Source organism: Methylomusa anaerophila, assembly GCF_003966895.1.
Lineage (GTDB): Bacteria > Bacillota > Negativicutes > Sporomusales > Sporomusaceae > Methylomusa > Methylomusa anaerophila.
In genome coordinates, this window is the sequence record NZ_AP018449.1 from 173,014 (window position 1) to 230,684 (window position 57,671).

A 57,671-nucleotide genomic window follows, 5' to 3' on the forward strand; every position below is an offset into this window, starting at 1 on the left:
ACCGCCTTCAATGCCTGGTTTGATCGCAGCGTTGAACACTATGCCGCCGGGCTGACAAAGGCTATGGGGAAAATCCGTTTGTGCCTGGCCCTGTTTGCCGTTGTGGTAATTTTACTTGGCGGCTTGTATAAACTGGTCCCGTCGTCTTTCATCCCGGAAGAGGATCAGGGATATTATATTACCTCGGTTTCTTTGCCCGAGGCGTCCAGCCTAAATCGCACGATAGAGGTAATGAAAAATTTTTCCGAGACAGTAAAAGCTCAGCCCGGCGTAGCAGATGTCATGGCCTTATCCGGCATGGACATATTAAGCGGCGGGTCTAAACCAAACGCCGGCGTCATGTTCGTCTCCCTGGCGCCGTGGGCTGAGCGACAAGCAACACAGCTACAAGTAAAGGGCCAAGTCGCTCAAACCTTTGCCAACGGAATGCATTTGCCTGAAGGATCGGTGATCGCTTTTGCTCCCGCCGCCCTTCCCGGCCTCGGAACAGTGGGCGGATTCACGTTGATGCTGGAAGACCGGGGCGGAGGATCACTGACCGAGCTTGACAATATCGCCCAGAAATTTGTCGCCGCGGCGAAGGAGCGACCGGAAATTGCCTCGATCACGTCGAACTTTAAAGCTAATACCCCAGGCTACGACTTTGAGGTTGACCGGGAGAAAGCGGAAAAAATGGGCGTGGCGGTTAGTGATGTGTTTACCGCCTTGCAGGTCTTTCTCGGTGGTACGCAGGTCAATGATTTTAATAAATTCGACCGCAATTACAAGGTCGTCGTGCAGGCGGAAACACCGTTTCGCAGCGACATTAATGCCACGCGCTATCTGTTTGTAAAAAGCTCCAATAACACCATGGTGCCGCTCAATACACTGATAACTCCGAAAAAAAACAGTGCCCCTTCGGTTATAACGCGCTATAACGGCGTAAAAGCCGTGCAAATCAGCGGCAACAATGCTTCCGGTTATAGTTCGGGACAGGCGATGACGGCACTGGAGGAAGTAGCAGCACAGACTTTGCCGACTGGTTATTCCTATGAATGGTCCGGGCAGAGCCGCGAGGAAAAAATATCCGGCAGCCGGGCGCCGATTGTCTTTGGCATGGCGATCGTATTTGTCTTCTTATGTTTAGCTGCGCTGTATGAAAGCTGGAGTGTCCCGTTTGCCGTTTTGTTAGGCGTTCCCCTGGGAATATTCGGCGCTTTCCTGTTTCAGTATATGACTAGCCTGGAAAATAGCGTCTATATGCAAATCGGCCTAGTTATGCTCATTGGCTTGGCGGCCAAGAACGCTATCCTCATCGTCGAGTTTGCCAAAGTCAGGGTTGACAAAGGCATGGCGCCGGTGCAGGCGGCCATTGAAGCGGCCAAGCTGCGTCTGCGGCCGATTCTTATGACATCGCTCGCTTTTATCATCGGCTGTATTCCCCTGGCGATTGCTACCGGTGCAGGCGCCGGCGCCAGAAATTCCATGGGAACGGCGGTGGTGGGCGGCATGCTTACGGCCACGTCGTTCGGCATATTCCTGATACCTATTTTCTTTGTCATGGTGGAAATGATTACGGCAAAGATAAAGCTGTGGCGTAAAATTGAGAACAGGTCTGGTTCCTTGCCTCAATGAATTCCAGCAAATTCTGCGCCTCAGCGTCTTTCAGCGGCCACGAGGAGCCAACTGGTCAAGACCAAACTGTTTTTCGGAAAGTTGTTCCTTCGCCACGGGAGATAAGCAAATTGCGCCGGACAGACTGCTAGTGTAGTGACATATTGATATTTAAACAAGAGTGCTAGCTTATAATCCCGCTTTATGTTACGCTAAAAGAAAACGGCGGTGAAACTATGGCTAGACCTAAAAAATATATTGTTATCCTGACGGATTCTGAATTAAAGGAGTTACAATCACTCCTTCGAAAGAAAAATACCTCTCATACTATTCGCTCTAGATGTCAAATTCTCATTGATCTGGATGAAGCTCATGGCAAAGTTCTGACCCATGAACAGTGTGCAAAATCCAATGGTGTCTGTATCGCAACCGTTCATAATACACTAAAAACATATGCTTCCGGTGGCATCCCTGCTATTGTGAAGTTGAAGAGAAATGTAAATTCCGATCAGGCCAGACGCCTTGTAGACGGACGCGCAGAAGCAAAAATCATTGAACTTGCCTGTGGGCCTGCACCGGACGGACATGTGCGCTGGACTCTCCGTCTGCTCGAAGAAAAATCACGAGTTGTGCTTGATACACCTGTAAGCCGGGAAGCCATCCGTCGCACTTTAAAAAAACGAACTTCAGCCTCACCTCAATGAGTACTGGTGTATCCCACCAAAAGAAAACGCCGAATTCGTAGCCTGCATGGAAGACATTCTAGAGGTATATGAAACACCCTATAATCCAATGCGTCCCGTTGTCTGCATGGATGAAAAACCTTACCAGCTTCTGGGAGATGAACGAAAACCGCTGCCAATGCGTCCCGGTGCTTCTCAAAAGATAGATTCGGAATACGTAAGGGAAGGAACCTGCAGTATATTTGTCTTCACGGAACCTCTTAGTGGTACAAGACATGTCAGTGTACGCGAACGGCGTACTGCTGCAGACTGGGCGGAAGAAATCAAATATCTTGTGGATGTCATGTATCCCGATATGGATAAAATCGTTCTGGTAATGGACAACCTGAACACACATAGGCCAGCGTCCCTTTATAAAGTCTTTGCGCCGCAAGAAGCTCGAAGAATTATAAAACGCTTAGAACTGCATTACACACCCAAACATGGAAGCTGGCTTAACATAGCAGAAATTGAGCTGAATGTTATGACCAGACAGTGCCTTTCCCGGAGGATTGATACTATATCCCGTTTAAAGGAAGAGTTGCAGTGCTGGAAAAATGAACGCAACCAGAAAGTATCGAGAGTTAACTGGCATTTTAGACTGGATAATGCCAGAATAAAACTTATATCTTTGTATCCCAAATTTGAGATCCAACAACAGTAATATTACGTTACCCTCGTTGATGTTTACTATAAATATCAACGTGTCGATACACTAGTCAAAATTATTGTTCTTCATGAAAAATCAAAAGACCAAGTTCCGCTAAGAGAAACTTGGTCTTTTAAATTAATCCGGCTTCAGTTGCCCGATTCTACGGAAACTTACGATTAGAATGCGGGAACAACCGCGACTCCGTACTTATCCCCGAGGAATTTCTTAACATCCGGAGAGGTTAGATACTCAGCTATTTTCTTAATCTCCGGACGGGTTTCATCTCCTTTTCTGACAACTAAATCATTGGCATAAGGAGAATTTGCGTCTTCCCTGAACAAGGCGGTTTTGGGGTCGATCTTGGCCTCTAAGACAAAGTTTGTATTAATTACTGCGCCGTCGACATCGGGTAAAGCCCTAGTAAGCTGGGCGGCTTCCACTTCAACAAATTTGAGATTTTTGGGATTCTCGGCAATATCTCTGGGAGTAGCAGAATAGTTGGCTATTCCCTCTTTCAATTTAATCAAGCCGTTGGCTTGCAAAAGCGCCAGAGACCTGTATTCGTTGGAAGGATTGTTGGGGATAGCAATCTTAGCGCCTTCTTTCAGTTCATCCTTTGATTTTATTTTTTGGGAATAGAAACCAATAGGTTCAACATGTACCTTGGCGGCAACAACAAAGTCATAGCCCTTTTCTTTTGCCACTGAATTGAGGTAGGGAACGTGCTGAAAATAGTTTGCGTCGATTTGTTTCGTTTGCAGTGCGGGATTTAATTGTCCCTCGTCATCCAACACAACCACTTCAAGGTTTATTCCTTCTTGCTTGAGCTTGGGCTTAATGAAGTTCAGTATTTCAGCGTGAGGTACCGCAGCAGCCCCTACTTTAACAGTTACTTCTCGTTTCCCATTGGTTTCCGGTTTTGCATTGGTTTGAGCGTTTTGTTTTTTATCCGAAGAGCAGCCGGCAAATAAAGCTGCGATCATTATAATGACAATGGAAATTATTATTGCAGTTTTAATGGATACGCCTTTCTTAAACACCTGAATCATCCTTTCCAAACAGTTTTATGTAAGCCAAATTCATAATGTTTCCTAATATCCTAACCAACCTTATTTTTGCCAAAAAGGCCAAGCTCCCGCCAACGGGAACCTGGCCTCTAGTCTTTCTAGTCGGACAGTTACAAGAGCGTGTTTATAACACGCAACTATAGATCAAATCTACACGATGATCTACTAAACAGGGCCGGGATTACTACTCAAATCGGTAAGTGAGCGTCCCGCAGGAGCAACGATGCAGATGGGCGTTTTTAACCAGCCTTAATTGTCCTGAAACAGGACGGTGCTGATATACCGCTCGCCTGTATCCGGCAATATCGCCACAACCAATTTCCCCTCATTTTCCCGGCGTTTGGCAAGCTGCAGCGCCGCAAATGCAGCAGCCCCGGAAGAAATTCCGACCAGTATGCCTTCTTCTCTTGCCAACCGGCGCGCAGTCTCTACCGCTTCCTCATTTTTTACTTTGTAAATTTCATCCACAATGTTGAGATTTAACACGTTAGGCACAAAGCCGGCGCCAATCCCCTGAATCTTATGGGGCCCAGGCTTTCCGCCGGAAAGGACCGGGGAATCAAACGGCTCAACAGCTATTACTTTGATTTCTGGATTACGTTTCTTAAGCACTTCGCCAACACCGGTAATTGTACCGCCTGTACCAACGCCGCCGACAATAATGCCAACCTTGCCGTCCGTGTCCGTCCATATTTCCGCCGCCGTTGTGGCCCGGTGAATTTCCGGGTTAGCCGGGTTATTGAACTGCTGGGGAATAAAAGAATTGGGAGTTTGGGCTGCCAATTCCTCGGCTTTACGCACCGCGCCGGGCATCCCTTCGGCGCCGGGTGTTAGAACCAGTTCCGCGCCATACCCCTTCAGTAAACTGCGTCGTTCAACACTCATCGTCTCCGGCATTGTAAGTATCAGCCGGTATCCTCTTGCCGCGGCGATAAACGCCAAAGCAATCCCGGTATTACCGCTTGTCGGTTCGATAATCACAGTGTCTTTATTAATAAGTCCTTTTTCTTCAGCGTCCTTAAGCATACTGAAGCCGATGCGGTCTTTGACGCTGCCGCCGGGATTGAACAACTCCAATTTCACCGCAACTTCGGCATTGGCTCCATCTGTCACCCGGTTGAGCTTTAATAGCGGCGTACCACCGATTAAATCTGTTACACTATTGGCAATTCTGGACATAACTATCACTCCTCGTAACCTATTCACATTAAGTTGGGAATTGCTGCGTTGCTGCCATCTGCGACAAGTTAACTCGCGCTGATAACACTTACGAAATCAGAATCGTCGTCGCGCCCGGCCGGACTGCGTTTGTCAACGCGCCTAGCATTGCTGTTTGCTCATATCATATATACCTCCCCTCAAGTATAATATCAAATCTGCCCAATTCAACCTTTCAGGATCGATAGGATATTTCCCAAACTTTCTTGCCGCCGGAAGGATGGCCTGAATGTTTTTAGTTGTTAATAAAAAAAGGCAAAGACAGATTCCTGTTAAGGGAATCCTTCTTTGCCTTCAGTATTTACTACCGATCAGTCAAATCCGCTATGCAGTTGCTGCCTGCCGTATCTGCAGCCCTCGGGATTTCAATACCCGCCAGGTCCACACGGATAAAAATTCACAATTTCGAAGCCGGAGGCGTAACATCTTGCCCTTTATTATACCGCTTAATACCAATTTGTCAATATACATTTAGTAACTACTCGGTTACCTGAATAGCTACAGAAGTCTGAATGAGAGCCGGCTTCAAGCATATTCTGAATATTGAATTCTGAGTACTTGAATAAAATCAATCATATTGCAAAAGGTCTGATTCTAAAATCCACACCGATTCCCTGGGCAATTGCCTGGCAAGTTTGGATGTCTTCCCGTGATATGACATCCACTACAGACAATACCACATTGGGAACATGTTTTTTACATTTGGCCGCAAAGTCCAATATGGCGTCATAGGCTTTTTCGCCATATTCAGATCGACATATTTTTTGGTAATTTTCCCCATTCGCCGCGTTTAGACTGATAGAAATAGAATCCACCAATCCTTTTAACTGTGGCGTGATGTCCCTGCCGCAAATCAGATTGGCATGACCGTTGGTATTAATGCGAATGGGGATGTCATATTTTTCTTTCAGTCTTTTACATATTTCAATTGTATCATATGGGCGCATCATGGGTTCGCCATAGCCGCAAAATACGAATTCCTTATACTTGGCAACCTGACGTTTTTGGATATCTTCAATGACTTCATCAATAGTAGGTTCCCGTTCCAGCCAAAGATCAATCCCGCTCGCAACACCGTCCGGGTTGTTTCTTACACAAAAAGAACAGTGATTGGTACAATGGTTAGTAATATTAATATATAAAGAACTTCCCAGTTCGTAAGTGATGGTCATTGACATGGCGGCCCCTCCTTTAAGCAAAAAGGCAAAGACCCATCCCTTTATCAGGAACCTTCTTTGCCTTCAGTATGTGCGACTGATCAGTCAAATATGAAATTCATATATTATATACTATTATACTTTCTTACACCTGTTTGTCAAGAATTTTAGGTAATATCTCGTTTCCCATCTCAACCATTTTCTTTTAAATTAAGACTAGATTTAGGCAGGGACGTCATTAAAATTGATGCAATAATAAACATAATCCCCATTGCATGTGACAACGTAAATTTTTCGGTTAAAAATACAACTGATAGTATTGCGGCACTCATAGGAATAATGGCTGTAAACACGCTCGCTGTGCTGCCAGTAACTTTTTTTACTCCTCGAAACCAGAATATATATGCTACCACTGTATAAATTGCGCCGAAGTATAATATGTAAAGCCAATCATACAGTGACACTTGTTCAAAAGGGAAGGAAATACTTTCATATAGGGAAAAAGGTAAAAACATTAGCACGCCTAATAAACTCAGAATTCCTGTGGTGGATAAATCAGAAACTGGTGAAGTTAGTTTCTTTGCCAAAAGAAGGAATACGGCTTCTCCCACAACCGCGCCGCCGATGAGAAGGTTGCCGAGGATATGTTTGTTTTGTATATCGCTTTGATCATAGGGCTGTAGAACTCCATTGATAACAAGTACCCCTAATGTTGCAAGGACGACTCCGATAACTTGCCTTGAATTTAAATGCTCCTTTAAAACCAGAAATGAGACAACGGCCATAAAAGCAGGTGTAGTACTGGTTATAATACCGGCTTCCATTGCTTGTGTATATTTTAGTCCTACAAGCATCAAAACTGTAAAAATAAATTGTCCGCAAAATGCCATTAAAAAAAAAGGGATCCAATCTCTTTTGGTAATTTTGGGAAACCCCTTTTCTTTAATTAGGATGATCGGACATATGATTGCGGACGCAATGGCAAACCGTAAACCAGAAGCTAAAAATACAGGGAATTTCATTATTATCATTTTCCCAAAAACAACAGAACTACCCACGATAATCATTGCCAATGATAAACTTATGTACGCATCCAGCTTCTCTTTCAAATAATCTAGTTGCATTGGTCACCTCCACAGTAAGTATTATTAGTAAAATATTTAGTATGCATCATTCGACTTCATAATTGGAAAAACCGTAATCAGTCCAATTCGATAACACCTTTTCCTGGATTTCTTTTGGCCACAACGAGTCAAATGAACCTTTTTGGGGAATATAATCATTGTTCCAATCACTGGGCCAAGTACAATCAAAAATTACCGTTGTACACTTCCGGTTCTTTTTTTCCTCAGGATAAAGATATGGCGAAAGCGGGAAAACCACAGTTGACGGGAAAAAAACCACCCCTTTCTGGGGATGACATTTCGTGGCGAAACTCCATAAAACCTTGTTCGTATCGGTGGGATCAATATCACTGTCGACTACTAAAATTTTCGGCAGAAGTGTACCTATCTTGGTAGACCAAATTGTCTGCCCAATATCTTGAATGATATCATTCCCCTGATAGGCCTTTTTGTCAACGGCGATAATAAGTAAATGAAGAGCGGCAATTGGCGGGATATAGGTCATAATCACAGGGATATTATTTTGCCGTAAAACACATAAAGCATCTGCGGCCAGAGAGACACTCATGCAAAGATGGTCATCAACTGGTTCTCCAGGACAAACTACCGTCAATATCGGATCGTCCCTATGGGTAAGAGCTGATACATGAAAAACAGGCTGTTCTTTCCTGGTTGAAGTCATATAACCAGTATATTCACCAAAGGGCCCTTCGGAGCGTGTTTGATCAATGTCAACCGTCCCTTCAATAACAATTTCTGCATTATGAGGTACGAATAAATCTACAGTCTCGCCTTTAACAACTTCCAGAGGTTTACCCCGCAATCCACCTATAACATCGGCTTCGTTTATTCCTGCTGGAATTGCCATAGAGGCAACGAGCGGTATTAATGGGTCGGTTCCAATCGCAATTGCAAACGGCATTGGCTTCCCAATTTCTTTCCATTGGGCAAAATGCATGCCAATGTGCTGAGTAGGTACTATTAATCCGCCTAAGGTTAGGCTATCATGCAACCTTTGTTAATATATTTTCACTTATAAAAACATCTAAAACGCCAATTCCTGCGGCACAGGCCAAAGGGTTGCCACAAAATGTTCCACCGTGAAGATCCTCAGGAAAATCAATTAGTCTTGTAAACATTCCTCCCGCTGGAATCCCGCCACAGATTGTCTTCGAGGCTACCAGAATATCTGGTGTTATTTCAAATTTCTGAAACGCAAAATAATTTCCCGTTCGTCCAAAACCGCACTGGCATTCATCAAAAACCAGCATAATCCCTTTCTTGCTCGCAATATCTCTCAAACTTTTTAAAAACTTATAAGGAAAAATAATAACTCCACCAGCCCCTTGAATTGGTTCAATAATTATTGCCGCCGTATTTGAGGATATATTCTCCTGTACAGATTCAATTGTAGGTTCACAAATTGTGAAATCCGGAACAAGAGGATAAAAGGGAGCCCGAATTTTTTGGCCATCTGTTGCCGAAAGAGCACCCATGGAACGACCATGAAATCCGTTACTAAATGATAAGATTTCCGTTCGCCCGGTATGTAGCCGGGAAATTTTAATAGCTGCTTCAATAGTTTCTGCTCCTGAGTTAGTTAAAAATACGGTATCAAATTCGGGTAGTATTTCGCCCAATCTGTTTACATATTCTTCCTGGATCGGCATACGTATCTCATTAGTAAAATGGATCATTCTTGAAGCTTGCTGCTGGATGGCTTTCACAATAATCGGATGGCAATGACCTAAGTTTGCAGTACCCCGTCCACAAATAAAATCAATGTATTTTTTCCCACTATCGTCAAAAAGAAGTGAACCTTCCGCCCTGATAACACATAACTCTAGTTTAGGATTTGTATTGGTAAAATGCATCTTTTCCACCCTTCCGATCATGATTCCGTTATCGCCCTTTTTATTTTTAGTGTGAAAAAAGCGATCTTGTATTACAGAGCTATATCGAAATATCTCTAATGTTTGGGTTTGGGTTTAGGTATTGAGATATGCGGAAAAATTTATTGATTAAAAACAGATTTCTTCCGGCATTATTTTCCGATTAACCGGTTTTTCCTTAGCCGACATTCGTCTTTTCATAGCCTCTTTATAATTTTCTAAATCAATGAATGTCTGGGTATCCTGAAGTTTTTGTATTAAATTATGTAAATCATTAATATTTCCAATGGCTGTAGTTCGATCTGCTGAAAAAAATGGTAACACATCGCCATCACTATTAATATGTAAGGCAAATCCTTCATTATTATTTAATTGGATTCTTTCAAATTTTAAATCACTTTCATTAACAGTAACATTATCGATAATTGATATATTTTCATATCTACATTGTGCATCGGAAATAACGGTCCTTAAATATTCTTTCTCCTTTTCCCCAAGTAACTCCATGGAATTATCAAACGCTCGCCCGGAAAGTACTAAAGGATTAAGAGTGAATGTATAATAGGACGAATAGTAGGAATATGCTTTTTTGAAACAACTATAATCAATTCCGGCAAGATCTTATACTCAGCCAGTAAATACAATCCATTCAAAGTGGCTTCAAATTCATTCTTTTCATTAATTGTGTGAAGAGTAACAAACAATTGCAATCCAATATATTCTTGCAACCTTTTTACAATTTGGCGATCTAAAAGACTTGCATTGGTAAATATCCCGGTAGTCATTCCTTTCCTTGCTGCATACTCGATAATTGAGAATATTTCGTTGCCATATATAAAAGGCTCTCCGCCATCCAAGCGAATTGCTTCAAGAGCGTATTCGCTAAAATTTTCAAGAATTATTCTTACTTCTTCAAAAGGAATCTTTTTTCGTTCTCCCGGATTTCCTCTACAGTATTTGCAAGTAAAATTACAAAGCGTAGTCAGAGCAATATCTAACCGTTTAATTTTTATCATATTAGCTCCTTTCGTTTATTATTTAACCCAAAGTGTAACGGAAATTTTAGTGGAGAAATAACGCATTACGGATTACATATTAGAAATCAGACCCATTCCAGTTGAGAAGATGTCTTTTTAACTGTAAACCTTTTGTAGTTCCATTTCTGCATCAGGAGCAACTAGTTTGACATAAGAGTGTATGTCGGATAAATGGTTAATAACCAACCCATGGGAAATACCTGGTGGCGCATAAACTATAAAAACAGCTTTTTGAGTGCCGGGCACGATTCGGGTACGTAAATCAGGACCGTGTATAATGCTGGAGATAATCCCGTCTGTATCGGCAATCATCATATCACCGGGTTTCACAATTTGCTCTTTTTGGTTAATTAAAATATATTTTTCCTCACCCGCGGCTACATCAAGTTTTAAAGGGAGTTTAAGCGCGTCATAATCATGCCCCGCGGTTAATAGACAATTTTTTAATTCCGCCATAAACATAGCTTCAACCAGTCCCGCGACGCGAGGAATGCCTTTACCTTTAAAAATAACCGATTCTAGTTGTTGCAGTACGTGGTAAGTTTTAGTGTACCGCTTATAATAATCGCTGTACGCCTTGATTGGAGTATGTCTGGATAATTCTTCTCTACTGGAAAATCTTGTCCGCAACTCGCTTTCTAACTCTCTCTTACTACTCTCCAATACTTCCGATACTTCCGATTGCCCTGGATTAAGGACATTGCGCAGAACCATACAGCCTACACTGGCCTCGGGATATGTCTCTTTCCACATCTCCGTCGCGTGCAACATATTAACACTCCTTTCCGTATAATTGTGTGAGGTATACCTGCTCCTAAAGGGTTAGAATCTATATACACTATTTTCATTTTAAAACCCACCAGAAAAAAATCTTGTACAAAATTGCTATTTGTTATTTTCTGGTATGATGAATCCTTTTCATAGAGCATTTCGTTTCTCACTGAGTCAACTGAGAAATAAAAATACCTCTAAATCATAAAAAAGCTGATTTAGAGGTATTGGATCTACAAAACATCACTATCTATATTTCAGGCAAACTGATCATGTTGGCTTGAAGCGGCTGTTCATCGCCAGGTACTTCCATTTTACCGCTGATATAATTATCATAAGCCGTCATATCGAAATGACCATGACCGGATAAGCAGAACAAAATAGTTTTACTCCGTCCTTCCTCTTTAGCTTTAAGCGCTTCAACAATTGCTCCTTTGATAGCATGAGACGATTCCGGCGCTGGAATAATCCCCTCGGATTTGGCAAACAGTACCGCTGCTTCGAATACTTCAGTTTGATGATATGCCTGGGCTTCAATAAATCCGTTGTGATACAACTGGCTGACTAATGGTGACTCTCCATGGTAGCGTAGTCCGCCGGCGTGAATACCGGGCGGCATAAAATTATGGCCCAGTGTATACATTTTAGTAATAGGCGTTAATTTACCAAGATCGCCATAATCATAAGCAAATACACCGCGTGTCAGCGTTGGACAGGCTGTTGGCTCAACTGCTACAGCGCGAATATTTGTGCCAGTAAATTTATCTTTAAGAAATGGGAAAGCAAGGCCCGCGAAATTACTGCCGCCACCGCAACAACCGACTACTACGTCTGGATATTCTCCTACTTTCTCAAGCTGTTTTTGGGTCTCCAAACCAATAACTGTCTGATGAAGTATGACATGGTTCAGAACACTGCCCAACGCATAATTGGTATCCGGTCGGCTGCTCGCGTCCTCAACTGCTTCGGAAATAGCTAAGCCTAGGCTGCCCAGTGAATCTGGGTCAAGGGCTAGCATGTCACGACCAGCCTGAGTGCGGTCTGACGGACTGGCGATAACTTCAGCTCCGTAAATTTGCATGAACGAACGACGATATGGCTTCTGATTATAACTAATTTTTACCATATAAACTGTGCATTCCATATCATAAAAACTGCAAGCCAGGCTTAGAGCGCTCCCCCACTGTCCGGCTCCTGTTTCAGTCGCTAATCGTTTTATACCGGCAGTCTTGTTATAATATGCCTGCGGCACGGAGGTATTGGCCTTATGACTGCCTGCCGGACTAGCACCTTCGTATTTATAGTAAATTTTAGCCGGTGTGTCTAAAGCCTTTTCTAGTTCATAGGCTCTAATAACCGGGGTTGGCCGCCAGATACGATATTTGTCGATAATCTCTTGGGGAATATCAATCCAGCGTTCCACACTAGCCTCTTGTTTAATCAGTTCCAGCGGGAAAATCGGCGATAGATCCTCTGGTGTCACAGGTCGTTTGGTCGTAGGATGGAGTGGCGGTTCCAGCTTACAAGGCATATCAGCCTGAATATTATACCATTGGCGGGGGATTTCCGATTCGCTGAGTACAATCTTTTTGTCTGATTTCATGTATATCCTCCTCGTATTCATCCAAATCAAGTTCTGTGTAAAAGTATACCTGTTCCAAATGTGCAAGGTCTAAATATACATTTTCAACTTGGTCGAAGACAATTCTTGTGTAAATTTCCTATATTTATTAGGTGTAATCCCGATAATCTCTTTAAAATGTTTAGAAAAGTGGCTTTGATCTACAAATCCCACTTCATGAGCAACAAAGGCAGGGGAAAAACCTCGAACAAGAAGCTTCTTAGCTCGATTAATTCGAACTTGTTTAAGGTAGAGATGCGGCGGAACTCCAACACATTCCCGAAAAACCCGTATTAGATGAAAAGGACTAAGACCGCAAAGCTTAGCTAAAATCTGAATAGAAATATTTTGGGTATAATTATCTTCAATATATTCCCGCACCCGGTTAACTGCCTGATTCTCTTTACCTAAACGCCGCATGCTTAAAGAATCGTTGGCATGACGCAAAATACACATAACAAGCATTATTAAAAGATGTGATTCCTGCTCAATTAATGGTATGTCAGGTTTCTCTAATAACAGATGAAGATTCCTTATTACACCGGCCAGATAAGCATCTTTTATAACGCCGGCGCTAAAAAACGGAACTCCTTTTGTACTGCCGGAAATCTCAAACGCAGCTTGTTCCAGTAACTTCGGTTCAAGATAAAACATCCGGTAGGACCAGCCTGTGTCCGATGCAGCATGCCCATCGTGAGCTTCACCCGGAATAACCAAGTTGATATACCCGGAAGGAGCAATCAGCTTTTCCCTCCGGTAGAAAAATTCAAGCGCGCCACGCTCAATGACACCAATTCCAAAACCCTCATGAATGTGTTTGGAAAAGGAATGCCTGATATATGTCGCGCATAGTAATTCCAGGTTATTTAAATGCGGCATTACCCAGAACTTTACTGTTTCTTGCGGTTTAGCACTACACATTTGAATCTCCTTTATAATCAATATTACATTCAGTGAATTCGTTATGGATTGAAATTTCTTCCTGTCAGATATCTTCCTAATAAATATTCTCGTTTGTCAGTTAATTTATAATCCATTTGTTTCCAAATATCTCGATATTAAGATAGCACAGAACACCATTTTAATCAACTATTAAGTTTATATCGACAAACGCCGAAGATCTTGCTATAATTAGTTTATTAGCAAAATTAAATAGTCTAGGCTAATTAGAAAACTAAAGGCCAAAAAGCGACTTAAGTCGTTTTTTGGCCTTTTAAGTTTATTTCGCTATTTTAAGGAGGAATAAGGATATGAAACATCATGAATGGATAATCAGCCAGAATCGCAAACTATCCGCCATGATTCATGTGAATACTTTCACGGTACGGCAGACGCCTCTGGTCATCTGCTGCCATGGTTTTACCAGCGAAAAAGTCGGCACCAATCAGTTAATGCTTCATCTGGCAAATGCAATTGAAGCTGCCGGATTGCTGGCTGTCCGCTTTGACTTTGCCGGTTCCGGCGAAAGCGACGGCGATTTTGTCGCCGATACAACGATAAAAAGCTGGCGGGAAGATTTGCGCAATGTTGTTGATTGGGTAAAAAGCCGTCCGGCATTTGACAGCCTGCCGCTCTATTTGCTGGGCCATAGCCTGGGCGGTTTAATTGCGCTCAGTCATGAAGATGACGGCATTGCCGGCCGGATTGCATTAGCGCCGGTGACTCACCCTGTTGAAAACTTTCAAAACATTATATTGGGACCTGACTTATGGCAGCGTTCTTTTAATGGCCACACAGTCGCCAATTTTTTAAGCAAAGGATTTAGCATCGGTCCAAACTTTGTCAATGATTTAGCTGAAAACCGCTACGATCTATCAGCGCAAGCCTGCTCTCACCATTCACCTCTGCTTATTGTCCACGGCAGCCAAGACGCCGTAGTGCCGCCATCAGGCTCAGAAATTTTTTATGAAAGATACCACGGTGAAAAAGAACTGACCCTTATGGAAGCAGACCATGTGTTTACTGGAAAGCATGAAGAGCTTACAGCTTTAGTAACCGGGTGGTTAGCAAAACAAAAGAACAAAGTGGGCACTTTATGCAGAACACACTAATTTAAAACCAAAAAACAAAAATGGAGAACTTACCAATTGGTTTGGCAAGCTCTCCATTTTTATTTTTTGGTGTTGTCAATTTACAATGTCTTGCCGGCATTGACGGCACTGGAAATGACAAGATCTGAAGGTTTGACTTTTCCTTTGGGAATCACATTGGAATTTTCCAGATCTTTAATCCAGGGAACAATCAGGGACTCATCGATTTCAGTACCAGCTGCAAAGTAGTGGGTGGCGTTAACCGGCACCCCAATCCAATCCTCAGTAATTTTCCGGGCCTCTTCCGGATGCTCATTCGCCCATTTTTGCGCCTTGACAATTGCCCGCGAGAATTTTTTGACAGTCTCAGGGTTTTTGGCGATAAAATCCTCGTTAAAAACATAGTAGGTTATGCCGCCGGCAACCGTAATTTTGGCGTCCAGACTATCGGCAATTTTGACCATACCGGCTTCTTCCATCGACTTATAAAACGGCGGATGCACGCCGGCTACGGCCACCAGTCCCTGTTTCAAAGCTTGAACAGCCTGAATGTCCGGCATGGTAACCCATTCAATTTTATCTCTGGCTACCCCTTGATTATCGGCGATATTATTTGCCAGGAAATCGGCGCAAATATTAGTAGTTATGGTAGAAAACTTCAACTGCCCCGGTAGTTTGTTCAGGTCGGCAAAAGAATGAATATCCGGATTATTTTTGGGATTTACATACCAATTCATATGGCGCAGCTTGGGATCCTGATCCGGCAACGGATCAATCCCGCCTGTAACCACCCCTTTGATCTTGGCGCCGCCGGCTATTGCCACTGCCATCTGGTTGGGATGAAAGCCACCGCCGATATCATTGTTGCCGTTGAGAACCGACGGAATCTGTTGAGCTGGCTGCGTATCCCCCGTAAAAACGATCTCCAGTCCTTCTTCTTTGAAAAACCCTTGCGTCACACCCACAGCAAACGGTGTGGAGCCGCAATCCTTTCGCGTCCAGGTTTTAAGGGGAATCAGCCCCTTATCTTTAGCGGTTGCATCACTGACAGTCTGTCTATTGCCAAGATTGGCGCCATAGGCAACAGCGCCTAAAATGGCCACACTAACCAGACCTATTATAATTTTCTTCACAGTTTTTTTATCAGCCATACTACTCTAGCTCCTTATTTTAATATTCAGGTGTATTTTCTTTCCAATTGATTAATCTGCGTTCCAGCTTGCTAAACACGAAATTGAGTAACAAGCCTAATGTGGATATGGTGACGGTCGCCGCAAACAGCCTGGGAATTTGATAATTATTTTGGGCATTCCATACCAGCCAACCCAAACCGCTGCTGGCGCCAATCATCTCGGCGGCGATGAGCATAAAGAAAGCCACGCCTGAGCTCATTTTTATGCCGTGGAAAATACCGGGTAACGCAGCCGGAAAAATGACCTTAGTAAATAAGGCTGGGCCGCTTACTCCCATGGAACGGGCCGACTTGAGCAGCAACGGTTCCACCCCTTTTATGCCGGTAACGGTGTTGAGCAGAATGGGCCACAGGCAAACCCAAAAAATCATGGCGACTTTGGATACTTCGCCAATACCGAATAATAAGATGAAGACAGGAAATAAAGCAAAGGGGTTTACTTCTCCCAGCAGCCGTAAGACCGGGGTAACAATACGTTCAAACAACTTAAATGAGCCTCCCAGCAGGAAACCCAGAGGAACCCCAATGATAACCGCCAGTAAGAAACCAAAGAGCGCCCGGCCTAAACTAACTCCAATGTGTTTGGTTAATACCCCGCTGAGCAGAAGTTCCCAAACAGTGCTCAGCACCTCCGACGGCGGCGATATAAATGTATGCGGGACCCAGCCGGCACGAGGAGCGATTTCCCAAATAATCACAAACACGATAATGGATATGCCGTTTGTCAGCCCATTTGTCAGCCAGGACAAAATTTTTCCCGGCCATTTTTGTCTTTTTGAAGTGTTTACAACGTCTGCCGATGATTTTTTTAATGCCGCTTCTATGTTTTATCCCCCCTTTCCAAGCAGTTGACCTGCTTTTATAAATTACTGATTTAAGTAGTTCCGCTAATTTCAGGTGCTGGTTTCAGAATCCTGCCGCCAATCCACAACACTCTCTTCCAGCCAGTGCAGCAGGTAGTTTATTGCCATTCCCAAAAGAGCAATGGTGATGGTTGCCGCAAATAAGCGGGGAATTATATTATTCATGGCCGAATTGTGAATCACCCAGCCTAAGCCAGCGCTGGCGCCAATCATTTCCGCGGCGATGAGCATAAGGAAAGCATGGGAAGCACCAGTACGTACCCCGGTAAAAATAACCGGCGCCGTACCCGGCAAAATGACCTTGCGGAAAATGGTCATCCGGTCCGCCCCCATGGACCTGGCGCTTTTAATATACAGCGGATCTACCTGTTGAATCCCGGCAATGGTAGTAAAAAGCACCGGCCAAATGCTGGACCAGAAAATAATGCTTACTTTGGCAACTTCGCCTATACCGAAAAATAAGATAAAGATGGGAAACAGGGAAAAAGCGTTCACTTGCCCGAGCAAGCGCAACAAGGGCTGCATATGGCGGCCCAATGCCGGAAAAACTCCCCCCAGCAGAAAACCGAGCGGTACCGCCAGCGCGACAGCCAGCGCCAAGCCGATAAAAGTCCGCTGCAAGCTGGCTGCTATATGGATGAATAAATCCCCATTAGCCGCCAATTTTCCTGCAGCCAGCAGCACTTCCGACAAAGGCGGGATAAATTGTGCGTCAACCAAACCGATACGGGGAGCGATTTCCCACAAAAGGAAAAAAGCAATAATCCCGGACACATCAATCAACCACTCGATGAAACTATTTTGTGACTCTTTCATTAAACTCCCCCTCTAAGTATTTATAAAAACAAAAAAGGCCGGAAAGATATTCTCAAAGAGATACCTTACCAGCCTTTAGTTTTTAACTAATCAGCCTGGAAATAATAGATTATTAATCTCTTTTTAAATTACAATATCTTTGCAGAATTGTCAATAGGGTATTGTAAGTACTAGACAAAGCATACCAACAATACCAACAAAGTTTTTATTGACAAAACCATTATTGCAGGCTTACATTAAAATTATCTTAACATCCGCAAATACGCCGAGGCTGAACAGGTAAAATGACAGTCTGATTTTAGAGAAATATCTCTTTTCTATGACGATCCTGAGCCAAGAGAGGAAATATTGATGACAATTAAGGTGTTGGTGGTTGATGACCATTTTTTGTCGCGCAAAGGCATAACCAGTATGCTTTCAGCCCATTCCATGTTTGAAATAGCCGGCGAAGCAACTAACGGTCAGGAAGCTTTGGAAAAGGCCAAGGCTTTGATGCCGGACCTTATTTTGATGGATATCCGGATGCCGGGCGGCAGTGGCTTGGAAGCTACCCGTCTGATCAAAGAAGCAATGCCGTATGTAAAGATTGTTATTCTCAGTGTATCTGATGATGTGCAGGATTTTTTTGAAGCAATAAAAAAAGGGGCTCAGGGTTATTTATTGAAAAACATGGAACCGGAATACTGGTTAGACTACATTATCAGTATTGTCCAGGGGGAAGCGCCCATTTCCCGGATGATAGCCGCAAAAATTCTGCAGGAGTTTTCCGTCCAAAAAGTCGATTTAGCCGGCTATAAGTTATCTGAGCGGGAAAATGAGGTACTCCAGCTGGTTAGCCAGGGACTGGGCAACAAAGAAATCGGCGAAAAGCTTTATATCAGTGAAAGTACTGTTAAAAACCATTTACGCAATATTTTAGCCAAGCTCCATCTGCAAAACCGCATGCAACTCATCTCTTTTGCTTATAAAAACGGCCTTATTAACGATTAGGGTGATGCCCAATATATTGGCATGGAGGTCTGCTTGTGTTTTTAAACAGAGAAAAAAGCAAAGGCGCCGCTAAGCAGAACCTTTGCCTTGAGTATTTTCTCTGATCAGACTAGAATATCAAAAATTATTGACAGGCTGATTGCAGATTGGGCTTTATTGTTTAATTCACAGATGTCCCGGCTTCCCTTATTGGACTGCTACATTTTCAAATTCACGAGTGATAAGATCCGAAGGTTTTAACTGCCCCGGGGTAAGTCCTCCACTATTCTCCAGATCCTTAATCCATGGAGTCAGATCGCTTTCTTTTATTTCGGATGTAGTCGCAAAATAATGCACCCCTGTAACCGGCACGTTGATCCAATCCGCAGTCAGTTTCACTGCTTCCTGGGGATTTTCGTCGCTCCATTTCTGAGCGGCCACTATCGCTCTGACAAACTTTTTAACCGTTTCGGGATTGTTCTTGATAAAGTCATCTTTGAAATAGTACAGGCTGGACCCGGCTGATTCACCCAGTCCGGTATCGGTTGAATCGGCAATTAATACCAGTCCCGCGTCTTCTGCCGATTTGTAGTAAGGCGGGTGTACCTGGGCCACATCGAGAATACCCTGGCTGGTAGACTGAATGACTGCTATATCATTGGTAAAGGTAACCCATTCAAACCGGTCCCTGGGTACCCCTGCTTTATCCAGCAAAGTATTGAAAAGAAATTGGTTGCAGCTATTGGTAGTTCCGTCGGTTTTTATTTGTTGACCCGGTTTATAGTTTTTCAGATCGGCAATTGACTTAATACCGGATGCCGGGTTAGCATAAAATCTCATATGGCGAAATACGGGGTCCACATTAGCAGGAGGCTCAATCTGCTGCCTGGCGACTGCAGTTACGGCTGCTCCGCCTGCTTTGGCAATAGCCAGCATATTGGGCTGAGCTGTGCCGATGTCATTATTCCCGTTTAATACGGAAGGAAGAATCTGAGTTGCAATCAGTTCGCCGGTATATACAAGTTTTAGTCCTTCTTTTTCCAGGAATCCTTTTTTGTCAGCAACGACCCAGGCAGTTGAAGCGCATGTTTTGTAAGTTGGAACCCTGATTTCGATCAAGTCCTTCTTATCCGAACTGCTTAGCTGTACGGTTCCCTTCCGGGCGCCAAAACCTACGGCCACCAGCACGGCCAGAACCACCACGCCGACGATTGCCAATTTAATATTTCTCTTTTTGTCCGTCAAAATTATCCTCTCCTTTTACTTTATAAATTTATTAATTTTTATTTCCCTCAAAGGCATTTTCCCGCCAAACCAGCAATCTCGCTTCCAGCAACCGGAATACCTTATTAATAATAAGGCCGATAATGGCGATAAGCATCGTAGCTCCGAAAAGCTGCGTTATCTTGTAAGTTTCCTGGGCATTTCTTGTCAACCATCCCATCCCGCTGCTCGACCCCAGCATTTCGGCAGCTATAACCATGATAAACGCTAACTGAGCCCCAATTTTCAGTCCGTTAAAAATACCGGGCATCGCCGCCGGCAGGATAACCTTGAAAAAAAGGGTTTGTTTACTTGCGCCCATGGAACGGCCTGTCTTTAGCAATAAAGGATCAACCCCCTTGATACCCATAATGGTATTAAAAATAATCGGCCATTGGCAGACCCAATAGATCATCGAGACTTTACTCAATTCACCAATTCCGAGAATAAGAATGAATACAGGAAATATAGCAAAGGGATTTACTTTTTCCAGCAGCCGGAAAAAGGGCAAAAATAATTTTTCTAGGGTTCTAAACATCCCACCCAGCAAAAAGCCTGCCGCTATGCCTACTGCCGCAGCTAAAAACAGGCCAATCGCCGCTCGCTGAAGACTGATTGCCATATGCTTGGATAACTCACCTTGTATAGCCAACAAATATAGTTTTTCAACTACCGAAAAAAATGTGGGAATAATTGTTTTATCCAACACGCCGTATCTCGGCAGCACTTCCCAAGCGACAAAAAACAATATCACCGGTAAGTTGCTGCCAAAGATAAAGTTTCTGATTTGGACTAACGCCTTTACCAATCCATTACTCATATTTTCACCCACTAAATAATAAAACTCAAACAAGTTTAATTGGTCGATTCCGGTTCAGTTTCCCGCCAGGTAATGAGAGTATTCTCAAGCCATACCAGAAAATAATTGATAATAAGGCCAATAACGGCTATGGCGAGGATTCCCAAATAAAGCCTGGGTATCTGCCAGTTATCCTCTGAATTCCGGATCAGCCAGCCCAGACCCATATTGGCGCCAAGCCATTCAGCCCCAATCAACAGCATAAACGCCATCGTGGTCCCGGTTCTGATACCTGTAAAAATTTGCATAGCCGCTCCCGGAAGAAAAACCTTGAAGAACATGGAGAATCCGTTTACCCCCATGGCCTTGGCACATTTAATCACCAGCGGATCAACCTGCTTTACCCCCTCCATAGTAGTGAATAAAATCGGCCAAAAGGAAGCCCAGAATATGATGCTGTATTTTCCCCCCTCCCCCACTCCGAACAAAATAAGAAATAGCGGCAAAAGGGTCATGGTGTTGATTTGGGCACATAGATTCATGAACGGCTCAAAATATTTGGCAACCTTGGGCAGCCACCCCCCTAAGATAAAACCCAAGGGAAGTCCAATGATAATTGATATGAATAAACCGATAAAGACTCTTTCCAGGCTCACCGCTATGTGCACATACATGTCGCCATTTTTCACCAGTACCCACCCTGCTTCCAGCACTTTGGAAACCGGCGGAATAAATTTGGGATTGGCCCAACCGATAACGGGTGCTACCTGCCATAATAGAAAGAACAAAACAATAAGATAGTAACTGATAAATTGGTCGTTTATTTTACGCACCCAATTGAGCATGAATTTCAACCTTCCTTCTGACAATTCCCGGCCTAAACAATATCACTTCCTTCCAAACAGCAAAAAGAGACCAAGGCTGTTTTCCAAAAAAACAGTTCCTTAGCCTCCAGTGTGATAACCGGTCAGCATCCGTTATTAATTTAACGATTCAATAACTATAATAAAAGCTTAGTTGTATTATAAATCATACAAATTTTCTTGTAAAGCATTTATCAAACCACAGTTTTTGTCCTTGGAGCAGCGCTTTTTTCTCAATTTTCCCGGAATACGTAAAATACCGGTCCCGCAGGATATTGACAAGACATTAGATATCATATATTCTATTAACTGTAGGAATTATTACTAAATTATAAAAATAAGCTTTTTGCACATTGTTACCCGCTACGTGAATAACTGCATAAAACTTAACTGACTTAAGAAATGAAGAGGTTAAGCCACAATAGGGTGGTTTAGCCTCTTTTCTTTATTGTAACAAGCAAAATTAGCATTGCCCCTGTCCTGCAAACTGCCAATTCATTATTTATTTTTCCTGGTTCATTTGGGTCTGAGTCTTAAAAAACCATCACAATTAGGAGGTTATCAAGTGACTACTTTCATCGAACGCGCGAAATCCACCTGCGCTCTTGGCGGTGCAATTGTTACCGTATCGGCCCTGCCGAAAGCAATTCCCATCGTTCATGGCTCGGGAGGTTGCGCGACCATGTTGTCAGGTACGTATAACTCGGCAAGCGGCTACAAGGGTTCCGGGTATTGCAGCGGCCATATGACACCCACCTCGAATGTTGTCGAAAGAGACATCGTTTTCGGCGGCGAAGAGCGGTTGGAGGAGCAGATTGCCAACACCATCAAAATAATAGACGGCGACCTTTACTTTGTGGTTTCCGGCTGCCAGGTCGAAATCATCGGCGATGATATCATAGGCGTGGCCCGCCGTTTTAAAAACGGAGTGGCGCCTGTTCTTGCGGCGAATACGCCGGGCTTTTTGGGCAACGGTTTTAAAGGGTATGAAGCGGTGTTGAGCACCCTGGCATCCGAGTTTGTTGAACCCAAGGCGGTAAAGGATGAAAAGGCCGTTACTATATTAGGGATTATGCCTGGCCAGGACGTCTTTTACCGGGGTAATATCCGTGGAATCAAAAGGTTGTTAAAACGGTTGGGCCTAAAGGTCAATACCTTCTTTGGCGATGGAGAAACCATCGAGAATATAAAAAATTACGGGGATGCCGCCCTGACAATTGTATTTTCCGATAAATACGGCATTGATACCGCCAGGGTTTTCGAAGAAAAGCATGATATCCCTTATATTACCGCCGATCTCCCCATTGGCGAAACGAGAACCGATGCGTTTTTACATAAGATCGGCGAACGGCTGGGAATTGATCCGGCGGCAATCAAAGCGCTTATTGCTGAGGAAAAACGGTATTATTACAGCTATATCGAAAGGTTTCTGGATATCTACGGTGACATAGACCTGCAGAGATATGCAATTGTTTCCGCCGATATCAACTATGCATTTTCACTGACAAGCTATCTGGCCGACGATTTGGGCTGGGTCCCGCATCTCGTTGTCATCAACGAAGATTTAGATGATTTGAACAAAAAGAAATATGAACTAAAATTTGATAAGTTAGGTTCGGAAACCAAACCAAAAGTGATATTTGAGCAACACGCCGGGCAGCTTCTCAATCATATCCGGCAGAGCTGGAAGTACAACTCCAACGATAAATATTATGATGCTCTCAGTCCGGCTTTCCTTGTGGGCAGCAGCCTCGAAGCCAGTACAGCGCAGAAGATCGGAGCGGCATTCCTTCCCGTTTCATTCCCGGTCACCAACCGGGCTGTTTTGGACAGAGGATACACAGGATACAGAGGCGGCTTGACACTTGCTGAAGACCTTATCTCAGCACTAGTCAGCAATCGATAAATAAGGAGGTATTACCATGTCTAAATTGACCGAAGATCTTACTTATGACTATTTATCAGCCGAGGCCGCGCCTACCCGGGAAGAACGGATCGGTGCCTGCAACGCATTTGGCGGTTCCTGTCAAAGTCTAAAAGTTGGCATGGGGCAGGGTTGCACCAAGTATAACAGCAGAAAGTTTGCCCAGGGCGGCGGTTGCCAGTTAAGCCTGGCTTTAGGGATCGTCAGGAGTTTCCAGAACTCGGTAACCATCATTCATGGTCCCCTTGGCTGCGCTTCCACTAACCTAAGTGTGGCCGGGGTGACCAAAACAGCGCGGATACTAAAGCAAAAACAAGGGACCGATAATGTCTGGATACACACTAATCTGGATGAAAATGATGTAATTGCCGGCGGCATTGACAAATTGCGCCAGGCGATCTTGTATGCGGAAAAGGAATATCGCCCGGATGCCATTATCATCGGCAATAGCTGCGTGCCCGGCATTATAGGCGATGATATCGACACCCTGCTGGATGAGCTCGACGGGCAGATTGCGGCCAAAGTTGTGCCTGTTCACTGTGAAGGGTTTAAAAGCAAGTTTGTCGCTACCGGCTACGACTCCGCCTATCATGGAGTACTAAAGAAATTGGTTGATCCGGTTAAAAAATATGACAAAGTAATTCCGGACGAGGTTGCGGATGCCCGCGAAAAATATATCCTCAGCAAGACTGTGAATCTTTTAAATGTTGGTTCCACCAGCTATGGTGATGAAGTTGAGTTGTCCAGGCTGCTCCAGGCCCTGGGTCTGAATGTCCGGGTATTGCCTTTGTATGCCAGCATTGATGAAATATCGCGTATCGGCGAAGCGGCGCTGAACATCAGCATTTGCGCGACGCACGATGATTATCTCACCGGTCACCTGAAAGAGCGTTTCGGTACAGAATATGTCATTGATACCCTGCCCATCGGCATCAAAAACACGAATCAGTGGCTGCGTACAATTGCAAAATTCTTCCAACTCGATAGCGAGGTGGAACAACTAATCGCGCTTGAAACAGCGCAGCTTGAAAAAGCTCTCGAACCCTTTAAAAAAGCCTTTAAAGGCAAAACTGTGTTTGTGGGCGGCGGTGAGACCCGCATCTTTACAACCGCCGAATTTTTTCAGTCATTGGGCATGAAGGTTCTGGGACTGAAACCGCACAATTTCGACCGTTTTGCCGTGCCGATGATTGACGATATCGATGACCCGGATGCCGTTATTGACGTTGCCCCGGGACAACCGGCGGAAGAATTGAATGTGCTCAACCGGCTCAGGCCCGACCTCTATGTCGGCCATACGGGCGCACACGCCTGGGTGACGAAACTGGGCATTCCCACCGTTCCACTTTTCGGGCAGTCGTTTAACTATATGGGCTATTCAGGCGCATTTGAGTTGGCCAGAAAAGCGGCGAAAAAGCTTAAAAATACTTCCTTTTCCAAAAAAATATCGGCCAATGTACTGCTGCCGTTTCGGCCGGAATGGTATGAAAGCAATCCGTTCGACAATATCAAAGAGTTCGACAATATCGACAATATCAAAGAGGCACATATCAAAGAGGCGCAGGGTTGACACAAAGATATCTATATCTCGCGCGGTCGGAGTGCTTCCGGCTATGGGTGAAGGGTATCTGTGGTATCTGTAAGGAAGAAAACAAAATACTGGTAAACCGGTAATTGGACGCAAAAGAGGAACGCCTGGATGATGTGGGCGTTCCTCTTTATTTCATTTCCAATGAATTGCTTATTTTTTTGCAAACGGATTGAATTCGTTGGTATAAATCTGATCGGGCTTGATGCCGGGCTTAATTTCGCCAAATTCCGTTAACAGGTCGATCCACACTGTTACTGATTCCTCCGTTATGATTCCATCGGGAGCAAAATAACGTGGTTTTATCTGTTTCGGATCTACGTTGGCTCTCTTGGCGGTAATTTCAGTAGCTTTCTGCATGTTGGCATTCTGCCAGTTGATGGTTTTCGCCATGGCAGTGACAAAACGTCTTACTACGTCAGGCTTTTCTTTGATAAACTTTTCAGTGAAATACAAGGGCGTCCCGCCGGCTTTGGTGCCCCAGGGCTCAAAATCGCTGAACAGGTAATTAAATTCTTTACTCTGCCTGAGTTCGGCGGGCAGTTGCCGGCTAAATCCGGCCACGTCAACTTCACCCTGGCGCAAGGCTTGTTCCATCAGCGTATCGGGCATGATGATAATCTCAATTTTGCCGCGCGGGTCTTTTATGCCGCCGGTACGCATATATCCGTACGGTATATACTCATTGCAGCCGCCGTAAGTAGCTATGCCTATTTTTTTGCCCACCATGTCTTGCGGGCCTTTTACCGGGCTGTCTTTCAGCGTTATATACGTGTGGTGCGGTATCTCTTCCGTGGTTTCCGACTGGGCCACCACCGCCTTTATCTTGGCGCCGGCGGAAATCCCGGCAATGGTCCGGTTGACATGAGCGCCGCCCACATCAATTTTCCCGGCGACAACGGAAGCAACCAGCTGTCCGCTTGGCACCTGCCCGACATACTCCAATTTTATACCCTGTTCCGCAAAATAACCCAGTTCCTCGCCAACCCAGTAGAGTACGGTTGAGGTAGCATCGGCGACGGGAGTCGGTACCCGTATAACATCATACTTTTTCCCATCGCCGGCCGTTGCCGTATCCTTCTTCTGTTCCTTGGAGCATCCAACCGCAAATACCAAGGCCAGCGCCAGCAGTGCAGCCATTATCCGCCTAACAGCAGTTGTTATTTTCATTCATACCGGCCCCCTAATTAATTCACTACAGCCGCCTAAGAAAGCATTTCAACAAAAGCTTTTACCCGGGTAATTACCTGGCCGGTTGGCGCACCGGTCTGGAATGATCCCTCCAGATTAATGCTGGGTATTCCTTTTGCATGGAAATATTTTCGCCACATCTCCCGGTCGACGCTGGCGAAGGAACAGCCGATATAACCGTAAAGGATGAGACCGCGGGCATTCAGTTTGTCAACTTCGTGCTCAAGCACATTCCGGGCATACACGCCAGCGCCGGCGCCGGCATTGTCATATACCCACCTGGCCAAGGACTCTACCGGCGGCACATCCTCCCGGTACAGTTTAAAGGGAACGCTGCGCAACCCCAAGAGGGCGCCGCCGGCTTGGTCAATGGCTTCATAAATGCCGAATTCCTGGCCGGTTCCCCCGGCCCAGACCAAGGGTATGACCTTCTTTAACTCCTTTTCATCGACCGGTTTATTTTCCAGTTCCTCAATCAGCAAATCAATGGCCGCTTCATATTCTTCCGGCTTGCCGAAATAATTGTTCAAGCCGATATTCAGCATTACAATGGTAGCCAGGCTGCGCACATAGAAAGGATGCTTCCGCCGCAATTCCAGAACTGTCTTCAGTTTATTCAGCAGGCGGTTTTTTCTTTGAATTTCCCTTATCAACTTGTCTTCGTCAATCTTCCTACTGCCGGTAAGCCATTCGGCCACGTCATAAATTTCATCAACAAGAAACTGGATCAATTTTTCCAAACGTTTGCCTTCCACGGTCGGCCCGCGGTAAACAACATCATTGTTGTACACGTCATAGCCTTCCCGTTTCATGATCTCCCAGGCCAGATTGTACGGCTCGCAGGCTGAACTATTGCCGAGAATGCGGTTTATGGTAGAGGTGTTGCGGCGCAAATGCCATTGCCCTACCGTGCATTTTACCATTGAGCAGGTTTCCACCGGAAACTGATAGTAGTCTTCGGCTATCTGCATTGCTTCCTTGTCGCTTAGCCTTCCCATCTCGCCATAAGCCACCGGAATAGTATCGCAAGCATAGATCAAGGGCACTTGCCAACCGACACCGCCGGACCAAATTGCCTTCGTTTTCCCTTCCTTGTAGGCTTTTTCAGCATCAGGTATGTAGGATTCAGAAAGGTTCAATATTTTGTTGATTGCAGGCGAATAATGGTGAACCTGCCGGCAATGCTCATAATAATCCCGCTGACTTTGAATGTCCTCAATATCCATAGTAACAAGTACCTCCCTAACTGGCTAATCCTTCTTTTTCCGACCGGTCGGCCGCGACGGTCTTCTGGGCGATAACCGCCGCTCCGAGCGCCCCGGCATAAATAGCATCCAGTTTGACTACACTGAACGGATGGTCCAATACTTCTTCCAGCGCCTTTTTCATGCCCCTATTGTTGGAAACCCCGCCGGAGAATACCAGATCGGCTTCCAAGCCAATCCGGTTGAAGAGGTTTTTTACGCGGCGGGCGGTGGCAATGTGGATGCCGGCCGCTATGTCGGCCCTTTTTTCGCCCTTGGCTTTTAACGAAATAACCTCCGACTCGGCGAATACTACGCACTGGCTGCTGATATCCGACGGTTTGGTGGCTTTCAACGCTTCATCACCCAACTGTTCGGTAGTCAAATCCAGCAATCCGGCTACTTTCTCCAAAAACCGGCCGGTACCGGCGGCGCATTTGTCATTCATGATAAATTCCACTACTTTGCCGGTTTTCGGATCCACCCGGATGGCTTTGGAATCTTGCCCGCCGATATCCACGATGGAACGGACTTTCGCATTCAACGCATGGGCCCCCATGGCATGGCAGGATATTTCCGTTACAATTTTGTTCTTAATACCACCAAAATTCAGAGCGATACGGCCGTAACCCGTGCCAACAATATAGACAATATCCGAATGCTGCAGACCGGACTGTTTTAATAACTTCTCAAACAGCTTATCGGCAGTTTGCTGGGCAAATACGGCGGTGGGGGTAATCGCCGTGTACAATTCCCCCTCGTGAAAAAGCACGGCTTTGCCTGTCCGCGATCCGATATCAATGCCGATAACCTTGTCGCTGGTTATGGTGGAGCCTACCTTTTTGTCAAGTATTTCTTCTATTTTCATAGTAATCCACTCCTTGTCTCTTTTAAAGATACCTTTTTAAGAAAGCATTTCGACAAAGGCTTTTACCCGGGTTATCACCTGGCCGGTCGGCGCCCCTGTCTGGAATGATCCTTCCAAGTTAATGCTGGCAATGCCTTTTTCATGGAAATACTTCCGCCACATCTCCCGGTCGACGCTGGCGAAGGAGCAGCCGATATAGCCGTACAGGATAATGCCGCGGGCATTCAGTTTGTCAACTTCCTGCTCAAGCACGTTGCGGGCGTACACGCCGGCGCCGGCGCCGGCATTGTCGTATACCCATCTGGCCAGCGATTCAACCGGCGGAACATCCTCCCGGTACAATTTAAACGGAACGCTGCGCAACCCTAACAGGGCGCCGCCGGCTTGATCGATGGCTTCATAAATGCCGAATTCCTGACCGGTTCCGCCGGCCCAGACCAAGGGTATGACACTCTGTAGCTCCGCTTCATCCACCGGTCTATTTTCCAGTTCCTCAATGAGCAAATCAATGGCCGCCTCAAATTCTTCCGGCTTGCCGAAGTAATTGTTCAAACCGATATTCAGCATCACAATGGTAGCCAGGCTGCGCACATAGAACGGATGTTTCCGCCGTAATTCCAGAACTGTCTTCAGTTTGTTCAGCAGACGGTTCTTTCTTTTAATTTCTTCTGTTAATTTGTCTTCATCAATTTTCTTGCTGCCGGTAAGCCATTCCGCCACATCGTAAATCTGGCTGACAAAAAACTTGACCAACTCTTCCAGCCGCTTGCCTTCCACCGTAGGTCCGCGGTACACAACGTCATTGTTGTATACGTCATAGCCTTCCCGCTTCATGATCTCCCAGGCCAGATTAAACGGCTCGCAGGCTGAACTATTGCCAAGAATGCGGTTTATGGTACTGGTGTTGCGGCGTAAATGCCACTGACCCACCGTGCATTTCACCATTGAGCAGGTTTCCACCGGAAACTGGTAATAGTCTTCCGCTATCGCCATAGCCTCCTTGTCGCTTAAACGCCCCATTTCACCAAATGCCACCGGAGTAATACCGCAAGCATAAATCAGCGGTACTTCCCAGCCATAGCCGCCGGCCCAAATAGCTTGCTTCGCTCCTTCCTTATATGCCTTTTCGGCATCGGGAATGTAAGATTCGGAAAGGTCTAATAGCTTATTGACCGCGGGTGAATAACTATGGATCTTTTTGCAATGTTTGATATACTCATGCTGACTTTGAATGTCCTCGATCTCCATCCGTGTTCTCCCCTCTTTCTCCTAATACTTCCACAAAGGCCTCCAGTCTTGTTTTCAATTGTCCCTGATCGCTGGCCGAATAATCAACAGGCACTTCTAATACCGGTATTCCCAGTTTTTGATAGTGCCGGAAAAACTCATGTTTTATCTGACCGTAGCAGGGACAGAACTTAAGATATACGTATAAAACCCCGTCTACCTTGTATTCCTGCGCCAGTTGCCCCGAGATTTCCACCCGTTCGTATAATGGCTTCATCCGCGTGCACGGCGATTGATCCAGATAGCCTTCCGCCAGCGCTTGATAGGGGTCCCCTTCTTCGTTAATGTGGAAGCCTACGTTTCTCGATCCGGTGCAATGGTCTTCGATGACGACCCGCGCTCCTACCGTGTTTTCAATCAGTTCCAACAGGCGACGGTCGCCATCGGCAACAATCCCGCCCGCCATCATCAGGCGGATTGGCTTGTTCCCTTCATCCGGCACCGCCGTTAACTTTTCATAGATCTGTTCATACAATACCAGAAGTTCTGCCGGCGGCAGATAGTAGTACCCTTTGATAAGTTCCAGCAGGTCGCCGCCTTTGAGGGGCGGGTTATCCCGTTTACGCAGTTCGGAAATTTTGCGCAGCACCGCCCGGACTTTATTGTAAAGTTTTATTTGTTCCCGTACTGATTCAACATCAACGGTATTGCCGGACAGTTTTTCCAAATCTTCCTTAAAGTTCAATATTTCCGTGCGGTAGTAATCCCGGGATGATTCCTTATGCCGCAGCCGCGGCAGAATGTATATATCCGACGGGGTAAAGAAGTCGCCGACGGCCTCGCCGACCTTTTTGATGCAGTCGCAGGTATAGAAGGTGTATACTTTATCCAGCGCTGTGTATAAAGGATCGCCTTCTTTGAAGGCTCCCAAAATACTTTTGGTGAAATCGCAAAATACACTCTGGGTAATTTGTTCCCCGCTGGCAACGATTTGGGTATCGCCCATTTTAAACAGCCGCAGTTGGTTGACTCCCGCCGCATTGATCAGTTCCAGCGGGGTATAGGTGCACAAGTAACCTACATTCTTCCTGCCGTCCGCCTGGGTAATAATGATTTCCTGTTGTTTGGCGATCCGGTTATGCAGCTCGGTCAGGTCCAGAGAATGGCCTTCCCCGGCCACAGCCCCTTTGTGAACGCCGGCCGCCTCAAAGTTGAGGGCATGCACCGCCGCTCCAACAGCGCCGGCATAAATAGCGTCCAGTTTGAATTCGCTGATCGGGTGTTCCATAAGATTTTCGATTGCTTTTCGCATGCCGATATTATTGGCTACACCACCGGAAAATGCCAGTCCCGGTTCCAAGCCGATCCGGCTTAGGAGATTTTTTACCCGGCGGGCAGTCGCCAAATGAATACCGGCCGCAATATTCTCCGGCGATTCTCCTCTGGCCCGTAGGGAAACCACCTCCGATTCGGCGAATACCACGCATTGGCTGCTGATTTCCGCCGGTTTGTCGCCTCTTAATGCTGTTTCGCCCAGTTGGCTCAAATCCAGGTCTAAAAGCTGCGCTACCCTTTCCAGGAATCGGCCTGTGCCGGCCGCGCATTTGTCGTTCATGACAAACTCCACTACTTTACCGGTTTCCGGGTCGACTTTAATGCCTTTGGAATCTTGTCCGCCAATATCGATGATGGTTTTTATCCCGGCATTAAGGTAATGCGATCCCAGGGCATGACAGGATATTTCGGTAACAATCTGGTTGGGTACGTCCGCAAAGCTCAAGGCGACCCGGCCATAACCGGTGCCGACGATATAAGATATGTCGGTACGCTTTTTACCCGAGGCTTCCAGAAGTTCGGCCAATAATTCCTCAGCCGTTTCCTGCATATCGATCCCGGTCGGCACCTGGGCCGTATGGATTTCATCCCCGCTTAACAGTACCGCTTTTGCTGTCCGCGAACCGATATCAATGCCGACTACGGTTGATCCGGTTATAGTCGAGACTAGGGACTCGTCGATGACTTCTGCTATCTTCACTTTGTTTCTCTCCTTTTGTCTTTTCTTTATATTTTCTTTACCTGGTAATGCATAACCCCTAACATCAAGCGGGTTCCATGTTCTCCTTCCAGCGGGAAAGATAATTTTCCAGCTTAACAAGCAGGTAATTCACAGTCACTCCCAGGATTATCAGCACCAGAATACCGGCATACATCTTCTCAATCTCGTATTGGGCCCGGGTGGCAAAGATAAAAAAACCAAGCCCGGAACTGGCTCCCAGCATCTCGGCCGCCACCAGGATGATAACAGAGCGGGTCGCGCTTATTCTAAGCCCGGTAAGAATGGAAGGAACCGCTGCCGGCAATATTACTCTGGTAAACAAGAATAAACGGGATATGGACATTGATCTGGCCGCTTTTATCAGCAGGGCATCGACTGTTTTAACTCCTTCGATGGTATTGATCAATATCGGCCAAAGGGAACCGTAAAAAATAATGCTGATTTTGGCTAATTCCCCTAACCCGAAAAAAAGAATAAACAAAGGATACAGTGCCAAAACCGGAGTGTTTCTGCATGTCTGCACCAGTGGATCGACTATTCTTTCAAACCGCTTGAACCAGCCCATAAGAATCCCCAACGGAACCGCCAGCGCCACTGCGAGGACGAAACCTGCCAGCGACCGCTGGAGACTCGATACCATATGGGTAAATAGTTCTCCTGTCAGAGTAATCTCTACCAATCCCAGGATCACATCGCTAAACGGCGGCAGACTGCGGTAATCAACTATGCCCATTAACGGCAGAATTTCCCATAGTGCGATGACAACGCCGATAGCGATTACTTTTTTTATATATCGCCAGCTTTTTTCATAATAAAATTTCATCATGTTTCACCTCCTCCGTGCTGCGCCCGACGACAGCGCACCTTTGGCGCCGTCAACAGCCAACTTCATCCAGCTGTCTTCCCGGTTACCTGTCTCTTAGTCATCATCATCCGCTATTTTTTCTTTCCAGCCGCCTGTTAGCCGTTTGTCCAGCTCAACCAACAGATAGTTGACTGTTACCCCGATAAAGGATAAGGTGATAATGCCGGCATACATTTCCGGCACTGCGTATCTTTCCTCCATGTAAAAAACCAAAAAACCCAAACCGGAATTAGCTCCTATCATTTCGGCCGCCACCAGGATAAGCAGCGAACTGGTGGCGCTAAGCCGGATTCCGGTCAAAATATAAGGCAAAACCGCCGGCACTATTACCTTGTAAAAAAGCGCAAATTGAGAGATGCCCATCGATCTTGCCGACTTTATTAATATTGGGTCAGTATTCTTTACCCCGGCAATGGTATTGAGCAAAGCCGGCCAAACCGCACCCCAGGTGATGATGGCAATTTTTGAAGCTTCCCCTAACCCGAAAAACAGCAGAAATACCGGATATAGTGCCAGCGTTGAAGAGTTCCGGCAGGCTTGCACCAGTGGGTCCACAACTTCTTCCAGCTTACTGTACCACCCCATAAAAATCCCCAAAACAATTGCCGCCCCCGCGCCTAAGCAAAAACCGGCAAAAGAACGCTGAAAGCTCACCCCGATATGCCTGAATAACTCGCCGGAACTGAGCAAGTTGTATAAACTTCGCGCCACGTCGCTAAAAGGCGGCAAAAGAAACGGATCCACCAGTTCCAGGCGGGGTATTACTTCCCAGATAATAAGCACCAGAGAAATGGCTATGATTTTTTCCAGTCCGGACGATAGCCGCGCAAAGGCCCGAAAAATATTGCTATTTTGTACGCCTTCAATCAGCTTTACCCTACTTTGATAAACCTTGCGAAGGCCGCTCACCGCATTTTCGTTCATACAGACACACCTTCTTTTTGTATACTTGATGGCATCTGTTGCCAATATCATTAGGTAATTAGGGATAGCATTTGTCAGCTTTTGCCTCCGAATGGCGAGCGTAAAAAAGAAAAGCCGGAGACGCAACTCGCGTCTCCGGCTTTTTTACCGGTCAACTCACGTAAGTTAAAAAAGTTTATTCGATATTTAAATCATTCTATCTACTGTCTTGTCACCTGTCAATAATCTATCTAACTATATTCTATCACCCGGCGATGCGTTTTCGCGCCGGGATCTCCCGTAAAACAATAAAAAAGCAAAACTTTTTCCGTAAGGAATAAAATTTTGCCTTCAGATTTCCTCTGATCAGCCATTTTTTAATGCTATTTTTTGTAAAGCATATCATTTATATTTAAAATTGTCAATATACATTTATAAACATAATTTTTTTGCTTGTCATTTTAGGTAAATTGTTATAACGAAAGTGTTTCGATATCCCAACCAACAATGGATTAAAGACAGATATTGATTTCTGGATTAAACTCGGTGAACGAAACGGTTTTTTCAAACCCGGGGAAGGAAAGCGTCCGATCTTTATACCAACGAACTCAATCCATATTACAAAGGCGAATTGAAGTAAATACATGCAAAAAGACATCTGTATAGGTGTCTTTTTGCATTTTTTTCACTCTAGTTTAGGGCATCTCCCTCTTGTTCAGTTGGGCGGCCGGTTCACAGGCTTTCCACAGCTTTTTGGGCCCATTTGGAATCCGCCAGCACGGCTCGGCCGATGCCGATAAGATCTGCTTTTCCTTCTGCCAACAGTCGCTCGGCAGCCTGCGCCTCGGTAATACCGCCGGTGAGAATTACCGGAATGGACACGACTTTTTTTATCGCCTCACTTAGAGGAGCAAAATAGCCTTGCCCGGTAAGGCCCGGAATGCTGTATCCCGAGAAACCGCCGGAAATATCAATGATGCTCACGCCGGCTTTTTCAAATTGCTGCGCCGCAATCTGACTGTCCCCAATGGTTGTGCCGCCTTCGCTAAAATCCGAAGCGCCTAACCGCAGGAGAATGGGAAACTCTTCCCCTACAGCTGCGCGCACGGCTGCAATCACTTGCAGATGGATGCGAATGCGGTTGTGCACATCGCCGCCATATTCATCCGTCCGCCGGTTGGTCAGCGGCGAGAAAAACTGATTGAGAAAGTAGCCATGGGCCGAGTGGATTTCCACTCCGTCAAAGCCGGCTTCCTTAACCCGGCGGGCGGCATCACCAAACGCAGTTACAACATCCGCTATTTCCTGCCGGGTAATTTCCCGGGGAATACTCCCCTTGCGCGGGTTGACTACGGCCGAAGGCCCCACCGGCGTTGTACCGGTAATTTCCGGAACAGCCGCGCTGCCGGCATGGTTAATTTGCACCACGCTCTTGGCGCCGTTACGGCGGATGATGTCCGCCAGTTTTTTTAACCCTTCAATTACATCGTCATCCGCAACCGAGAGTTGATTTTCACCGGCCTTTCCCTCCGGCTTAATGAAGCTATGCTCAACTATGATGAGGGATAGATACCCGCCCGCAGATTTTTCGGCATAGTAATCCAGTATTGCCGGGCTGACTTTTCCCCCCGGGTCAGCTTTGGCAGTAGCCATTGGCGGCATAACCAGACGGTTAGCCAGGGTTAAAGCTCCTGCCTGTAACGGTTTAAGCAAATAAGACATAAACATGACGCCCCCTTTATTAAATAATTAAGCTTGAGATAATTAAGAATTTATTATAAATCAAGATACCAAATAAATTGTACCTCAAACCTGCTATCAACATCCTCAATATAAGCATATTCATCAATTTTTCTTAAAACTGCTCCCTGTTTGTGATAAAACTTACAAGCAGGTACATTATTATTTTGACATTCAATTTTCATTTGTTTAAAACCATTGCTTCTTGACCACTCCACAGCAAGATCAAATAATTTCTGTCCTATACCTTGGTATTTATATGTATCAGATACGCGTATATCCCATAATACAGTTATGTCCTCTCTTCCATCAAGCATACGTATATCAGCAGTTCTGGAAACAATTGTTACCGCCCCAATAGGTTTTCCATCATCAAATGCCATAAAAAATGCCCAGTTTGTTATATCAAACTTTTCACTAAACTTTGTTGCCTTCGCATGTTTTGAAAAATCCCGTACATAATTTTTAACCGGTACTTCTTTTAAAAGAATACCTCCAAGTCCGTTATTGATTCTATCTAGCACATAATGACTCTTTACGTAAACTCGCATAGCAATTGTATCGTATTTTTTAAAATAATTACAATCTATTCTTTTATAACTTATCATTATATTCCCCCTTAAACGTATCATCATGTCTTTCGACTTTCCTAAAATGCGGCTCTGACTGCAGTTTAATTAGATATTATCTTTAATCCACCGGACAAAACTCTCTACCGACTCAAAAGATAAGTCCGGTTCCATGTCTTTGACACATTGTGCGTTCGCAGTATCGGCCCAAACGGCGCCGATTGAAACAGTGCCTGCCGCTTTGGCTGCTTTAATATCGTAAGCTGTATCTCCAATGTAAGCAACGTCCCTCGGATTATAGTTCCATACACTAAGCACCTTTTTAATGTGAGCGGGTTTATCGGCGCCATGTTCCGAGCCGGTTTGAACAACCTCGAATAACTCTCCCAATCCGGAATGCCGCAAAGAGATAGCCATGGTGCCGGGACCTTTCCCCGAAACAATTGCCAGTCTGATATTCCGCTCAGTCAATAAGGTCAAGGCAGCTTTAATCCCGGGAAAAGGTTCTGAATACTCACAGTGGGCCTCATCGTAGGCCGCCAAATAATGTTGCAGGCTTTCCTCCCACTTGTCAGGCAAAAGCTTTTTAAAAACGCCCTCTTCCGTTGGGCCGAACAAGGCGCTTATCTCGGCATCTGAGTACTCCCGGCCAAGGAACTTTAACAAGGTGCTGCGAAATCCGCTGTAGCACACCGGTAAAGTGTCAAGGAGCGTACCGTCCATATCGAATATAATGCCTCTTATTCTCATCTTGACATCTATCCTCCCCTTAAAGTCATCCCGGATTATTGCATTAGGCCAAATGTTATTAAAAAAAATAAGACCTCGCAGAAAATGCCGCTCTGCTGGCCTTCAGTCTTCTCACTGATCAGCTCAATGCTTAACAGGTTTATATAAAAACAAGCCTCGCTTTTTGTAAAGTGTAGCATTATACATGCCCGATGTCAATGTGATTTTTACCTAAAAAATACCAGATATCTTCTTGATCATATTGACACCACAGCAGTGTCTGGAGTAATATTATTTAATTATCGCCATAATCGGCTCCGGGGCATTTGGCTACAACGCGGGAGAAACACCGGCCGCTGCCCCGCGCCGGGAAGGCACGGTAACAATAATCAAATAAGGGATTAAAAAGACCGGAGGTTCAACTCCGGTCTTTCTAATTTATTGTTACAACAAATCTTGTTTCCTTTTTGCAGCAAATCTGATTATACCTTAATAAATGCAGTTGCCACAGCCCCGGCAACTACAGCTTGAATTTCTGCACAAATCCGGGTCCCTTGGAGTAATCCAGGTATTCAACCTCCCTGGCCGTGATTTTGAAGATCGCCGTATTCGGCAGATCCCCATTGGCAATTCTCTCTTTAAAGCGCGGGCTTCGGTCACTTAACAGTGCCACCGCCTTGTTTAATTCAGATTCCTGTTCAACTTGGGCCGCTTCACCAATGAGAAGTACGCTTTTCCAGCTGTCAAGGGTTTGGTTGTCGTGTTCAAAAAAGAAAGAGACCTGCTTATTTTTTTCAATCCCCTGCACTTTCGCCGCGCTTTTTTTCGTTGAAAAATAGATATCCAGTCCACTCGGCACAAAACTTCCCATTGAGCGGAGCACCGGGACATTGTCTTCCCTCACATAGGACAAAATCGCAAACCTGGTCTCCGTAATGTAATTAAGCACTTCTTGTTTCCATTGTTCGTTGCTCATTTCTTTTCAAATCCTCTCTTTTTAAAATGTTATTTTAAAAAATAAAAAGGCTGAATTCCAAATTAATGGAAACAGCCTCTCGCTTTCAGCCAGTCAGTTGTCTTAGAATGAAATTAATCTATTTATGTATTTTCTCCAATCTATTTCATTATATTACACCTCTAAATGATTGTCAATAAAAACCAAATTTCCTGGATGAAATTCAGTGCTATATTGTATTAACTGACAACATACTTTAGCGACAAAAAGACAAACAGAATGACCAGTGACGCAACCAGCCAGGTTCTGACCACTGTTGTACCTTTGCGGATTACCAGTTTACTGCCTGCATAATTTCCGGCTATATTGGCCATAGCCAAGAACAGGCCCAGTGATATAAGCACTTTTCCGTTCCACAAGAAAACCATTGAGGATGTAATGCACGATATTACCGTAAAGGGTTTCGCCGTTGCCGAGGCGTTGACAAGATCCAGCCCGGCAAATAAGTTTAAAGCCAAAATAAGAAAGCTGCTGCTGCCCGGACCAAAAAATCCATCATAAAATCCTGCTGCAAAACAAATTACCGGGATCTTGACCGGCAGCATTCCGGGAGGCGCACCGGCCTCCCCTCCCTTGTTTTCACGGGGAATAAGGGTTGCCAGAAGCGCCAAAGGCAGAAAAAACAGGATGATTTTTCCCACAGCTTCATTGGAAAATAAAAGAATGGACCTGGAGCCGAGAAAGCCCCCCAGCAGCGAAAATACAATTCCTCGTTTTACTATTTCCCACATTACTTTTTTATTGATGACAAAATTGATAAACGAACCGAATAGTCCGATGGTTGCGGCAAATTTATTGGTGCCAAGAGCTATTTGCGGCGGCAATCCGGAAAATAAAAGAGCCGGCAGCAGCAGCAGGCCGCCGCCGCCGGCAATGCTGTCCAGAAAACCGGCCACAAACGAGGTGGACAGCAAAAAAATCGCAATGGCTGCAGTCATTTAAATTACCTCGGTATCTCTAAATATGGCGTATTCATATCGGTCCCGCCAAGTGCCGTTGGAGTAAACATGCTGTTTATGTTCCGCTTCTTTTATCATCCCGCATCTTATCATGACCCGCTCGGAAGCCTTATTTTGGGCATCGCACCTTGCTATAACCTTATGGAATCCCAATATATTAAAGCAATAATCAATTAATAGTCTTGCCGCCTCTGTCGCATATCCCTTACCCCAGTAATCTTTAGCAAGAACCCAGCCCAAATTGGCTACACCGCCTGTCTCACTCCTGCTAATTACGGTGAATCCTGCAGATCCTATTATATCACCATTTCCTAATACTACGGCAAAAAAGTACAATTTCCTGTTTGGATTGAAATTTTCTTGTATGCTTTCCGATAAATGTACTAATGTTTGATCCTTTACAGTTGTTTTCCTGTGAGGCAAAAATGTCATCACTTCGTTATCAGACATCCACCCATGCATTTTGTCCAGATCACTATGAGTGAAATCTCTTAATAAAACTCTGCTGCCTTTTATTGCAACCATAATCACAAAGCCTTATGACCGGAATCAGATGGGCGTCCCGGATGGTTTCTGAGCCACGGCGAATATGGTGTAGCCGTCGAATTCTATTCCGTCTTCGGTCCGGTGCTTTTCAAGCTCGGCTTCAATGTCCAGTTTGGCCTGTTCCCGCAGCGAGTCGGGAACATGGTTCAGGTAGTTGCCAAAGGAACTCGCCTCACTGAACCTGATCACATCTCTGGCAGTCGCATAATTTCGCTTGATCTCCTTTACCTGGACGTCCTTTACCTTTAAGCCGGCTTTCGCCAGCAGCTGGATAAGTTCGGTGGTAACCAGGCCGTGCTGATTCTGGGTGCTGTCCTCCAGTCGTACAAGTTTGTTATAGGGCTCCCGCTTTAATACACTGTCGGTAATCAATCTCACGCCGGAAACAAGGGTCAGTTCCTTGGCGCCGGTTGTAATTCCGACCTTTCCTCCCGGTTTGAGAACTCTCAATATTTCTTTTAAAGCAGTCTCCTTATCAAGTACCCAATGGAAAACCGAACTCAGGTAGACCACGTCGATACTGTTATCCGCTATGGAACTAAGGTCCTCGGCGGTTCCGGTCCTGAACACGGCATTCGGATGCTCGTTCTTCGCCTTGGCAATATTGATGCGCTCCTCCAGCGGGTCAATACCGACATAGTGTCCGGACCGGCCGATAATGTCGATTACATGCCGGCCCAGCCGGCCGGTGCCGCTGCCGATGTCCAAGACCGAATCCCCGGGCTTTACCCCCAGTTTTTCGATTAGAACACGTCCTCTGTTAAATTGCGAATCGCTGATCTGATCATAGGTTTTTGCCAGTTCCTCATTATCAAGAATAAGACTTACTGCCATTATAACCGCTCCTCTCATTTTTAAAATGATGTATTATTCGACTTTAAGTGGGGAACTGCTTATAAACCGCTATCTGCGTCGTTGCACTATCTGTGGGGCTGTCATCTGCGACAAGTTAACCCGCGTTGACAATAAGAATCGTCGTCGCGCCTACGGTCTGACTATGATAGTTCGAACTGTAATTAACAAAAATATTATTACAATAAGTTTTTTTCATATGCAACGGTATCTAACGATTTCTAAGCAGTTCGAGGCATTTGATAATCTCTTTTTACCACGGCCAGTCGGCCGGTGCGTACTGAGACAGGCGTACCTCTCTTATCTTTCATTCTCTTTTGCAAGTTCATAAATAGCGGCTGCATAGATTTCTGTGGCTTTCAGCAGTGTGTCGATATAGTAATAATAACATTCTTTTAGGTTTCATCATATTATTGCTCCTTCCCGATAAAAAAGAAGACCAATAGAACACACAGTATCTCAAGCGTCTCCAATATCTATGGATTCTGGGAATTACTAATTATTTCGCTATATATATCTTCCAACAGTTTCAACGCTCCATGATAGCCAACGTAAAAACTATTTAACACAAGTCTGTCGCCCACCGGCATGGAAACAGACAAATGAAATCCATTGACCTTTTTAGAAAAAACCTTTTCCCAGGAACTTCCCAGAATCAAAGGCCTTCCCGTAAGTTCGATATTCCTTATTTCTTCCTGCACCCAGCCGCCGTCATTGGAAAAGAGGACTTTGGCTTCAATGCCGTCATTGAATTTTTTGAACTCAGCTTCAATTGCTCCCTGATATTCAGGCAAAACCCCGTCAGTAACAAACTGCGTTTCAGGAATAAGGCCCATGTCATTAATGAGGAACCTGGATATACCCAGGCTGTAAAAACTGTCGGCCACCGTAATAAACCGGTTGGGAACTATTCTGGTCTGATAAATCGCCTCCAAAGCGCTCTCAATATACGAGTAGTACTCTCTTTCATGCTGATAAATGACTGCTTCAATTTTCTCAGACGCAATACCGGCAAACGAGCCCAGGGTCCGAAGGAAATTGCCGGTTTCGGTCGGGCCTATCGGCAGAACAGGATAATGTAAATACGGCGTCCCGAACTTTTCCTCCAAATGCCGGACATTTTTCAGACCTACCCAGGGAGATATGAGCAAATTGAATTGGGCTTTGGGAACTTTGTTAAGAGCTTCAATGCCTTGCCGCTCCAGCCCAAAAATAATATTGGGGATAAGGCTCAGTTCCCGGACCAGCTTTTCTATTTCCTTTAAATTGCCTAGCCAGAACGCATCCTGAAAAGGAACAACACTCCAAATGTTTACCAGTCCCGCTTCTTTGCTTTCCGCCGGCTTTAGGTACTGGTCAATGACGGCATCGACCACAATTTCATGTCCAATATAGTTGGTGCCGTTGAATCCGCCTGTCTCCGCATAAACAACAGGTTTTCCCTGCTGTTGAAACTGCTTGACGACTTCTCCCGCATCATCACCGACAATTTCCGGAACGCAGCCCGTAAGAACGATAAACAAGTCCGCATCGATTATCTTAAGGGAATTTTCAATTGTTTGCCTTAGCTTTTCCTCACCGCCGAATACTACTTCCGTCTCGCCGATATTGGTGCAGGGCATTTGCGTCCCGCCCACATATCCTGAGCCATGAAACCCGTTATTCGAGCCGATAGCCCCGCCTAGCTTGGAAACGCATCCCTGCCCGGCATGCAATATGGGAGCCGCCCGCCGTATTGCCAGAACCGACTGCATACTTCCCAGGGCGCAGGCATGTCTTAGCTGTTCTAAATACTGTGCCATATTATTCGGCCTCCTGCGCCAGAAACTGGAAACTGTTCTGCTTAAGCCACCAATCAGTGTATGGGAGCTTCATCCATTTGGCGATATTTCTTTCCCGGCTCCGGTTTGTTAACGCATCCAGCATTTTGTAGCCAAAATTAACTGTTCCCCGGTAGCCGAATACGTCGTATTCATCCGTAATCATGATGGAAGCGACACCCATTTTGGCAGCCCATCCCGCCGTCCCCCCATGGCGGGACAAATAAATGTCCGGTCGAAATTTATTCAGTATGTTCATCATTTCAAAGGCTTGCAAATCACAAACACTTATCGGCACGTCGGATCCATCTTCCGACAAATGCCTGGCTGAATCAGGAGCGTTGCCGTTATCGAATTTCTGGTCAAAATGCCAGGACGTCGCCCACACAACTTCCATTCCCAGCTCTTGCGTAAGAACCCGCACATAATCATGGGCAAAGCCCGGTCCCATACCGATGACTGCCCGGCGGCCCTTAAGTTTTTTTCTTAAGTCCGTAAGGGCAGGCTGGTACTTTTTTTGCTGCTCCGCCAGGAAAACCTCAACCTCGTCTTCCTTGCCAACGACTTTTCCCAAGCCCCGCAACCAGCCTTGTATCCCGGCAATTCCCTGAGGATGCAGCCCTTTTACACTTGGTACGCCATACAGCTCTTCGAGGGCATTTTCGATGTAGGTTGACAGAGTCCCGCAGATGGCCATACTGGCGGCAGCTTCAGACATTCGGGACAATTGTTCGACTGTACACTGGGCTACCATGAATACCGGTTCCAATCCTAACCGGGCAAAAATCTCAGCGATTTCAACCCTGGCTCTGGCGTGAAAATTAAATATATTTACTTTATTGGTTTTAGCCCGCGGGGGTTTGACAATACTGGTCAGTATGGCGTGAAAGGCGGCGTCAAATCCGGAAGCCCAAACCTTGGTTTTAAACCCTTCACAATAAACGGGAGCAAGGGGAATAGGTATTTCCTCTTTAAGCTCATCCAGGGCACTTTTAATATCTTCGCCAATAATACCGGAAACACAGGAAGTAGTAACAAAAATAGCATTGGGGTTATGCCGCCGGTACGCTTCCCTCACAGTTGCCTTAAGTTTCTCGGTTGCGCCAAATACCGTATCCTCTTTGGTCATATTGGTGTTAAAAAATCCAATGTTTCTGGGCTGCCAGCCATCCCATCCCCGTGCCTTCTCCGACCACTTGTTTAATGTGTTGCTGCCGATTTGATCGGCGGCACAGCCAACAGGAGCGTGATTTACAATTACAGCGTCAACTATTTCGCACAGATAATTCTGAGCGCAGCCTGAGTTGCAGGAACTGGCCTGGGTAAAACAACGGCTGCTATTTTTCTGGGCACAGGTGGACGCTTTCGACACCAAATCATTGATTGTACCTTTGTAACCGGTAATTGCTCCCAGCCTTTGTTCTCTGATGGCCACTTCATTCTCCAAATTATGTATCGCCACAGTTTCCACTCTCCTCAATTCATTTGAAAGGGCAAATTCCCCGATGTTATTCGCTGCAAAAATTAAAAAAGCTGCATCCCAAATTCAATGGAATACAGCCTCTAGTCATGAACTAGTCAGTTGCTTGTAATTGAACAGTTCTTATTGTTTATTGTATTTTATATCATTATACTATATTATATCTTTAAATTTTGTCAATATTTAATTGGCTTCCACTTGCTCCTTCCACCTGGTTGCATGCCGCTCAAATCGGATAAGCGTATAGTTGAGCAGCACGCCAATGAGTGCTATTAATACAATCCCGGCGTACATCTCAGGAGTTTCATTATCAAGTTGGGCTTGGAATATCAGATATCCTAAACCCTTTTGGGCACCGAGCATTTCGGCGGCTACCAGAACGAGAACCGAACGGGCGGCACTAAGCCTGAAACCGGTTAAAATCGACGGCATAGCCGACGGCAAGACAACTTTGAACAATAAGGTAAGCTGAGAGGACCCCATGGACCTGGCCGACTTAATCAGCAGCGGGTCTGCGCCCTTAACTCCCTCGATAGTATTTATCAGTATTGGCCAGAGTGTGCCCCAGAAAATTATGGCTACTTTGGATAATTCACCTAAACCGAATACCAGGATAAACACCGGGTACAGGGCTAATACCGACGTATTGCGGGACATCTGAAGCAGCGGGTCGACACCCCGTTCAAATCTTTTGAACCACCCCATCATGACCCCAAGGGGAAGGGACAGAGCCACCGCTAAGGAAAAACCTATGAGGGACCGCTGGAGGCTGGCTAACAGGTGAACGGACATCCGGCCGGTAACGATCATTTTTACCAGTCTTTCAATCACCTCGCTAAAGGGCGGCAGAAAACGAGCATCCAGAAACCCCATGCGGGGTAATAATTCCCAGGCCAGTAGCAATAAACCAACAGCTAACGTTCTTTCCAGAACTGGCTCCAAACGTATAGACTGCAACTTAACCATTCCTTCACCACCATTCCCAAGTACCAATTACCAAGTTTGTAAAACAAGTTACATATCGGGCTGGACAGTTTTGGGTTGATCTGTTGTAACTATTCAGGTATCTGAATAATTGCGATCAGATAATGTATTTTCGTTATCAGTTGGCTTGCTCTTTCCACCTTGTCAGGCGATTTTCCAGGGCAATCAAGAGGTAATTAATCAAAAATCCCAGGATTGAAAGGGTGATAATCCCGGAATACATTTCCGGAATCTTGTACTTAGTTTCATTGTAAAAAATCATAAAGCCTAAACCGGCATTAGCATTAAGCATTTCGGCCGCGACCAGGATTAGAATTGATGTGGTCGCGCTGAGTCTTAAGCCCGTGATAATTGCAGGAGTAGCTGCAGGCAGTATTACTTTACGAAAGAGCGGGAATAGGGAAATCCCCATGGACCTGGCAGACTTGATTAGCAAGGGGTCAACATTCTTAACTCCCCCGATGGTATTGAGCAAAATAGGCCAAATGGTGCCCCAGAAAATGATCGCCACCTTCGAAACCTCACCCACGCCAAAAAACATTATGAAAACCGGATAAAGAGCCAGGATCGGGGTGTTGCGGCCTAATTCCAGCAGGGGATTGACATACCGCTCCAACCTTTTAAACCATCCCATAAAAATCCCGAGGATTATGGAGAAACTTACCGCTGCAATAAACCCGGTAAAGGCCCGTCCAAAGCTTACCGCAATATGCTTGAACATTTCTCCGGTAATAAATAACCCTGCCAACCCTGAAATCACATCACTAAATGTCGGTAATATGAATCTGTCGATCAACTCGGCTCTGGGCAGTACTTCCCAAACCAGCAGTACCACAAGGATGGATGCGGCTCTTTCAAAACCCGATCCTAATCGTTCCAGCCACAGCCTTAACGTTTGAGCGTTCCCACCCTTGGCTGCGGCAACCTCTCCTGTTTTAACGTTCATTTCCAGAACCACTCCTATTGGACCCATTCTTACTTATTTTTGAAATTAGGATTAAATTCGTTAGTATAAAGATCTTTTGCTTTTATCCCTGGTTTCAGATCATGATAGTAATTCAGGATATCGATCCAGACTTGAACGCTGTCGTCCGTGATGATGCCATCATCGGCGTAATGATAAGCTTGGATTTTCTCTTTATCTACTTTAAGCTCCTGGGCTATTATGTCAAGAGCCTTATCCGGGTTGGCGTTTACCCAGTTATTGGCTTTGGCGACAGCAGCGACAAATCTTTTGACTACATCAGGTTTTTCTTTTATAAATTTTTCCGAGACATAGGCCGGACAAGCTCCGGCTCGTTCTCCCCAAACATCGTAATCGGTAAAGAGTATCCTGAGATCGGGGTGCTTCTGTACATATTGGGGACTTAGGTGTAAACCGATGACATCGACTTTATCGCTAAGTAAGGCCTGTTCCAAGTTTGGCTCGGGCAGAATAATAGTTTCGAACTTGCCTTTGGGATCAGCTATACCACCATTTAGGTGCAGATATTCCAGCGGTGTATATTCAGTGCAGCCTCCATACCCGGATATGCCCACTCTCTTTCCCACAAGATCTTGCGGTGATTTAATAGGACTGTCTGCCTTCACTACATAAATCATATGCGGCTGATCTTTAGTAGTAACAGAACCGCCAGCTACCATTTTGACTTTGGCGCCTGCGGCAATCCCGGAGATAGTCGTATTGACATGTTTCCCGCCCACATCAACTTGCCCTGAAGTGACAGCAGCAACTAATTGGGTTGTTGAAGGCAGTTCCCCGACAAACTCGGGTTTTATGCCTTCTTCTTTAAAGAAGCCCAGTTTGTCGGCTATAATATATACATTGGCAACCGCCGTAGGATATGGTGATAATAGTTTTATCACATCCAGGGTTTTGCCTGTAGTTTCGTCTTTCGTTACCTGCCTCGCTTGCTGCGGGCTTGAACACCCGGCCAGCAATAACATAGCTATGATTACAATTATTGACGTTAACATTAGACTTTCTTTTCTTTTCAGCATCATAATCCCCTTCCTTAAGGATAAAATTTTCTTAAGTTTAAACATATTGATGAATCATGTAATCACGGCAACCACGTCCCTTAAGTGTCTTTTATATCGAAAATATTAAAAAGCTGCATCCCAAATCCATGGAATACAGCCTCTAGCTAATACTAGTCAGTTGCTTATAATTAATTTATTCATTTGTAGTGGTTAAAAAAGACTGTACTCCAATTGTGGAATACAGCCTCCAGCTTTTTTCCAGCCAGTTGTCCGTATTCTATTAGGCATATTTGCTATTTTTCCCGCATAAGCCCAATCTAAATTATATTATTCCTTTCGATTGTTGTCAATGACGGGGTTAAAAATTGGCAGAAAAAACTTTAATTTTAAAACTATGTTCTTGATAACAAAAAATTGTCTTGTCTGCTATCTGACCGAAGAATGGCATATTGTTTCACATCCCAATATTTACCTTTCGCAAACATTCTCTCACGGGCAATACCTTCAAAGGTCATGCCAGCCTTTTGCATGACTCTGCCTGATTTTTCGTTAGGCACAGCGTGAACACACTCAATGCGATTAAGCTCCATATCGTTAAAGGCAAATTCCAATAGCCGTCGGACCGCTTCGGGCATAATACCTTTCCCCCAATACCGGCGTCCCAGCACATATCCTATTTCTGCCCGGCTGTTTTTCTTATCAACCCAGGGAAAACCCATAGAGCCAATAAGCTTTCCGGTTTCTTTTAAAATGATCCCCCAGTCACCGGCCTCGTCTCTTCTATATTGATCCAATGTAACATTTATAAATCTTTTGGCATCTTCAATGAATTTATGGGTATCAAATGACATAAATTTCGTTACTTCGTCATCCGAAGCATACTCAAAAATATCCTCTGCATCTTCAATTACAAGTTTTCTTAACAGTAATCGTTCTGTCTCAAGCTGCGGTGTATTCCGGAAAAAAAGCTCACTCATTTTCCATACCTTCTTTCATCCTTCTTTCTTTCATCCTTCTTTCATTTCTTTATCATAGCATAAATGTTCTCCAGCATATAAAAAACCCCCGCAAAATCACAATATGTGACTCCGCAGGGTGCTATTCCACGTGTAAGGCTTCAAAGCCTCTATGCAGCTCAGGCATCTTTGCCTTATGCATACTCACTTATTAGAAATTATTTCATTAAACTGCCATTTTGTCAATAGTTTATCAGTTTAACCGTTATCAGCAATCCAACTAGCTGTGTATTCAGTGCCCGGCCTCCCGCTGCCGGGATCATCGACCACCCAGCGGCCGGTCAGGCCGAGTTCACGAGCCGTAAGCTCGAAGTGACACATGGCAATACCCATATCCACACGCTGAAGATCTGCTAGCCGCAGCAGCCGGAAAACCAGACTGCCTTTGCCATAGCCCTGGGTACGTTGGAGATAGAAATGCCAGGTATCGCCGTTGCGAATAACTCGCCAAGGCTGTTTGTTCGAAGCCGAGGGCGCCCACCGGACCATTTCGAGTGGCTCAGCGTAGGCGCCAAGGTCATCCGGGTTGATCGCCTCGCCAAAATTCCGGTCAAAAAACAATTGTTCCATAGGAAGCCGATGATCCGAACCGGCCCGCCGGCGAATCCGATCCCCGGACCTGCTGCCGTCCGCGGTGTACCCAATGGCTGTTACCGCAGGTACTGTTTCCTCGCGGGTTGCAGAGATTTTCTTCGCAAAGCTGCTTTTCGTAAAGCCTCCTCCCAGCCAGCATGTTCCCAATCCCATATCTGTGGCAAACAGAATGGCCTGCTCCATAATATAGCCGAAGTCTTCCAAGTTCTTTGGCCCCTGCTCTACCGCGCCGACAATAAAACCCGTCGCACCACGGATGAAACCATAAGTTCCGAGGCCTTTCAAAGATTGCCGGTCATGTTCGGTTGCAGCGACAAGCGCCAAACGCGCCCGCGTGCCAAAACGTCCTACAGGGTCCGAATTCAGAAACTCTGTGATCATTCGCTGTTTGTCTTCTTCAATGGGCTTATCCAGATATGCCCGACAAGAAAACCGTTTCCTAATGACCTCGGCGATAGGTTCATTCATAATTTGCTATCCCCCCATACTTCCTCAAGTATACATCGGCCTAAAGTAGTTTGTCAGGAGTTTTTTAATGTTCTAAGTTTAGAAAGATTAATCATCATAATTCAATCTTCAAAGATTAGCATGAGTTCTTTATTGAAAATTGATTCAGACTAATGCTATACTATGTTTAGAAAGTCCTAAAGGTGGTGTTGGCAATGACTATTGCTAAAGCAAAGGCAATCGCTAAGCAATATAGCTCGGAAGAAGATCGCCGTTATCGCCAAGTCATGGCTGAACTTGATGATATATTTGAGCAAGGCAGGAAGGAAGCTGCTCAAAGTGGTGGTATTTCTTTTCGGGAGTATATAAAGGCGGCAAGGACGCGATTAGGTGCAAGAGAATAAATATGATATACGACTTATGTCCAGAGGTAAGGCGGATCTGGCTAAGATCGAAGAATATTATATACAAGAAGGCGGCAAAGAGTTAGCCGATAAAATTATCGAACGTATTTTCGAGGAAATCTTAATTTTTGAAGATTGTCCACGGGCGGGGTGGCCTTACAAACGTCAAGAGCAACGCTTATTTCCTATTTATGCGGGGAGATATGTCGTTGCTTATATTATTGATGAGAAAAACCTTCAGGTAAAAGTTGTGTTGGTATCCCCAGGGCTGAATCCGAGTCAGGCCTTTTATTGCTTAGCCCCCAGGGACATGCCAGGATACAATAGCCACAAGTATGTTTTCTACCATTGCTCTCTATATACTCACTTCGTTGCTTATTACAAAATTGAAAATCAAGCAGTTCATCTCTCCTTGATGATATAGTCCAATTTACGCCTTTAATAATCCCCCATGGACAAGCATCAACACAGGCAAAACAGTCTTGGCACAGGCTTTTATTTATTGGACTCCCGCTATCTAACGGATAGTCTATAAGTATTGCGGCAAGTAGTACCCTTGGACCAAATTCTTTAGTAACCAGGACACCGCTTTTACCAATCCAGCCAAGTCCGGCTTGTACTGCGGCATATTTAAAAGAAAATGGGGCCACAAGTTCTGTTTCATCTGACTGTGACATTGGCGGTATATAATTCTTAATCCCATACCGGTCAAATAATTGTTTGAGGAGATTTACCTTTTTATTAATGGCTGCTCTGCCTTCAACTAATAAGTGATGATATTTTTCTTCATTATATTCTTCATTAGTTATGAAAAACTTATATTGCTGAGCTATAACAATTGCTCTAGCAAAGTTATCCTTAAAATCAGAATAAGATATATCCGCTACAGACCATATACTATCAGAGCCATTTGCGAATATATCTTTAATTTTGTCAAGTGCATCCATATATTTTTTCCCCATATTCATTGCACATCAACGCCGCCCAAAACCCGGTTATTTCCGATCAATAGGTCAAATCTTCATGCTTTTTTGCTCTGATATAAGCATAAAATACCAATTTTCAAAAATGTCTCATTTTAACTTGCAGCCTCTGCCACGAGCTGAGCAATACGAACCGAGGCTTGGGGACCGTATAATCCTCCGTGATAGCAGATGACATAATCGATATCATAATCCTGCAATTTACGTAATGACTCCAGCGCTGACCTCATATCGGCAGTATGTTCCGGCGCCGGCCCAACCAGAATCTCATCCTGAATCCGCAATTGATCGCCGGCGATAAGCATGCGGTGATTTCTCAAATAGAGGCAAATATGGCCCGGAGTATGGCCAGGCGTGTGTATCACCTGCACACCGTCATGAAATGGCAGTACATCCTTATCCTGGAACGTTTTATGTACGTGAACGGTAGGGATATTGGCAAACAAAGCGGCTGCCTGTTCCCGGATATTTTCCGGCAGGGATTGAATCCTGGCCTCTATCCGCTGGGGAGTCATTTTTATATAAGGAACGACACCTTCGATATAGTCGCGCTCATTGGCATGAGTATATATTTCCGCCTCGTTGCCTAAAGCGTCCTGCAGGTCCGACACGTTGCCGATATGATCCCAGTCTTGATGGGTAAAAACGATTCGTCTGATTTGTTTAAGCCAAACACCTGCTTGTTCTACCGCTGTAGTTAGCTCTTTCAATTGGCCGGGATAACCCACATCAACCAGCGTGGCGCCGTTATCATCCCACAACAAGGTTGGATATATGGCGGCAGATGCCCCAAAAGGATTATGCTCCAATGTGAGCATTTTGAAATTCAAAGTAGTATCAGTGTTTTTCACAGCACTTCCCTCCAACTTTCAGACTAAATATACAAGAATTCCAGTCCTTCCGTTTCCCTTTCTCATAGTTCTAACACATCTGCGTAAGCGTATAGGGCCGGTGAACCACCGGTATGAACAAAAAGCACGTTTTTATCCTTTTGAAAGTATCCCTGCCGTATTAGATCAATAAGCCCGGCCATGGCTTTACCGGTATAAACCGGGTCAAGAAGAATACCTTCGGTCCGGGCTAACAGCTTAACAGCTTCAACCATTTGGGCAGTAGGCAGAGAATAACCCGGTCCTACGTATTCATCAAAGCAAACTACCGCCTCGCGGGGAATATTGCTTTTGATCTCTAAACGCTTTGCTGTCTGCTGCACAAGGTCAAATACCAAATCTTCCTGGGCAGCCTTAGACTTGCCAATATTAATGCCAAGTACCGGAATATTCCAGCTTTCTGGTTTTATTGCCGCCCGCCGCAAGGCCAAGCAGATCGTCCCGCTTAATATAAATATTGGGCCCTTGCAACAAATCGGTCAATCGTGATAATTTTTCCAACGGTGTGAAAAATTCTGTGTAACGCCGGCGTGGAAAGCGGGCCAGGTTCATAAATAAATCCTCCTTGATCAATTATTCCAAGGCTCCCGCTTCTATAAGCGGAGTTCCATTGGCCGCTTTGGTGGGGGTTGAGTTCACTTCAGCTTTAATCCGACAGAATGAGACTGGCCCAAATATTCTCCGCTTCCATAATACGCCCGCTCGGTAGTACTATAGGTAAATGAATTTACCTTTGCCAAAATCGGTAGACCGTTCTCTCCCAGAACATCTTCATCTGCTTTTACATCAACGATTTCTCCAATAAACTGGGTATGTACGCCGATCTCAAAGAGGTGCGTCAGCCTGCACTCAAGGATCAGCGGAAATTCCTCCACATAAGGGGCGTTAACAACCTCGCTTCGAACCGGAGTCAGGCCGGTAACGGAAAATTTATCGTTATCCTTACCACTGACAATGCCAACATAGTCTGTTTCTACCACGTGCTTTTGCGAAGGTATGCTGATAGTAAACGACTTGGTCCGGAGAATATTGCCATAAGAAGCGCGGGACTTCTGCAAAGATACTCCCAGGCTGGGCGGAGAAGAACAACATATCCCACCCCAGGCTGCAGCCATAATATTGGGTTCGCCATTTTCTCCATAGCTTCCTACCACCCATACCGGCGTTGGCAACGCAAACGTATGGGCGCCTAATGATGTTTTCATAAATTGATTTCCCCTTTTCTATTTCATTTCTCCTCACGCAAACCGATAGGTTCCAACTTGTATTCCGATTCCTGATTAGGATGTATTTCAATAGTAACGGAACTATAAAAGACTGCACTCCAAACTTATGGAATACAGCCTCTAGTTGATCGACTAGTCAGTCTAACTCACTACAATATAATAATATTATAGTTTTACACTTTTTGTCAACCGATCTATTTATGTCAGTCCGCATTATCATATCATATTTTTAACCTGTGCAAAGCAGGGATATATACCGCTTCAAATGCCCCATCATTTCTTCATTACCTATAATTGACGACTATAAGAAATTAGTATATGATGAAGATTATAAACTACCCGCCATAATTATATATGTATATATGTTATTTCGGCAGAATATGATTGACCGTTCGATGGAAACGGAGGTCATACACATTTATTTGTGTATGACCTTTTTATTTTATAAGCATACATTTTCCCAATAAACATGGAGAACAGAATGGAGGATTAACATGAGTGTTAATTTAAAAGGACCGGCTGTTGAATTACGGGAATCACGTCTTAACACCATAACAGGCTATGAAGGTGATGCTGCCCGTTTAATCCAGTGCAGAAATCTGTCCAATCGGGAGAGAAGCTTTACCCAATGCGGTTCCTGCGGTGCGGATCAGGTAATGAATCTGTTAAGTCAGATTCAGGATGCCGCGGTCGTTGAACATGGCCCTGCCGGCTGCGCCAGTGATATTTCCTTTCGTAACGGCGTTTTTCGCACGGGCAACCGGAGACTGGGCTACAAAGTACATAATATTAAATACATCAATACCAACCTTGATGAAAATGATACTATTTATGGCGGTGAAGCCAAACTGACCAAAGCCATCCGTGAGGCTTTCCGCCGCTTTAACCCGAAGGCTATTTTTGTTACCACGACTTGTGCCTCAGCGATTATCGGTGACGATGTTCCCACCATTTGCGATACCCTGGAAACTGAGCTTGGCATTCCGGTTATTGCCACCTTATGCGAGGGTTTTCGCACCAATATTTGGGCTACCGGCTTTGATTCAGCCAACCATAGTATTCTGCGCAAAATCGTCAAACCAGCCAAACAAAAACAGCCTGACTTAATCAATGTCATCAGCTTTGAACACTATTTTTTATATCAAAGCGTATTTGAACAGTTGGGCCTGCGTCCGAACCATATTGTGCCGCTTTCCACAGTTGCCCAGTTGGAGCGTATTTCTGAAGCTGCCGCTACGGTACAGTATTGCGAAACTTTAGGAAGCTACCTGGCTGCCGGCCTTGAAAAGTATTTTGGCGTGCCGGAGGTTAAAGCCCCTGCTCCTTTTGGCCTGAAGGCCTCTGATGAATTATTGCGGGAAATCGGCCGTCTGTTTAATAAAGAAGCCGAAGTCGAAACAGTCATCGTCAAGGAACGGGGAAAAATTGCTGCCGATCTGGAGCGCTTAAGAAACAGGCTGACCGGCAAGAAAGTATATATTGCCGCCGGCGGTCCGTTGGCCTACAGCATCATTGCCCTGGTTAAAGATCTTGGCATGGACGTCGTAGGCACCTCGGTATGGCATCATGATCAAAAATATGATAATGATGACGACCGGCTCAATTTCCTTAACTTCGCCGCCGAAACATACGGTAATTTTTCTGTGGGCGTCTGTAATAAACAAGCTTTCGAAGTTACAAACGCGATTAACAAATATAAACCCGACATTGCCATTACCCGGCATATTGAAACAGTCTGGGCGGCAAAACTCGGCATTCCCTCTATCTTTGCCGGCAACCACCCGACGGAAATGCTTTACGACGGCTTAATCCGCTTTGGACAAACTATTGACGATGCTATTGCCAACCCCGCATACATCAAAAATGTCGCTAAGCACAGCAAGCTGCCCTATACGAATTGGTGGCTTGAACAAAATACCTATTCATTTTTAGGCGGTGAAAAAAATGACTGATATTTTGCAAGGACCGCGCCATGGCTGCGCTTTAGGCGCGCTGCAAACAGTAGTCGCTATTGAACGTGCTATTCCGATTTTACATGCCGGCCCCGGCTGCGGCTCGAAATTGCATCGCGGCTTATCCCGCGCCGGCGGTTATCAAGGCGCAGGGTACGCCGGGGCCGATGCCATGCCCTGCACTAATATGATTGAAAAAGATGTCGTCTTTGGCGGTACCGATAAATTGCATAAAGTGATCGAGGGTGCATTAAAAATTATGGACGGCGACCTGTTTGTAGTGTTGACCGGTTGCACAGCCGACATTATCGGGGACGACGTCGCCAGTGTAGTCAGGGAATTCGCCGGCCAGGCCACCCCTATCATCCACGTGGAAACGGCAGGCTTTAAGGGGGATGGCTACAAAGGGCATGAACTGCTGCTGGAAGCCATTATCGAACAATATTTACAACCGTCGGACAAAATAGAATCCGGCCTGGTAAATGTGTTTGCCAGTGTGCCGCGGCATGACCCCTTTTGGGAAGGTGATCTTAATGAATTGAAACAGCTATTGGCCGGCATCGGGCTTAAGGCCAATATTTTATTTGGCCACAACAGCGGCGGTCTTACTGCCTTACAGTCCATCCCAGCCGCACAATTTAACCTGGTGATCTCGCCCTATATCGGTCTTAATACCGCCAAATTATTACAAGAAAAATTTGCAACACCCTTCCTGCATCATCCGGTATTGCCGGTCGGCGGTATTGAGACTTCCAAATTCCTGCGTACTGTGGCCGAATTTGCCGGCACTTCCTCCCCGCAAACCGAAGAATTTATCACCCGGCAGGAAGCCGAGTTTTATCATTATATCGTGCGTGCTTCCGATGTGCTTACTGAATATCAGTTGAACCAGCCTAAACGGTTTTATAATATTAATGATGCCGCCTATGGACTGGCCTTTAGCAAGTTTTTGGTGAATGAACTGGGTTATTTCCCCCTGCACCAGTTTATTACGGAAGATGTGCCGGCGGAATATCAGTCCGCAATTCGAAGTTACTTTCAGGAACTAGCCCCCGGGATCTCCTCCGATATTACCTTCACGCAAGACAGCGGGGTAATTGAAGAGCATATACACTCGGAGAGACACCTGACTACGCCGCTGCTGCTCGGCACCTCCTGGGAATTTGATATTGCCAGAGACATCAACGGACTGCATCTTAGTGTCGGCCTGCCGGTCATTGACCGCCTGATTTTGCATCATACCTATGTTGGCTACCGGGGCGGACTGAATCTGGTGGAAGACATCTACTCCCGCCTCCTGGCTAAACATCGGGAGTGATTTATTGCAAAAGACAAGGGAACAGGTTTGAAAACACATAATCTGTCCCCTGTTTTTTCATAAAATCTATCCGTATGTCCGGAGACCACCTGTCAGGTTCCTGTGGGCAACTCTTCTTTCCAGCTGAGAACCCTTTTCTCAAACATTACCAGGGCATAATTCACAATTAACCCCAGCATCGACATTGTGATAATCGCTGCATACATTTTCGGAATCAAAAAGTTTGCCTCGGCAAAAAACAGTAAGTAACCCAGTCCGGCATTGGCGCCTAACATCTCAGCGGCAATCAAAACCAAAATGGAATGAGTCGCACTTAGCCTGACGCCTGTTAAAATCGACGGCAGGGATGCAGGCAAAATAACTTTAGTAAACAGGGAAAAGGACGAAATACCCAGTGATTTTGCCGATTTGACCAGTAAAGGCTCTACATTTTTCACTCCGGAAATAGTATTTAACAGTACCGCCCATTGCACTCCCCAAAAAATTACAGCCACTTTGGAAACTTCACCGATGCCAAAAAGCAGGATAAATACCGGGAACAGGGCCAGCGTGGAAGTTTGCCGGAAAGTTTGTACCAGTGGATCAATAAAAGATTCAAATCCTTTAAACCAGCCGATCAGTAATCCCATTGGTATGGCTACGCTAAGTCCCAGACCGAACCCCAGCAGTGACCGTACCAGGCTGACGCCGATATGGGTAAACAATTCGCCGGTAATGATGAGATTCCAAAAGGCAAGTACTACCTTGGAAAAAGGGGGCAGGAATATAGTGTCAACCAGCCCTATGCGGGGTGCAATTTCCCAGAGCAGTAAAAAAATCAATACCGATAATATTTGGTATAAGCCTTTAACAATACTTTTCAGCCAAATGAGCACTTGACCGCCACCTTTACTTTTTATCCAATTTCGAAGACACCCACTTCTATAAGTGGGTGTTACCACTTCCAAACTTCGGTGGGGTAGAGTCCCCCACCGAAGCCCCGAAGTTTAAGCAGAAGCTAAACGAGTTCACTGCTATAGCCGGGCAAAACAACCGTTATACCGCGACACTGAGGCCAAGTTAGTAACCGTCAGTCCTTAGGCGCAAACTCATTGGTGTAAATGTCGGTCGCTTTTATTGCTCCCGGCTGCCACAAGCCGATATCCTCCGACATTTTAACCCATAGTTCCATATAAGCGGAGTCAATAATGCCGCGCTCTTCATACCGGAAAACACTTACGTTATCCTGATTGTCAACTTTCAGCTTTTTGGCCACAATGGCAGTGGCTTCCTTTTGGTTGGCATTTATCCACCTGCGCGATTTCTGCAATGCCCGGCAGAAGGCCCTGACAACATCCGGATGTTCTGCAATGAATTTTTCGCTAAACCCGCGGACCGACAGGCCGGCACCCGGAGTTTTCACAATATCGTAACTGGTGGCTATCTGGCGGATGCCCGGCTGTTTCACCGTGATTCCGGAAAATGGCGGATGTGAGGTTGTCATGTCCACCAGTCCCTGCTTTAAGGCCTGCTCCTGCTGTCCCGGATTGGGCAATTTCACCCACTCCACATTCAGCGGCAGATTATGTTGCTTCAGGTACAGCTTCAAATAGCCGTCCTGGCAAACCGAACTAGAACTGGTTTGCGATACTTTTTTCCCGACAATATCGTCCAGGGTTTTGATCGGGCTGTCCTCCCTCACCAGATACCGGACATGGGGGAATTCCGGGTCGTCTATCATGCCGGGGGCAACGGCTTTTACTTTAACCCCGGCCAGAATTGCCTGTGCTACAACAAATGGATGCGCACCGATAAAGGCGTCGTTAATCCCCTGGGCGACAGTTTGCATTTCTGTGGCCCCGCCTCTCAGCGCGCCGGTAAAGATAATCTCAATACCCTCTTCCCGGAAAAATCCGACTTCATTGCCGATTACGACCTCGCCGTTCGTTGTTCCATCGCCTGCCACTTTAATAGGGAACAGCTTCTTAGCGTCTCCCGCTGCCGCAGTTGCCTGTTCAGCATGGCCGCCACCATGGTTGCTGCTGCCACAGCCGGTAAAGGCAACCGCAGTAAACAGCAATAATAGTGACAAAATTATTCTTTTTCTCATATATACCCTCCATTTTTTTATCAATTGCTTTAGCATTCACTTGCCGGCATTTATTATCACATGCTTGTTTCAGCTAACCCCCTTCCCCTGCTGCTTGCAATCTGAAAAAACAAACAGTCGGAGACCTTAATTGTGTCTCCGGCTGTTTACCAGTCAACTCAATATATCAAAACGCTATTGTTGGGCAGCAGGCTACTGGTTTCAGCAACAATCAAAAAGGCTGTATCCTGTAAGGAATACAGCCTCTAATACATCGATCAGTCGGCAACGCAACTTTTATGATAAATTAATTTCTATAATTATACAATTCAAATCAACTGATTGTCAATCTGTATTTTATGTTTAATGTGTTTAACTTGTGATAATGTCACGCCTAAACATCGGGAATAATTTAGTGCAAAAAAACAAAGGAGCAGGTTTTGAAAAACACAGGAACCTGCCCCTTTGTTTTTGTCGGTAGCGGTAGGAATTATACCGCGTAACTATCCTCTTTTTTATGCAATTTTTGCCACAGCGGTGACATATCCCTTAACCGTTGGACAATTTCCGGCAACACTTGC

General features: G+C 45.3%; 56 protein-coding genes and 1 pseudogene (2 of these 57 only partly in view). 11 read left to right on the top strand and 46 right to left on the bottom strand.

The window, feature by feature from the left end; all coding sequences use genetic code 11:
- From MAMMFC1_RS00630 to MAMMFC1_RS00640, 3 genes are all read left to right on the top strand, one after another.
- Positions 1–1,614, top strand: partial view of an efflux RND transporter permease subunit gene (locus MAMMFC1_RS00630; protein ID WP_126305633.1) — the 3' portion only. 1,539 nt of this gene lie to the left of the window's left edge; 1,614 of the gene's 3,153 nt are visible here — the last part of the coding sequence; its start codon lies beyond the left edge, outside the window; the stop codon is at positions 1,612–1,614.
- Positions 1,615–1,829: 215 nt separating this feature from the next.
- Positions 1,830–2,297: a helix-turn-helix domain-containing protein gene (locus tag MAMMFC1_RS00635; RefSeq protein WP_126305634.1), complete on the top strand. Its 468-nt coding sequence runs from the start codon at positions 1,830–1,832 to the stop codon at positions 2,295–2,297.
- Positions 2,298–2,307: 10 nt separating this feature from the next.
- Positions 2,308–2,979, top strand: a complete 672-nt coding sequence (locus MAMMFC1_RS00640) for an IS630 family transposase (RefSeq protein WP_126305635.1) — start codon at positions 2,308–2,310, stop codon at positions 2,977–2,979.
- A gap of 164 nt (positions 2,980–3,143) precedes the next feature.
- On the opposite strand, the gene MAMMFC1_RS00645 is transcribed toward MAMMFC1_RS00640, so the two are convergent.
- The 11 genes from MAMMFC1_RS00645 to MAMMFC1_RS00695 all read right to left on the bottom strand — a co-directional run bounded on the left by MAMMFC1_RS00645 (position 3,144) and on the right by MAMMFC1_RS00695 (position 13,775).
- The gene (locus MAMMFC1_RS00645; RefSeq protein WP_126305636.1) at positions 3,144–4,016 is read right to left on the bottom strand and encodes a MetQ/NlpA family ABC transporter substrate-binding protein; all 873 of its coding nucleotides are present in this window, start codon (positions 4,014–4,016) and stop codon (positions 3,144–3,146) included.
- 267 nt (positions 4,017–4,283) lie between these two features.
- Positions 4,284–5,213 (bottom strand): cysteine synthase A, encoded by a 930-nt coding sequence (cysK, locus tag MAMMFC1_RS00650; protein ID WP_126305637.1) that lies wholly within the window; start codon positions 5,211–5,213, stop codon positions 4,284–4,286.
- A 611-nt stretch (positions 5,214–5,824) separates the two neighbouring features.
- A complete protein-coding gene (locus tag MAMMFC1_RS00655) occupies positions 5,825–6,430 on the bottom strand; it encodes a TIGR04100 family radical SAM protein (protein WP_126305638.1) in 606 nt (201 codons plus the stop codon).
- 170 nt (positions 6,431–6,600) lie between these two features.
- Positions 6,601–7,533 (bottom strand): DMT family transporter, encoded by a 933-nt coding sequence (locus tag MAMMFC1_RS00660; protein ID WP_126305639.1) that lies wholly within the window; start codon positions 7,531–7,533, stop codon positions 6,601–6,603.
- Positions 7,534–7,579: 46 nt separating this feature from the next.
- Entirely contained in the window at positions 7,580–8,545 is a 966-nt protein-coding gene (locus MAMMFC1_RS00665) for a UbiD family decarboxylase (protein WP_126305640.1), read from the bottom strand.
- Positions 8,538–9,407 (bottom strand): aspartate aminotransferase family protein, encoded by an 870-nt coding sequence (locus MAMMFC1_RS00670; protein WP_232035773.1) that lies wholly within the window; start codon positions 9,405–9,407, stop codon positions 8,538–8,540. The genes MAMMFC1_RS00665 and MAMMFC1_RS00670 overlap by 8 nt, the downstream gene beginning before the upstream one ends.
- A 147-nt stretch (positions 9,408–9,554) precedes the next feature.
- Positions 9,555–9,932 carry a hypothetical protein gene (locus tag MAMMFC1_RS00675; protein ID WP_126305642.1) on the bottom strand — a complete coding sequence of 126 codons (378 nt, stop codon included), beginning with the start codon at positions 9,930–9,932 and terminating at the stop codon, positions 9,555–9,557.
- A 29-nt stretch (positions 9,933–9,961) separates the two neighbouring features.
- The gene (locus MAMMFC1_RS00680; protein ID WP_126305643.1) at positions 9,962–10,441 is read right to left on the bottom strand and encodes a radical SAM protein; all 480 of its coding nucleotides are present in this window, start codon (positions 10,439–10,441) and stop codon (positions 9,962–9,964) included.
- A 117-nt stretch (positions 10,442–10,558) separates the two neighbouring features.
- Positions 10,559–11,176: a hypothetical protein gene (locus MAMMFC1_RS00685; RefSeq protein WP_232035593.1), complete on the bottom strand. Its 618-nt coding sequence runs from the start codon at positions 11,174–11,176 to the stop codon at positions 10,559–10,561.
- 307 nt (positions 11,177–11,483) lie between these two features.
- Positions 11,484–12,836 (bottom strand): TrpB-like pyridoxal phosphate-dependent enzyme, encoded by a 1,353-nt coding sequence (locus tag MAMMFC1_RS00690; RefSeq protein WP_126305645.1) that lies wholly within the window; start codon positions 12,834–12,836, stop codon positions 11,484–11,486.
- A gap of 69 nt (positions 12,837–12,905) precedes the next feature.
- Entirely contained in the window at positions 12,906–13,775 is an 870-nt protein-coding gene (locus MAMMFC1_RS00695; protein WP_126305646.1) for an AraC family transcriptional regulator, read from the bottom strand.
- A 329-nt stretch (positions 13,776–14,104) separates the two neighbouring features.
- Between MAMMFC1_RS00695 and MAMMFC1_RS00700 the strand changes: the two genes are divergently transcribed.
- Complete coding sequence (locus tag MAMMFC1_RS00700) at positions 14,105–14,905, top strand: alpha/beta hydrolase (RefSeq protein ID WP_126305647.1); 801 nt, start codon at positions 14,105–14,107, stop codon at positions 14,903–14,905.
- 80 nt (positions 14,906–14,985) lie between these two features.
- On the opposite strand, the gene MAMMFC1_RS00705 is transcribed toward MAMMFC1_RS00700, so the two are convergent.
- The 3 genes from MAMMFC1_RS00705 to MAMMFC1_RS00715 all read right to left on the bottom strand — a co-directional run bounded on the left by MAMMFC1_RS00705 (position 14,986) and on the right by MAMMFC1_RS00715 (position 17,755).
- Positions 14,986–16,035, bottom strand: coding sequence for an ABC transporter substrate-binding protein (locus tag MAMMFC1_RS00705; RefSeq protein ID WP_126305648.1), 1,050 nt, complete (start codon positions 16,033–16,035; stop codon positions 14,986–14,988).
- Between the two features lie 19 nt (positions 16,036–16,054).
- On the bottom strand, positions 16,055–16,825 hold the full coding sequence (locus MAMMFC1_RS00710) for an ABC transporter permease (protein ID WP_232035594.1): 771 nt from the start codon (positions 16,823–16,825) through the stop codon (positions 16,055–16,057).
- Between the two features lie 144 nt (positions 16,826–16,969).
- Positions 16,970–17,755: an ABC transporter permease gene (locus tag MAMMFC1_RS00715; RefSeq protein WP_126305650.1), complete on the bottom strand. Its 786-nt coding sequence runs from the start codon at positions 17,753–17,755 to the stop codon at positions 16,970–16,972.
- Positions 17,756–18,106: 351 nt separating this feature from the next.
- Between MAMMFC1_RS00715 and MAMMFC1_RS00720 the strand changes: the two genes are divergently transcribed.
- Complete coding sequence (locus MAMMFC1_RS00720; protein WP_126305651.1) at positions 18,107–18,745, top strand: response regulator; 639 nt, start codon at positions 18,107–18,109, stop codon at positions 18,743–18,745.
- A gap of 186 nt (positions 18,746–18,931) precedes the next feature.
- On the opposite strand, the gene MAMMFC1_RS00725 is transcribed toward MAMMFC1_RS00720, so the two are convergent.
- The 3 genes from MAMMFC1_RS00725 to MAMMFC1_RS00735 are packed head-to-tail and all read right to left on the bottom strand — an operon-like array spanning position 18,932 to position 21,631.
- On the bottom strand, positions 18,932–19,969 hold the full coding sequence (locus MAMMFC1_RS00725; protein ID WP_126305652.1) for an ABC transporter substrate-binding protein: 1,038 nt from the start codon (positions 19,967–19,969) through the stop codon (positions 18,932–18,934).
- 31 nt (positions 19,970–20,000) lie between these two features.
- Complete coding sequence (locus MAMMFC1_RS00730; protein WP_126305653.1) at positions 20,001–20,807, bottom strand: ABC transporter permease; 807 nt, start codon at positions 20,805–20,807, stop codon at positions 20,001–20,003.
- 35 nt (positions 20,808–20,842) lie between these two features.
- Entirely contained in the window at positions 20,843–21,631 is a 789-nt protein-coding gene (locus MAMMFC1_RS00735; protein WP_126305654.1) for an ABC transporter permease, read from the bottom strand.
- 583 nt (positions 21,632–22,214) lie between these two features.
- Here MAMMFC1_RS00735 and MAMMFC1_RS00740 point away from each other — a divergent pair.
- The gene (locus MAMMFC1_RS00740) at positions 22,215–23,555 is read left to right on the top strand and encodes a nitrogenase component 1 (RefSeq protein ID WP_126305655.1); all 1,341 of its coding nucleotides are present in this window, start codon (positions 22,215–22,217) and stop codon (positions 23,553–23,555) included.
- Between the two features lie 16 nt (positions 23,556–23,571).
- Positions 23,572–25,143, top strand: a complete 1,572-nt coding sequence (locus MAMMFC1_RS00745; protein WP_126305656.1) for a nitrogenase component 1 — start codon at positions 23,572–23,574, stop codon at positions 25,141–25,143.
- 171 nt (positions 25,144–25,314) lie between these two features.
- Here MAMMFC1_RS00745 and MAMMFC1_RS00750 read toward each other — a convergent pair whose 3' ends face one another.
- The 21 genes from MAMMFC1_RS00750 to MAMMFC1_RS00860 all read right to left on the bottom strand — a co-directional run bounded on the left by MAMMFC1_RS00750 (position 25,315) and on the right by MAMMFC1_RS00860 (position 48,270).
- Positions 25,315–26,331, bottom strand: coding sequence for an ABC transporter substrate-binding protein (locus MAMMFC1_RS00750; protein WP_126305657.1), 1,017 nt, complete (start codon positions 26,329–26,331; stop codon positions 25,315–25,317).
- A 35-nt stretch (positions 26,332–26,366) separates the two neighbouring features.
- Positions 26,367–27,578: a 2-hydroxyacyl-CoA dehydratase subunit D gene (locus MAMMFC1_RS00755; protein ID WP_126305658.1), complete on the bottom strand. Its 1,212-nt coding sequence runs from the start codon at positions 27,576–27,578 to the stop codon at positions 26,367–26,369.
- A gap of 16 nt (positions 27,579–27,594) precedes the next feature.
- Positions 27,595–28,464, bottom strand: a complete 870-nt coding sequence (locus MAMMFC1_RS00760) for an acyl-CoA dehydratase activase (RefSeq protein WP_126305659.1) — start codon at positions 28,462–28,464, stop codon at positions 27,595–27,597.
- A 36-nt stretch (positions 28,465–28,500) separates the two neighbouring features.
- Entirely contained in the window at positions 28,501–29,712 is a 1,212-nt protein-coding gene (locus MAMMFC1_RS00765) for a 2-hydroxyacyl-CoA dehydratase subunit D (protein ID WP_126305660.1), read from the bottom strand.
- Positions 29,681–31,726, bottom strand: a complete 2,046-nt coding sequence (locus MAMMFC1_RS00770; RefSeq protein ID WP_126305661.1) for a 2-hydroxyacyl-CoA dehydratase — start codon at positions 31,724–31,726, stop codon at positions 29,681–29,683. The genes MAMMFC1_RS00765 and MAMMFC1_RS00770 overlap by 32 nt, the downstream gene beginning before the upstream one ends.
- A 64-nt stretch (positions 31,727–31,790) precedes the next feature.
- The gene (locus tag MAMMFC1_RS00775; RefSeq protein WP_126305662.1) at positions 31,791–32,573 is read right to left on the bottom strand and encodes an ABC transporter permease; all 783 of its coding nucleotides are present in this window, start codon (positions 32,571–32,573) and stop codon (positions 31,791–31,793) included.
- Positions 32,574–32,666: 93 nt separating this feature from the next.
- The gene (locus MAMMFC1_RS00780) at positions 32,667–33,536 is read right to left on the bottom strand and encodes an ABC transporter permease (RefSeq protein WP_126305663.1); all 870 of its coding nucleotides are present in this window, start codon (positions 33,534–33,536) and stop codon (positions 32,667–32,669) included.
- A gap of 711 nt (positions 33,537–34,247) precedes the next feature.
- Positions 34,248–35,237, bottom strand: a complete 990-nt coding sequence (locus MAMMFC1_RS00790) for an oxidoreductase (protein ID WP_126305664.1) — start codon at positions 35,235–35,237, stop codon at positions 34,248–34,250.
- A gap of 53 nt (positions 35,238–35,290) precedes the next feature.
- Complete coding sequence (locus MAMMFC1_RS00795; RefSeq protein ID WP_158618586.1) at positions 35,291–35,863, bottom strand: GNAT family N-acetyltransferase; 573 nt, start codon at positions 35,861–35,863, stop codon at positions 35,291–35,293.
- A gap of 69 nt (positions 35,864–35,932) precedes the next feature.
- Positions 35,933–36,574 (bottom strand): HAD family hydrolase, encoded by a 642-nt coding sequence (locus tag MAMMFC1_RS00800; RefSeq protein ID WP_126305666.1) that lies wholly within the window; start codon positions 36,572–36,574, stop codon positions 35,933–35,935.
- A gap of 499 nt (positions 36,575–37,073) precedes the next feature.
- Positions 37,074–37,529, bottom strand: a complete 456-nt coding sequence (locus MAMMFC1_RS00810; RefSeq protein ID WP_126305667.1) for a pyridoxamine 5'-phosphate oxidase family protein — start codon at positions 37,527–37,529, stop codon at positions 37,074–37,076.
- Between the two features lie 218 nt (positions 37,530–37,747).
- A complete protein-coding gene (locus MAMMFC1_RS00815) occupies positions 37,748–38,506 on the bottom strand; it encodes a sulfite exporter TauE/SafE family protein (RefSeq protein WP_126305668.1) in 759 nt (252 codons plus the stop codon).
- A complete protein-coding gene (locus MAMMFC1_RS00820; RefSeq protein ID WP_126305669.1) occupies positions 38,507–39,052 on the bottom strand; it encodes a GNAT family N-acetyltransferase in 546 nt (181 codons plus the stop codon). It abuts the gene before it with no gap.
- Positions 39,053–39,076: 24 nt separating this feature from the next.
- Positions 39,077–39,907, bottom strand: coding sequence for a class I SAM-dependent methyltransferase (locus MAMMFC1_RS00825; RefSeq protein WP_158618587.1), 831 nt, complete (start codon positions 39,905–39,907; stop codon positions 39,077–39,079).
- A 494-nt stretch (positions 39,908–40,401) separates the two neighbouring features.
- Positions 40,402–41,727 carry a nitrogenase component 1 gene (locus MAMMFC1_RS00830; RefSeq protein WP_126305671.1) on the bottom strand — a complete coding sequence of 442 codons (1,326 nt, stop codon included), beginning with the start codon at positions 41,725–41,727 and terminating at the stop codon, positions 40,402–40,404.
- A gap of 1 nt (position 41,728) precedes the next feature.
- A complete protein-coding gene (locus tag MAMMFC1_RS00835) occupies positions 41,729–43,207 on the bottom strand; it encodes a nitrogenase component 1 (protein WP_126305672.1) in 1,479 nt (492 codons plus the stop codon).
- A 201-nt stretch (positions 43,208–43,408) separates the two neighbouring features.
- Complete coding sequence (locus MAMMFC1_RS00840) at positions 43,409–44,191, bottom strand: ABC transporter permease (RefSeq protein WP_174234355.1); 783 nt, start codon at positions 44,189–44,191, stop codon at positions 43,409–43,411.
- Positions 44,192–44,327: 136 nt separating this feature from the next.
- Complete coding sequence (locus tag MAMMFC1_RS00845) at positions 44,328–45,155, bottom strand: ABC transporter permease (RefSeq protein ID WP_126305673.1); 828 nt, start codon at positions 45,153–45,155, stop codon at positions 44,328–44,330.
- 29 nt (positions 45,156–45,184) lie between these two features.
- On the bottom strand, positions 45,185–46,186 hold the full coding sequence (locus MAMMFC1_RS00850) for an ABC transporter substrate-binding protein (RefSeq protein ID WP_158618588.1): 1,002 nt from the start codon (positions 46,184–46,186) through the stop codon (positions 45,185–45,187).
- A gap of 398 nt (positions 46,187–46,584) precedes the next feature.
- Positions 46,585–47,169 carry a GNAT family N-acetyltransferase gene (locus MAMMFC1_RS00855; protein ID WP_126305675.1) on the bottom strand — a complete coding sequence of 195 codons (585 nt, stop codon included), beginning with the start codon at positions 47,167–47,169 and terminating at the stop codon, positions 46,585–46,587.
- Positions 47,170–47,406: 237 nt separating this feature from the next.
- Complete coding sequence (locus MAMMFC1_RS00860; protein WP_126305676.1) at positions 47,407–48,270, bottom strand: nitroreductase family protein; 864 nt, start codon at positions 48,268–48,270, stop codon at positions 47,407–47,409.
- Between the two features lie 194 nt (positions 48,271–48,464).
- On the opposite strand from MAMMFC1_RS00860, the gene MAMMFC1_RS00865 reads away from it, so the two are divergent.
- Positions 48,465–48,653, top strand: coding sequence for a hypothetical protein (locus MAMMFC1_RS00865; RefSeq protein ID WP_126305677.1), 189 nt, complete (start codon positions 48,465–48,467; stop codon positions 48,651–48,653).
- A gap of 16 nt (positions 48,654–48,669) precedes the next feature.
- A pseudogene (locus MAMMFC1_RS22800) lies at positions 48,670–48,852 on the top strand (hypothetical protein); the annotation flags it as partial.
- 19 nt (positions 48,853–48,871) lie between these two features.
- Here the strand turns inward: MAMMFC1_RS22800 and MAMMFC1_RS22150 are convergent.
- The 5 genes from MAMMFC1_RS22150 to MAMMFC1_RS00885 form a co-directional block, all read right to left on the bottom strand.
- The gene (locus tag MAMMFC1_RS22150) at positions 48,872–49,621 is read right to left on the bottom strand and encodes a 4Fe-4S double cluster binding domain-containing protein (protein ID WP_232035596.1); all 750 of its coding nucleotides are present in this window, start codon (positions 49,619–49,621) and stop codon (positions 48,872–48,874) included.
- Positions 49,622–49,731: 110 nt separating this feature from the next.
- Positions 49,732–50,487: an MBL fold metallo-hydrolase gene (locus MAMMFC1_RS00875; RefSeq protein ID WP_126305679.1), complete on the bottom strand. Its 756-nt coding sequence runs from the start codon at positions 50,485–50,487 to the stop codon at positions 49,732–49,734.
- A 62-nt stretch (positions 50,488–50,549) separates the two neighbouring features.
- Positions 50,550–50,951, bottom strand: coding sequence for a pyridoxal-phosphate dependent enzyme (locus tag MAMMFC1_RS00880; protein ID WP_232035597.1), 402 nt, complete (start codon positions 50,949–50,951; stop codon positions 50,550–50,552).
- Positions 50,896–51,078, bottom strand: coding sequence for a hypothetical protein (locus MAMMFC1_RS22155; RefSeq protein ID WP_232035598.1), 183 nt, complete (start codon positions 51,076–51,078; stop codon positions 50,896–50,898). Before MAMMFC1_RS22155 ends, MAMMFC1_RS00880 begins: the two co-directional genes overlap by 56 nt.
- An 83-nt stretch (positions 51,079–51,161) precedes the next feature.
- Positions 51,162–51,731, bottom strand: coding sequence for a flavin reductase family protein (locus tag MAMMFC1_RS00885; protein WP_126305680.1), 570 nt, complete (start codon positions 51,729–51,731; stop codon positions 51,162–51,164).
- A gap of 515 nt (positions 51,732–52,246) precedes the next feature.
- Between MAMMFC1_RS00885 and MAMMFC1_RS00890 the strand changes: the two genes are divergently transcribed.
- Together MAMMFC1_RS00890 and MAMMFC1_RS00895 are read left to right on the top strand one after the other, a co-directional pair.
- The gene (locus MAMMFC1_RS00890; RefSeq protein WP_126305681.1) at positions 52,247–53,704 is read left to right on the top strand and encodes a nitrogenase component 1; all 1,458 of its coding nucleotides are present in this window, start codon (positions 52,247–52,249) and stop codon (positions 53,702–53,704) included.
- Entirely contained in the window at positions 53,697–55,022 is a 1,326-nt protein-coding gene (locus MAMMFC1_RS00895) for a nitrogenase component 1 (protein WP_126305682.1), read from the top strand. The genes MAMMFC1_RS00890 and MAMMFC1_RS00895 overlap by 8 nt, the downstream gene beginning before the upstream one ends.
- Positions 55,023–55,114: 92 nt before the next feature.
- Here the strand turns inward: MAMMFC1_RS00895 and MAMMFC1_RS00900 are convergent, their stop codons facing one another.
- The 3 genes from MAMMFC1_RS00900 to nifS form a co-directional block, all read right to left on the bottom strand.
- The gene (locus MAMMFC1_RS00900; protein ID WP_126305683.1) at positions 55,115–55,897 is read right to left on the bottom strand and encodes an ABC transporter permease; all 783 of its coding nucleotides are present in this window, start codon (positions 55,895–55,897) and stop codon (positions 55,115–55,117) included.
- A gap of 194 nt (positions 55,898–56,091) precedes the next feature.
- The gene (locus MAMMFC1_RS00905; protein WP_197723879.1) at positions 56,092–57,111 is read right to left on the bottom strand and encodes an ABC transporter substrate-binding protein; all 1,020 of its coding nucleotides are present in this window, start codon (positions 57,109–57,111) and stop codon (positions 56,092–56,094) included.
- Between the two features lie 469 nt (positions 57,112–57,580).
- On the bottom strand, positions 57,581–57,671 hold the final stretch of the coding sequence (gene nifS / locus MAMMFC1_RS00910) for a cysteine desulfurase NifS (protein ID WP_126305684.1). It continues 1,109 nt past the right edge of the window; only the last 91 of its 1,200 coding nucleotides appear in the window; the start codon falls outside the window, past its right edge — the gene reads right to left on this strand; it ends in the stop codon at positions 57,581–57,583.

Excerpts from the sequence above, each read along its gene's own strand:
- MAMMFC1_RS00635 (WP_126305634.1), top strand. The coding sequence starts at position 1,830 with ATGGCTAGACCTAAAAAATATATTGTTATCCTGACGGATTCTGAATTA.
- MAMMFC1_RS00645 (WP_126305636.1), bottom strand. The coding sequence starts at position 4,016 with ATGATTCAGGTGTTTAAGAAAGGCGTATCCATTAAAACTGCAATAATA.
- cysK (WP_126305637.1), bottom strand. The coding sequence starts at position 5,213 with ATGTCCAGAATTGCCAATAGTGTAACAGATTTAATCGGTGGTACGCCG.
- MAMMFC1_RS00655 (WP_126305638.1), bottom strand. The coding sequence starts at position 6,430 with ATGTCAATGACCATCACTTACGAACTGGGAAGTTCTTTATATATTAAT.
- MAMMFC1_RS00660 (WP_126305639.1), bottom strand. The coding sequence starts at position 7,533 with ATGCAACTAGATTATTTGAAAGAGAAGCTGGATGCGTACATAAGTTTA.
- MAMMFC1_RS00670 (WP_232035773.1), bottom strand. The coding sequence starts at position 9,407 with ATGCATTTTACCAATACAAATCCTAAACTAGAGTTATGTGTTATCAGG.
- MAMMFC1_RS00675 (WP_126305642.1), bottom strand. The coding sequence starts at position 9,932 with ATGGAGTTACTTGGGGAAAAGGAGAAAGAATATTTAAGGACCGTTATT.
- MAMMFC1_RS00680 (WP_126305643.1), bottom strand. The coding sequence starts at position 10,441 with ATGATAAAAATTAAACGGTTAGATATTGCTCTGACTACGCTTTGTAAT.
- MAMMFC1_RS00685 (WP_232035593.1), bottom strand. The coding sequence starts at position 11,176 with ATGGTTCTGCGCAATGTCCTTAATCCAGGGCAATCGGAAGTATCGGAA.
- MAMMFC1_RS00690 (WP_126305645.1), bottom strand. The coding sequence starts at position 12,836 with ATGAAATCAGACAAAAAGATTGTACTCAGCGAATCGGAAATCCCCCGC.
- MAMMFC1_RS00695 (WP_126305646.1), bottom strand. The coding sequence starts at position 13,775 with ATGTGTAGTGCTAAACCGCAAGAAACAGTAAAGTTCTGGGTAATGCCG.
- MAMMFC1_RS00700 (WP_126305647.1), top strand. The coding sequence starts at position 14,105 with ATGAAACATCATGAATGGATAATCAGCCAGAATCGCAAACTATCCGCC.
- MAMMFC1_RS00705 (WP_126305648.1), bottom strand. The coding sequence starts at position 16,035 with ATGGCTGATAAAAAAACTGTGAAGAAAATTATAATAGGTCTGGTTAGT.
- MAMMFC1_RS00715 (WP_126305650.1), bottom strand. The coding sequence starts at position 17,755 with ATGAAAGAGTCACAAAATAGTTTCATCGAGTGGTTGATTGATGTGTCC.
- MAMMFC1_RS00720 (WP_126305651.1), top strand. The coding sequence starts at position 18,107 with ATGACAATTAAGGTGTTGGTGGTTGATGACCATTTTTTGTCGCGCAAA.
- MAMMFC1_RS00730 (WP_126305653.1), bottom strand. The coding sequence starts at position 20,807 with ATGAGTAATGGATTGGTAAAGGCGTTAGTCCAAATCAGAAACTTTATC.
- MAMMFC1_RS00735 (WP_126305654.1), bottom strand. The coding sequence starts at position 21,631 with ATGCTCAATTGGGTGCGTAAAATAAACGACCAATTTATCAGTTACTAT.
- MAMMFC1_RS00745 (WP_126305656.1), top strand. The coding sequence starts at position 23,572 with ATGTCTAAATTGACCGAAGATCTTACTTATGACTATTTATCAGCCGAG.
- MAMMFC1_RS00750 (WP_126305657.1), bottom strand. The coding sequence starts at position 26,331 with ATGAAAATAACAACTGCTGTTAGGCGGATAATGGCTGCACTGCTGGCG.
- MAMMFC1_RS00755 (WP_126305658.1), bottom strand. The coding sequence starts at position 27,578 with ATGGATATTGAGGACATTCAAAGTCAGCGGGATTATTATGAGCATTGC.
- MAMMFC1_RS00760 (WP_126305659.1), bottom strand. The coding sequence starts at position 28,464 with ATGAAAATAGAAGAAATACTTGACAAAAAGGTAGGCTCCACCATAACC.
- MAMMFC1_RS00765 (WP_126305660.1), bottom strand. The coding sequence starts at position 29,712 with ATGGAGATCGAGGACATTCAAAGTCAGCATGAGTATATCAAACATTGC.
- MAMMFC1_RS00775 (WP_126305662.1), bottom strand. The coding sequence starts at position 32,573 with ATGATGAAATTTTATTATGAAAAAAGCTGGCGATATATAAAAAAAGTA.
- MAMMFC1_RS00780 (WP_126305663.1), bottom strand. The coding sequence starts at position 33,536 with ATGAACGAAAATGCGGTGAGCGGCCTTCGCAAGGTTTATCAAAGTAGG.
- MAMMFC1_RS00790 (WP_126305664.1), bottom strand. The coding sequence starts at position 35,237 with ATGTCTTATTTGCTTAAACCGTTACAGGCAGGAGCTTTAACCCTGGCT.
- MAMMFC1_RS00795 (WP_158618586.1), bottom strand. The coding sequence starts at position 35,863 with ATGATAAGTTATAAAAGAATAGATTGTAATTATTTTAAAAAATACGAT.
- MAMMFC1_RS00800 (WP_126305666.1), bottom strand. The coding sequence starts at position 36,574 with ATGAGAATAAGAGGCATTATATTCGATATGGACGGTACGCTCCTTGAC.
- MAMMFC1_RS00810 (WP_126305667.1), bottom strand. The coding sequence starts at position 37,529 with ATGAGCAACGAACAATGGAAACAAGAAGTGCTTAATTACATTACGGAG.
- MAMMFC1_RS00815 (WP_126305668.1), bottom strand. The coding sequence starts at position 38,506 with ATGACTGCAGCCATTGCGATTTTTTTGCTGTCCACCTCGTTTGTGGCC.
- MAMMFC1_RS00820 (WP_126305669.1), bottom strand. The coding sequence starts at position 39,052 with ATGGTTGCAATAAAAGGCAGCAGAGTTTTATTAAGAGATTTCACTCAT.
- MAMMFC1_RS00825 (WP_158618587.1), bottom strand. The coding sequence starts at position 39,907 with ATGGCAGTAAGTCTTATTCTTGATAATGAGGAACTGGCAAAAACCTAT.
- MAMMFC1_RS00830 (WP_126305671.1), bottom strand. The coding sequence starts at position 41,727 with ATGGCACAGTATTTAGAACAGCTAAGACATGCCTGCGCCCTGGGAAGT.
- MAMMFC1_RS00840 (WP_174234355.1), bottom strand. The coding sequence starts at position 44,191 with ATGGTTAAGTTGCAGTCTATACGTTTGGAGCCAGTTCTGGAAAGAACG.
- MAMMFC1_RS00845 (WP_126305673.1), bottom strand. The coding sequence starts at position 45,155 with ATGAACGTTAAAACAGGAGAGGTTGCCGCAGCCAAGGGTGGGAACGCT.
- MAMMFC1_RS00850 (WP_158618588.1), bottom strand. The coding sequence starts at position 46,186 with ATGTTAACGTCAATAATTGTAATCATAGCTATGTTATTGCTGGCCGGG.
- MAMMFC1_RS00855 (WP_126305675.1), bottom strand. The coding sequence starts at position 47,169 with ATGAGTGAGCTTTTTTTCCGGAATACACCGCAGCTTGAGACAGAACGA.
- MAMMFC1_RS00860 (WP_126305676.1), bottom strand. The coding sequence starts at position 48,270 with ATGAATGAACCTATCGCCGAGGTCATTAGGAAACGGTTTTCTTGTCGG.
- MAMMFC1_RS00865 (WP_126305677.1), top strand. The coding sequence starts at position 48,465 with ATGACTATTGCTAAAGCAAAGGCAATCGCTAAGCAATATAGCTCGGAA.
- MAMMFC1_RS22150 (WP_232035596.1), bottom strand. The coding sequence starts at position 49,621 with ATGAATATGGGGAAAAAATATATGGATGCACTTGACAAAATTAAAGAT.
- MAMMFC1_RS22155 (WP_232035598.1), bottom strand. The coding sequence starts at position 51,078 with ATGAACCTGGCCCGCTTTCCACGCCGGCGTTACACAGAATTTTTCACA.
- MAMMFC1_RS00885 (WP_126305680.1), bottom strand. The coding sequence starts at position 51,731 with ATGAAAACATCATTAGGCGCCCATACGTTTGCGTTGCCAACGCCGGTA.
- MAMMFC1_RS00890 (WP_126305681.1), top strand. The coding sequence starts at position 52,247 with ATGAGTGTTAATTTAAAAGGACCGGCTGTTGAATTACGGGAATCACGT.
- MAMMFC1_RS00895 (WP_126305682.1), top strand. The coding sequence starts at position 53,697 with ATGACTGATATTTTGCAAGGACCGCGCCATGGCTGCGCTTTAGGCGCG.
- MAMMFC1_RS00905 (WP_197723879.1), bottom strand. The coding sequence starts at position 57,111 with ATGAGAAAAAGAATAATTTTGTCACTATTATTGCTGTTTACTGCGGTT.